The following is a 56441-nucleotide window of genomic DNA, read 5'->3' on the forward strand; positions in this document are numbered from 1 at the left end:
GTACTGCTTCCAGTTAGTTGTTTTGTAACGAGGTTTCGGCATAAGGCTACGATGATTAACTGATGTAACCGATCAGATCGTAACTTCCTGATTTAGTTCCATCGAATTACGCAACAAAGCCGTCATAAAGGTTAGGATCCAAGCAAGAATGTTCTAAAGCTAACACTTCGCGACCATCGATCAGCTGCTTGACGTTTTTAACATCTTCATCGACCGACCCACTTGGTTTAATCGGGCTCAGACTAGAGTCGGATCTGGAAACCAACCATACACCTGAAGGAAAATAATCCTGTGAAAAATCGACTACCTCAGAGCGCCAATCAAGAATAGTAACGCCGTTTGCGATCAAATCGCCTTCAATTGGAACACTTTCTCCGACAACAGCCTGCTTGTTGTGATATTGCACATTTTGCCCTGTCAACTTACCAACCACGTCGCTCCACTGTGCTGGAACATACTGGTACTGAACACCTAGCGACTTGGCAAAACCTTTTATTATCTCTACATCCAAGCCAGTCAAAGTTTCCACTTCACCTTGTTCAATATAGGAGACAAAGTTAGCGTACGGGACACCAATGTGACGCAGTACACCGCGTTCACGGATTTGTTGTAAATCGTCTGACCAAGCGGCAGACGACGCAACAGAGGTAACCATGAGCGCCACCGTCGCTAAAGTTCTTTTAAATGCTATGACTGACATAATAATATCCTTACCTTTCACAAAGCGCCCAATAATGGGCGCTTGAGTGATAAACAACGATGTTAGAACGACGAGTAATACAAATTCGTCATCGCCACTACGAGCCCTTCCACATCTTGTTCGTCATGGAACAAATGCGTAGAGATACGCAGCGCGTAAGTATCAAAGTCATCATCCTTATGCAGCTTAAAGCTAGTCGTACGGATGATGTAACCATACTCTTCACGTAAACGATCTCGGAATTCCGTCAGTATCTCTTCATTAGTTACATCGGAGAACGGGTTAACCGTCGTTAAGCCACTGGTTAAGCCTTCCACGTTTGGTGAATACATTTTGGCTTGTGGTAAGTACTCTTGAAGCAAGGTTTTACATAAACTACCAAGGCTTACAACTCGCTCTTCGATACGGTCTCGACCAATCTCATCCCACATTTTGCAACTATCAACTAGTGCTTGTTTCGCAGGATAGTTATCGTTACCAATGTATTGCATTTGCAGCTGTTTACCTAGGTAATCAGCATGAGAAAGTGAGGAGTTGATCAACCATAACGGGTTCTCTCGGTCACTCCAATACTCATTCAAACGGTTACCGTTATCACGAACATACAGAATACCTGTCGCGCCCGGACCACACTGCCACTTATGACCAGAACCTGCATAGAAATCACAATCCATATCGTGGAAATCAAGGTCAAACATACCGACCGTATGCGCGCCATCAACAAGAGTAGGTACACCATACTCTTTTGCTAAAGCACAAATGGCTTTTGCTGGTAGCGCGGTTCCTGTTTTGTATGTGATATGAGAGAAAACAATTAGGCGAACGTTTTGATTCGCATCAAGCGCGTCTCGGAACGCTTGAATGTAATCTTGCTCAGAAACGTTTTCGGTACCAGTAAATACTGGTAGTTGAATTTCTACCACATCCACACCAAAACGATGTTTCGCTACGTTCATAGGTGATGTTGCAGCAATATGTTCATGGTGTGTCGTTAGAATCACATCACCTGGTTCAAAGTGTAAGCCATTAATGATCGAGCATAAGCCATCAGTAGTGTTGCGGCTGAGAATGATCTCTTCTGGGTTAGCACCAAAACCTGGTGCGACGTCTTTAACCATCTCTGAAACATAAGGCCAAGAGCCAAATTTGCCTTTCATGTCCCAAGGATATTTAGCCACCAGCTTGTTGTTATACTCGTAATCTTCAAGAACATGTTTTGGCATTGAACCTGTTGTACCAATGTTCATGTAAGTGGTTCGTTTGTCCAAAACGAACTGTCTTCGCACTTTACGCCAGAAGCGCTTATCGTGTTTTCTACCTAGCCCGCGGCTGCTCCAATCAATTTTCTGTTCTCGTGCTTGAGCTACGCCTGAGAAAGCGGAAGCACTCACACCAGCAACAACAGCTCCTGTTGCGCCTTTCAGAAAATTACGGCGGCTGCTATTAGTCTGAATAGATTCCTTGTCTTTCATCTTTTTCAATCCTTGTCGGAAATTAGCCATATTATTAATTTTAAGTGCGTAACTATCTGTTACTAAAACATTATTACCCATTACAATCAGAGTTTAATTTTTTCCTCTGCCATTAAGTGACTTTAGTTCCATTTTTTTATCTTATTTGATGATATAAGCAACAGTTTGACCACAAATCTATAAACAACAATGTTCACATTAATATATTCGTTAATTTGATTATTCTTTATTGCGGACAATTCCACCAAATTCTTTATAAAACAATTATGAGCTTTGTTATAAAGTCATTAAAAATTTAACTTTGCGTTAATTTAAAAATATTCAGGCTATTTTAAGATTGGCGTCTATTCTTTTTATATCTTAACGATCTCAACATGTTAAGACTAAATAAAAGAAAGCTGATTTCGGATCGAGATATCAGTTTAAGACTATAAAGTGATACACATCACTCTATGACATAAACTCACCGCTCAACAGACATAAGTAAAACAGGTTTTCACTAATATGTGCTTGAGCGTACACCCTAAAAGAAGGAGGTCCCATGTTAAAAGGATTGCTATGCATTTCAGTTGCATCCGCTCTTGTCGCCGCCCCTAACGCGCTAGCAAAAACGGTAGAAATGACTGCTCTCAACACCAATGAGAGCGCTGGTACCATTGAGGTTTCACAAAGTGATTATGGCGTTGTTTTTACGCCTCAATTATCAGGTTTGTCAGCAGGTGTGCACGGTTTCCATGTTCACACTAATCCATCTTGCGATAGCATAGAAAAGGATGACAAAACCGTATTAGGCGGCGCAGCAGGTGGCCATTATGATCCTAACAACACAGGGAAGCATGGCTATCCTTGGACCGATGACAATCATTTAGGCGACTTGCCTCCACTCTATGTGGACATGGACGGCAATGCCAATCAGCCCGTTGTCGCTCCTCGCCTAAAATTATCGGATTTAAAAGGTCGAGCGTTAATGATCCATGCAGGTGGTGACAATCACTCCGATCACCCAAATAAGCTAGGTGGTGGTGGCGCTCGCGTCGTATGTGGTGTTATTGAATAAACATTAACTTTATGTCTCACACTTCTCTTTAGATTGCGAGAAGTGTGAACTTCTGTTGATACTGAGAGGAGGTTGCATTGGTCTCAAGGTAGCTGTGGTGAAGCATTAAGATCGATTGGACAATCTTCGTCCCGATCCCCAAAGAACCGCCCTCCGCTTCTTCCTCGATGTGATTGACGAAGGTAAAGTGGATGCGCGACTTATCTTCACTCAAATACGCTTGGCAATGCACTTCCGAGCCAATTGGGCTGTGGCGCAATGCATTTTCAAGCAGGTTCAACACCAACCGCTCTAAGAGTCCTTTATCACCCACGGTTTGGATTTCACTATCGATATCCACTTTCAACACCACTTCTTTACGAGAAAACTGGCTCTGCATCGTTTCAGCACATTCTGCCATCAACGCTCCCAAATCCACGGGGCGGTACTCGTAGTTTGGCATTGGTGCTTCTTTGCGCGCGGCGTCTAATAAAGAATGCAGTTGAGTTGAGAGCTTCTCACAATTTCGGAAAGCGACGTCAATCAAAGGATCGGATTCCGGATGTTGCAAACGCCATGTTTCCAAATAACCCAGCACGCTCGATAACGGCGTTTTTAAATCGTGACTAAGCTGCAACAAGCTTTGACGACGATGAGACGATTGATACTCCAACTGTAAAAACTGTTGCTGAATGTGCTTCGCCATCATCTGATAAGAGTGCGCAATCGGCACGAGCTCCGGCACTTGGTGAGTAAAATCAGGTTGCAGGCGGAAATCATGTTCAGCTTGCTGTTGAAGTTGCTTGGTCACGCGCTCAATCGGATTCAATAGGCTACGTTTGACCAGCACATAAGCTCCAAGAGCAAAGCCTAAAATGGACACTAAGACCAATCCTGCCAGCGCGATGTAAGGAGTATCGACTTGAGCATTGGCAATGGCGTCATGTCGGGTACTGCCAATCACCACGTAGAGATAACCGATCGTAGAGCCTAATTCTTCTATCGCCGCGACAGAAAAGACTTTGTGCTCACCACGATTGCGTGGGTCTTCACCCAAAATAGGAAAAGGCTGGTCATTTAAGAATTGCTTAATGGGATTGAGATCCACCTTCCCCATGATCTCCGCCCCTTCCGGTGCAGCATGGGTGGTGATGTTACCTTGGCTATCGAGGAAGTAGATTTCAAAATCAGGGCCGATCAGCATGAGCGTGTGAAAAATCGACTTGAGCGCTTTCGGATTGTAATCCGTCCCGATCATCAGCGGATTATCATCACGCATGTGGCTGGCTAGCTCTTTATGCAGGCTTTGCTTGGTGCGTAACTCAATGGTTTCTTTTTGCCAATTGTAAGTCAGTGCAATCACCACCGCCGCGAGGCAAAACCACAAGCTAGTAAATACCACTAAGCGAGATTTGAAGCTCATCCTATCGCCTCCTTAAACAGCGATGTTTCTGAAACACCCGTGATGATTGAAAAATGACGGTGAAAACAGCTGCCGACTTACTGTCTTGACTTACTTTCTTACATTAGTGTCTTGGTTGAAACTTATACCCAACACCCCACACGGTTTGAATGAAGTGATGATCAGAGTCAGACAACGACAATTTGCTGCGTAAACGGTTTATGGTGCTACACACTGTGTGGTGATAACCAGAATGGCTGGTGTTCCAAACGTGATCGAGCAATTCATCTTTACTGTAGACTCTGCCCGGACGAGTCGCGAGAAACTGCAGCAAAGTAAACTCTGTCGCGGTAAGAGTGACATCCTTGTCGTTTAGGGATACTTGGTGCAACTCCGGAATAATTCTCAGCGGACCAAAATCCATCGCATCTTCGAGGACTTCATCTACTACTTTGGCTTCTGCGGTTTGGCTGACTCTGCGTAACACGTTTCGCACTCGTGCTTGGAATTCTAATACGCTAAATGGCTTAGTGATGTAGTCATCAACACCCGCTTCTAAACCGTCAACCTTGTCCATTTCACCGTCTCTGGCGGTCAGCATGAGCACAGGGCTCCAATCTTGTTGCTGCCGCAAATAATGGCAGATGTCTAGACCATCACCATCTGGTAAACCTCGGTCAAGGATCAATAAATCAAAGGGTTGTTGCTGGTATTGCGCTTTAGCATCGGCGACATTTGTTGCTCGCGACACTTGGTGTCCTTGAAACTTGAGATGCATCTGAACCAGTTCCGCCAAATCATCGTCATCTTCCACCAACAAGATGTTCGCGACTAAATTGATTGCCTGTTGTTCCATGGTCCTTTCCTTGCCTTCGAGTATCCTCACTTTGCACATGACCGGAACAAATTAGAAATTCTTTCAAAAAAGGTTCCGATGACGCCATGAGGGATAAAGCGCTCGGCTACAAGCGCTTTGGAAAGGAGACGTCATCGGAGCCTGTGTTACTCGACTCGAGTGATGGTGACTTTCGCACCTGGGTTCAAGAAACGATGGTTCGCAGAAAGTGCTGAGTTTGCTAATCCATCATCTTGGCTAACTACCCCCGCATGGAATGCAACAACGTCATTGCTGTCATTACGGGCGGCATTGAAGCCCTCACCGCCGCCTGCTGGGCCCGGAATGGTTGCGGCAAGCTCATCGTTTAGCTCTGTACCGGAATCCCAAACGTTCATGCTCATTTCATAGCTTTCACCCACTGCGAGCGATTTGAGCGATAGCCCCGTTTCGCCAACAAAGGCATCGTTGGTATTCACGAACATAGACGCCACTGACAAGTAACCGTAACGACTAGGGTCAACCGTGATGGTGACTTCGTCCGATGCCCCCGGCAACACCAATCCATTACCCGAAATGCCTTGGTAAACACTGTCATTGCTGTTCATCAACTCAATCAGCTCAGCGTTACTACCGCCTTCGGCAAGGTGCTCAAGTTCAACAGATGCGGCTTGTCCAATTTCAAACAATTGGTAGTCACCATTGTGAGTGAGTACCGCGAGCGGAGACATAGGTTGATTCGCAGTCAAGTTCGCCACGTTGACGGTGTAGCGGTACGATTTCACTACGTCATTATCATCATCGCTTGGACAACCGGCGAGCAAGCCGACTGAAGCTGCTACTAGTAAGATTCTGTATTTCATACATCCCCCTTACTTCACAACGATTGTGATGGTTGCAACTGGGTTTAACCAACGATGGCTGCTGCTGTCTAGGTCACTGATGCCGCCAGTTGGGTCGCTATCACCAAGGTTACCCGGATGCACGTGAACTTTGTCGTTAGTTACCGTTGCTTCAACGCCTGTGCCGCCAGTACCAAAGGTAATGAAAGGTGGGTTTGGCATGCTAGACGCAAGTTCATCGTTCGCTTCTGTACCGGCATCGTAACTTCTTAGCGTTGCTCGGTATGTACCCGCTTCCGTTGGAATCTTCCAACTATCCAGACCGACGAAACCGTCATTGGTTGGCAGCAACATCGCGCTCAGAGAAAGATATCCGTGGTCGCCACTGTCTAAGGTGAAGGTGGTTGCAACACCCGGATTCAAAATACCACCAGCAGGGTTCTCAACCACCGCACCACCAGCGTTACCAATCACACTAGCAAGACCAGAGATATCACCGCCTTCTGCCATTGCTTCTAGTTCTGGCGTTGCTGCTTGACCCGTTCTGAACATTTGAAGATCAGAGCCATGTGCGGCAACAATAAGTGGCGTAAAGTAGATGCCTTTGGTTGCGTTTGTCACGGTGATTTCCAATTCCGCCGCATTCACTGATGCAGAGCCTAGTGCCATAGCGACTGAAGTCATGACGAGTCCGAGTTGGGTACGTTTTTTCATTGTGATTCCATCCTTTAATGAGGGTTGAACTACCCAAGCCCATGTGTACGGCTTTACTTCTTTGTTCGTGACTTGAGTAGGTTAAGCATTACGTTTCGAACGTTTTGCGTTCTTGCCTCTAAGAATGACGAGCAAATCTATCAGCAACTTCATCGAATTCTCATAAAATTCTCACAAGTTCTGTTCGAATTCTGTCAGCAGCACTTTTTTATTTATACTCAAGTAACCTCGAGATGCTTGGTTCAGCGAGGATGACTTGGTTTGAAGGCGAGGCAACAATTTGAAAATCTAGTGGTTCTAAATCGAAAATTGTTAACGAAGCATGCGAACCAAGGCAACTCGCCCTTCGGGAGCGTGCCACTGAAGCAATTTCTTCGTCAAACAACTTGGAAAGAGCTCGCTATTCCGCTTCGTTGTTTTCCTTGAACTTGAATCAGTGACAACGCTCTGAACCATGTATCTTGAAGTCACTTGAGTATATTCAGATATTTACACTTCGCGCTCTCCCCTCCTACAATGCGGTATTCCCTGTTTAAATCACGATTCTCACCATGATTCATAACGTTCTGTCTGCCTACTATGGCGAAATCTACGGCATCGCTTTTTTCAACCACTACTTGAGCCATTACACCCAAAGTGAACAACAAACACTGTGGCAAACCTTGATTGAAGTGGAAGAGCTAACCGCAGAAAAGCTCAAACCTGTACTGCTAACACATGGCATGGATATCGAAAGTCGACACCAAGAGATGCTGGATAAAGGCTTGGCAGATGCAACTAAGTGGATTGGTTTACCATGGCAAGAGTTGGTGGCGACTCTTTTGAAGTGGGTAGAACCTTATGAGGTTAAGTATCGAGAGTGGCATGAAGAAGTGAAAGCTTCACAGCAGTATTCAATCGCTGAGCGAGAAGCTATCGAGTTAATTGCAGACCATGAAACGGCCATTTATCACTGTTGGCAGCAATACCATACTGGTGAATCTGGCTTGCCTGCACTCAATGCATTTTTGGCAAAATATCGTTAAAGCGAGACGGTGACACTTGAACCTCGTGAAACCGTACCAGACAATATCGTTATTCCGCTGCGCAGAACTGAACAATTATGGTTAATCCAAAACTCATTGCCCTACTTCCTGATCTTGCTTCGTTTATCTTGGTGGTAAACGAAGGCAGTTTTACCGCTGCTGCTAAACAACTCGGCGTAACGCCATCGGCTTTAAGTAAGTTGATCACACGGTTGGAACAAGCCCTCTCGGTCAAACTGTTTGAGCGCACAACTCGTAAGTTGATCATCACTCAAGCAGGGCAAAAGGTTTACGACCAAAGCATCGCAATGGTGAATGCCGCGCAGCAAGCCGTTGAGCTATCTGCGGAAGATCATGCTGAGCCAACAGGCGCACTCACAGTAGCAGCCCCTGAAGCATTTCTTAATTCGGTGCTTCAACCGTTTGTGTTGCCATTCCTAGAACGTTATCCAAACATTCAGCTTAAGCTGCGTGCAGCAGATGGTGAGATTGATCTGTTCCGCCAAGGTATTGATGTTGCCTTTAAGCTCACCGACAAACCCGATGAGAATCTAGTGCTCAAAGAGATCAGCAAGACCAATCTCGTTTTATGTGCCTCTCCAGATTACCTAGCCAAACATGGTATGCCTGAGCACCCAACCGAGCTTGAGCAACACGACTGCATTTATCTTGCCGAGAACGACAAAGACAACATCTGGTCATTCTTTAAAGAAGAAGCGTTCCACTCCATTGCCGTGAGTGGACGCTACGCCGTCAACCATTCTCAAATGCGCTTGAACGGGGTTAAGTCTGGCTTGGGAATTGGGATCTTCCATGACTTCGTGATCAAAGACGCGTTAGAGCAAGGAGAAGTGGTAGAGGTTCTGCCGGATTGGATGATCAAGAGTAACTACCATGGCGCTATCGCGATGCAGTATGCGCAAACCAAATACATGCCCGCTCGTCTGCGTGTGTTTATCGACTTCGTTAAGGAGCATTTAGTCTCCGAGGATACTAACCATGCTTGAAGAGGCTAACCATGTTTAATGCCATTCATCACGTCGCGATCATTTGCAGCGATTACCCAAAGTCAAAACGCTTTTACACTGAAGTGTTAGGACTGAAAGTCATTGCCGAAAACTATCGTGAAGCCAGAGACTCCTACAAGCTTGACCTCGCTTTACCTGACGGCAGTCAAGTTGAGCTGTTTAGCTTTCCGGGCGCCCCTGAGAGACCGAGCTTTCCCGAAGCGCAAGGCCTGCGACATCTCGCTTTTTTGGTTGATGATGTTGAGCAAGTCAAAGCCTACCTAGAATCGAATGACGTTGAAGTTGAGCCAATTCGTATTGACGAATTTACAGGCAAAGCCTTTACCTTCTTCCAAGACCCAGATGGCTTGCCACTGGAGATTTACCAGAAATAAAAAGAGCCAGCACTTCGACTTCGCAGGCTCTTTTATTATTCCATTCTTTGTCTGTTACTAATTCAACGCCGTTTTCAGTTTCTCAACGCGGTTGAACAACAGCCAATCCAGTGCGAGAACCGTAACAATTGCCAAACCGCCCATCGGAAACGCCAGACACAATATCACCAACGTTACTAAGCCAAGCTTCCAAATACCGTCTTGCTGAAACTTAGGTGGTGCGCCCAATGCGGCACTGCGACTTGGTCTACGAATCCACCACATCACCACACCTGTGATTGAGATTAAGATGAACGCCAAACAGAACACTACGTTGAGCACTTTGTTCAATATACTCACATCACCTTGATGCAATGACACACCTGCCGCCATGAACTTGGCAAATACGCTGTAATCTTGCCACGTTACATCCACCAACAAGCGACCGGAATATTGGTCAAAGTGGCTGGTGCGATCTTGTCTTGGGTCGGAGATATCGCCACCCATGGAGTTAGCTGCAACGGTGTAAACGCCCTTCTCAGAGCGTGGCAAAAACAGCTTATAACCAGTGAAGCCCATCATTTCAGCCTTGAGGATGATATCATCAATGGAGAGCGCATCATGGCTGCCTGCGTATGCCATATCTTCCTTCATATTGGCATGATCATGAGCGGGTTTGTCTTTCGATTCAGGCACAGCAGCAAGCTCTAAGTTCCATGGCATCTCTTCTGAAGCGCCATGGTTGAGATCTTTGTGTGTCAGTGTGGATTCCGGTTTCTCACCCCATGTGTAATAGGTTGGGAAGGTATTCCAAGCTTGCACCATTTTCGCCCCCCAGATCCCTGCCCACGACAAACCTGAAATCAAAAAGAACAACAGAACAATCGACAGCACACCACCTAAATTCGCATGCAGGTCACGCATCAAAATCCGAGGACCGTTGTTAAGGCGAATTTTCAAAAAGCCGGCGCGACTGGCGTTGTCTCTAGGTAACCAAAGGTACAAACCAGATACCAACAGCAAAATCCCCAGACTTGTGGCGATTTCAATTAAACGGTCGCCTAGGTCGCCAATGAGCAGCGTACCGTGAATACTATTCATCAGTTCATAGATGCTATCACCACGATTAATGGTGCCTTGTACGTCTCCTGTGTAAGGATTTACTGCAACAATCAGCGAGCTGCCTTCTTGGTTTTGAAGCGAGAATCGGTTGGCGATATCGGCCGTTTTAGCAGGTACAAATTGAGTGACATTAAAATCGGGATACGCCTGCTTTACGGTTTCCAATTGTGCAGAGACAGGAATCATGTGCTCTTGTGGTGAAACTTGTAATGTCGCTTCGTATCGAGCCAGTTCGATTTCATCATCAAACAACATCACCAACCCCGTGAGGGAAAGCATGAGCATAAATGGAATGACGAACAAACCTGCGTAAAAGTGCCATCGCCACGTCATAAAGTAGATGGATTTTGCGCGTGAGGCTTCCTTGAGTTGAGGCTTTGCCGAGTTTCTCAACATGTGTATTTTCCTTTTTTCATTGTTGAACACCCAAATTCAGTCAAACGCATCCTGCACATACACATTTGTATGCGGCGCTAATTGACTTAGATTCGGGAGTACTACTGCTCGAAGTGGCAGTGTTGTTGGCTTTATTTACTTGTAATTGTTTTTGTTATGAGAAAAGGGAAACTGGCGGCGCTCGAGGAACTGGTGTTTCAAATCGCACACTTAGAGCCAAATAAGCGTAGCTGTCAGAAGTCACCAAGCTCTGTCTTGAAAGTATCGGTGTCGTTGGAAGTGTATCGTGATGAAAAGTCGAGAAGTGGCTAAACGGACAAGGCTTGCCTTTGTGGCTGACCGAATTGTCGCCCTCTTCTATTTGGACCAACTCAAATCCGTTAAGCGTACATAGCGTCGCCCACACGCCCATGCTGTTACCATGAGCATTGATAACAGGCATCAGTGTCACTAGCACCCAACTGAGAGCACTAGCAAATAACATCGAGCGGTAAAAAGGAATTAATCTACGCATAACGGTGACTTAACAAATTTCACACAGCGTAACCAATTTTGAGTGATAGCTCAAAAACAGGATCAATAAGTGCTTGCTACCTCACAGGTTTTCTTGAATGCATCGATTGACAGTCGCAAAAAAGCCCGCCGAAATGGCAGGCTGATAATGTGTTCATTCATTACTTAGAGATAACGCGTAATCCACTGCCACGAGCAAATGCTCCGCTCAGTATATAATTAGCCAAACAACTTGCTCCAAATGCTTGGATTGCGCTTGTCGTGGTACTCTTCACGAAGACTATCGATTTCACGCAGTTGAGCTTTTGCTTCTTGTAGCTTGCCCGCATCAAGATCCGCTTCAATCTTATCTAGCGTTACCGTCAGCTTGTTAAAGCCTTCTAAGTAAGTATCAAACTTCTCTGGTGGGTAATTACCACGCTTAGATTGTTCAACAATCGCTTGCAAGCTATCAATCGCAGATTTCATGGTTTCGACATCAGATGCTTCTGCCGCCTGTTTGAATTCCATCTTCATCTGTTTCATGTTTTGTTTTAAATCAACCGCTTCTGCCATTGCGTATGTTGAGCCAAACGCAATCGCACACCCTAGGACTAAAGGACGTAACATTTTTCACTTCTCCATTTATAGTGCCGAATTCTGTGTCGGCTTTATTCACCCAAATAACCTACGCCATAAAAGGCGAAAAACTAGCTTAGTTGAGTATTTCCGGGTCGCAGTGTAAAGCAATCTGGCGTCGGGTGCATACCTTAAATGTAATCAAGTTTATGCGTTGAGAATGCTGTCATATTCTGCAATTGGTTTACGGCCTCTCAAAGCTAAGAAAGACAAAAACTGCTGAGCGGTGTGAGTAATCACTTTCTTGCTATCAATACCCACTTTGTCCATTAACTCTCCAACCAAATCCAGATTACCAACATCGTGACAGAAGTGCGCGTCACTGCCCGTGGTGAAGAAAACACCGAGATCTTTCCCGATTTGTGCAATCTCGTGGCAACGGTCTACGCTGCCTACTCGGCTGTTGCCTTTCAGCGTGGTGTTATTAATTTCAATCGCGACATTGTGCTCTTTCGCGCACGCTAAAACGGTCTGAAAATCAAAGTCGAAATTTGGATTACCAAGATGACCGAGCGCATCAATACGACCACTCTGAATGACATTAACAAGTGCTTCCGTGTGAGTTTGCTTGTTTGCAGGACGAAAAACGGGTTCATGAAAACTCGCAATCACCCAATCTAAGTTGCGGTCCACACTCAGTGGAATATCAATGTCGCCTTCGGTATTCATAATGTTAGATTCAACGCCGCGAATAATCGCAACGCCTTCAAGAAAACGAGGCAGAATTTTCTGGTTAGAGAAGAACCAGTAATGAGGCGCACCCGGCATTAATTCTGCGTGATCGGTCGTGCAGAACATATCCAGCCCGTTCTCTTTTGCCAACTTTGCATTTTCAATCAAGGTACTGTACGCGTGACCACTGGCGTACGTATGTGTATGGGTATCAACTTTAAATTCCATCATCCACTCTCTTAGGTGCGCTATCTTGCGTGCTATTGTATACCTTCCGGCAACGCATCGTCAGCCCAAGATAAGCAAGAACCCTAAGCTTGCTCTTCACTAATGGCTTTTATCAAGGGTAAGGCTTTTTCCCATCCGTGATTAAACATGGAAACAAAGTCATTGTGAGTATGAATGGTAACATTGAGTAGTAAACGATCGTTGTTGGTATCGATCTGGTAGATCTCTCGCGATCCGATCCACCTAGATGCTAGGTCAGCATCGAGTTGTTGACGATTATCCGGATTAAAAATGGCAACATGATGAAATTCAAGTTTTTGAAGCGGTAGCACCGTATCTATGATCGCCCTTGTCCCGCCCATATCTGGATCAAAAAAAGTGATGCCACCTCCTTCTTCCCAAGCTCCTTCAAATTGAGACTGCGGTGAAAAGGCTTGCGCCCAACGTTTATACAACTCAACATCGGTTAGCACTTCCCACACTCATTGCGGTGTCGCCGAAATTTCGACGTAATAATTTAGCGTAAGCATGATTTCTCTCCTTGAACCTTTCTTGACGCTAGCCCATACTCAGGAAAAATCAAACCACACGACCAATTTATCTACCTGCCCCCTTCATTTTCCGACAGACTAAGAAGTTCTCGCTTGTAAACCGCCACTGCGATGCGCCGTAAAGCGAACCCAACATGTGTTCAGTATGATTGCGAGCACTATTAAACTCATCCCAACAATTTGACTTTGACTCATTCGGTCTTCAAAAAACAGGCTCTGCCAAACCGCAGTGAACAATAAGTTAGTAAAAATGAGTGGTGCAAGTTGAGAGCCACTGCTTGCCAGTTTATATGCTTTGGAGCGAAAAACTTGGGTGTTAATGATCATCAGAGACATCATACCGATCCACAGCACATTTGAAGAAATCTCAGGCGCCATAACACTCATATTAAGTAACGCGTCGAAGTCGTTAAACAAAGTTAGCGGCAACAGAAATACGGCAGCAAAACCAAACGCCCAAAAGTTGATTTCTAGCGGCGACATATTTGTTTTACTCACTTTATATAACGTAAGCTGAGAACCAGAATTGAAGAGTCCACCAGCCAAGCCGAGCAATAAATCCGCTCGCCATGTGATCTCACTTCCACCGCCCGCCAACATAACCACACCAGTGAACGCCATTGCTAAAGCCGCCAATGTTGAAACACGAATGCGCCCCCTCATGAACAGCTTTTCAACCAAGGGAATAAATAATGGGCCAGTAGCAAACAAAACGACCCCCTCAACGAGCGTTAACGTTTGTAATGACGCGATAAAGCAAAGTTGTGACAAACCGATACAAAGAGCACGCAATAAAATAGGCTTTAGCGTGCCCGCTTTAGGAAAGGTAAGGTTTTTCACACGAAGTAAGATAAGCAAGATAAGCGCAGGCACCAAAAAACGTAAGAAGCTAAATAGTGTGACGGAAAGTTCGCCTGACAACTGCTTTGCTAACAGTCCAGTAACAGATAAGCTTAACGTAGACATCAACATGAAAAGGATAGATTTATTTACAGCATTCATTCAATACTCCTTAATATATGGAGCATTTTAAAAGACATCACTTATCGTAAATAGCGAGTAATATTAACCATTGATGTAAGAAAAACTTACAGTTTAACTTATCTATCACCAGCTACGGTTTTTAAATTATGCGGAAACTAGTCCCCTTAAAGTCCATCTACGCATTTGTTGCAGTAGCTGAGTCTGGCAGCATGACAGAAGCAGCACAGATATTAAGTGTGAGCCACTCAGCCGTAAGTCAGGCAATTAAATCGCTGGAGAGTCAAGTCAACAAGCCTCTATTTGATCGCATAGGCAGACAAGTTCAACTCAACGCGGACGGTAAAAAGTATTACAGGAAGGTGGCACCCGCTTTAGAGCAAATTGTCGATGCAACGGAAGCACTCATCCAAGATCAGAACTTGCAGCGTGTTACGCTCAATATGGTGAATTCATTGGCTCTTCACTGGTGGATTCCTCGAATGTCAGATTTACAAGGGTTTGCTCCTCAATTAGACGTTCGTTTATCAAACCTGTCTGGCAGATTCAATTTAGAACAAGAAGGTATCGACGCGGCCTTGGTGCATGGAAATCCCGAAGAATGGCAGGATTACTACTGCGAAAAGCTCAGTGAAGATGAACTGGTTTTGGTGTGCAGTCCTGAATTGATAGCGAAGACCAAGGACTCAAACATCACTCAACTCTTAAAGCAGTATCCCATCATTGAAGTTACTAACGAACGAAGAAAAAATGACTGGAACGTGTGGCTGGACGCGACGGGTATCCAGCGACCTAAAAATAAAAAACCAATCACTTTTAACATGTCGATACAAGCCGTCCAGGCCACAACTCGTCGTTTGGGGTTATTGGTCACTCATCGCTTGTTTGTGAAGGATGACATCAAATATGGTCAGCTAATCGAGCTGGGTGAACCCGTCATTAATCCTCATCAACAGCTTTACTTTGTATGCCCGCCACACAAGCTAAAGCTTGAATCGTTTCATCTGTTGCGATCTTGGCTACAACAATCATTCAACTATTAGAAACTTTTGTTAAGCACATTCACTGAAAAACTAGTATAAAGTTAGAAGAGCACTTTTCATCCAAGGATGGTTTATGAAGCAGTATCAAATATGGCTAAGCGCACTCTGTTTTGCAGTATCTTTGAGTACGACCGCTGAAGTAGAAAATGATAACCGCCTTTCAGAACAAGGGATCTCCACGGCAATTATTGGGGGTCAGCAGGCTACCCAAAACCAACTTCCTTTTTTTGCACGTCTTATTCTACATAAAACTGGCGCTAATCAGTTTGCCAATATTTGTGGGGGAACCATTGTAAACGACCGCTTCATTTTAACTGCGGCTCACTGCGTAGAACCAAGCGTTTTTACTGACGGCTGGACAATCAACGACCTACGAGTGTTAGTCAAAAACCCTACGATGAATGACGTGTTTGTTGAAGAATTCAAAGATGTTCGCTCTATCACGATTCATCCTGATTATGTGCCTAGCGATTTATGGATTAATGACATCGCTGTCCTTGAATTGACTAGACCTATCACCGATAACGTCCAATCCATCACTTTACCGCAAGACTTTGGAGACTACAGCAGCAAGTCAGTTTATCAGATATTCGGTTTAGGTCAGACCTCAACCAATGATGAAAGCCCCCCTAACTATTTACGCTGGGCAGAAGTAAAACCCCTTACCGACACCCAATGCGCTTCGTTGGTAACAGGGTTTAACGCTCAGGAAAGTTTATGTGCGAATGGATTTCCTGAACGAAGCTACACTGGTATCTGTCGGGGTGACTCAGGCGGTCCTCTCACCTATCAAGACAATAATGGCATGTATCAGCAAATTGGCATTGTGAGCTACGGTTCTTCAGTTTGCGAATCCGCTGCGATTCCAAGTGTGTTTACCGAGATTTTGAACTATGCAACATGGATTGAGACCCAAACCAGCTCAGGTGTAAAAACCAGTTATAACGCCCTCTTAGCAAGTTCGGAAGATTATCATAGCGAAGGGGACTCTGGCTTTGAGCCTGTCGATACCAACACATCTGGCTTTGGTAACAACGGCAGCAGTGGCGGCGGTGCTCTCGGATCAGGGTTGATCATGCTTGGAGGCTGGTTTGGTTGGCTAAGACACCGCAGAAATTATTCGCGCTCCTAGTAGCGTCAACAAGACATCATAATATCTTGCGCTTAACGCGAGAGTTAATGATGTCTTCAATCATCTTTTGCTCTTTTTTCGCTTTTTCATAGTTCTGCTTAGTACGCCAACGATCAAGCACTTTTTCTAACCCTTGAACGCGTGCGTGCTTGTGTTCTAGCGTTTTCTGTACAGATGCACATTCCGCTTGCATAACGGCTTGCTCTTGCTCGTGGTGACGAAGCATTCTTTGTAGCATTTGGTCAACACGATTAAAGTTCATCAAAGCCGCGCTCGTCAGCGTCGGGCCGGTTCGGGTTGATTGTCCAGCGTGGCCTTTCAACGCCGACAACTGTTCCAATTGCATTGAAAGATGGGAGTGACGCTGACGCATGGCATCAAGTTGTTGACCCACACGGTCACGCTGTTTTTCTTCCATTTGCTGTAACTTGCCTACGGCTTTTAACTTGGATTTCATTTCAGCCTTGTCACTCCCATTTGATTAAGCACTTTGAAAAAGCTGCGCGAGCTCGGTCAAACTGGTTGGGTAATCTACAGACTCGTTGGCAGCTTGTTGTAGATATGCACGCAAATTTGGATACATAGCAACAGATTGATCTAACTCAGGATCTTGTCCTGGTTGATAACCCCCTAATGGCAGTAACTCTTTAACCTGAAGGTAGTTGGAGTACATTTGACGGAAGTTATTCGCAATCGTGCTGTGTGCGTCCTGCGTACAAGTATTCATACAACGGCTAATAGACGCGTTGATATCTATCGCGGGATAATGCCCTTGCTCAGCCAGTTGACGCGATAAAACGACATGCCCATCTAAGATGGCGCGCGCGGAATCCACGACAGGATCTTGTTGGTCGTCCCCTTCTGCCAATACGGTATAAATTGCCGTTAAGCTACCATGTTGATTTTCACTGTTACCCGCTCGCTCTAGGAGTTGAGGTAACACGCTGAAGACTGAGGGCGGATAACCACGAGAAGCTGGAGGCTCACCGAGCGAAAGAGCGATTTCGCGCTGTGCCATGGCGTATCGGGTTAGAGAGTCCATCAGAAGTAGAACGTCTTTGCCTTGGTCTCGGAAATACTCTGAAACGCGATGACAAAGTAGTGTCGCTCTTAACCTCATTAGCGGGGATTCATCAGCAGGAGCCGCGATAATGATCGCTTTCTTGCGCGCTTCTGGGGTTAAGTTTCTCTCGATAAACTCACGTACTTCTCTGCCTCGCTCACCGATAAGCCCGACCACAATTACATCGGCCTCCGTGTTTTTGGTGATCATCCCCATTAACACACTTTTACCGACGCCACTGCCAGCCATCAAACCAATACGTTGGCCTTTGCCTACCGTCAATAGTCCATTAATCGCTCGCACGCCTACGTTGAGTGGCGTATCAACTGGGCGTCGCTTCAGTGGGTTAATCGGTTTTGGTTCAAGTGAAACTCGATCACCCCCCTTAAGCGGTGCCCCGTCATCTAACGGCTCACCTAAACCATTCAGTACGCGTCCTAACCACTGAGAGCTTAGCTGCACGGTACTATCACCATCAAGAGGGATGACTTTTGCACCTGCAAACAGACCGCCTAAACGGCGGATAGGCATGAGGTAAGCAATAGTGTGTTCAAAGCCCACAACTTGCGCTTCGATCATATCGCCTTCCGCGGTTTCTACGAGACAACGCTGCTCAAGCTTAAACCGACACCCTACGGCTTGTAACATTAAGCCGTTTACTTTTATCAATCGCCCTGTTACGCGAGCAACAGGGATTGAATCGAGCGAAGCCAAGGCTTCGCTCAAACGCTCACTTAATAGTTCATGGCTTAGGGTATTACTCATGCTCAGACTCTACCTGTGGAATACTGACTTCATCCAAAAGGTGTTGCTTTACATTGTCCATACAGGCTTCCAAACGAGAGTCGCAGCTCGCATCCGCTTCTGCGTCATCAGTCACTAACTGACAGCCACCAATAGGAAGCTCCGTATTAGGGACCAGTTTCCAAGATTGCGGCAAATCAGCATTGATGTGAGTAATGCGCTCTAAATCTTGCGGATTTAAATGCACAGTTACTGTTTCCGCTTTACCAGGCATGGCAGACAATGTCTCGTCCACCAAAGCTAGGATCTGCTGAGGCATTAAAGTGAGCTCGGCACGAATCACTTGCTGAGCTACCTTTTGTACCAGTTCACAAATCATATGGCGTTGTTGCTGTTCTTTTTCATCTTGCCAACGAGAAAGGGCGTGAAAAAGTTCATTGACAGGCTTCGCCGCCTCCAAAAAGCCTTGCTTTCCAGACTGCTCACCGGAAACAAAGCCTTTTTGGAAACCTTCTTTTTGGCCTTCCAACAGACCTTGTTGCTTGCCCTGTTCGATACCTTGGCGTAAGCCTTCCTCATGTCCTTGTTGCAAACCTTGTTGAAAACCTTCTTCAAGTTGCTGTTGGATATCTATTTGAGGTTCTTGCCAGCCTTGGTTATCTAGCCCGAATTCGTCTTCGATAGTCTTAGGTTGCGCTAAAGGCGGAAAACGGTGTAAACGATACCCGCTCGGAGGCAATCGCATAGTACTTGATTTTGTCTCTAGCATGACCTTACTCCACCGTTGGCTCTTCATAGAGAAGCAGCTGAACTTCACCAGATTCATCCAGCTCACGTACCATTTGCATGATGTCTTGACGTGCTTTTTGAACTCGACTTAACGCAACAGCGCCGCGTGCGTCCATGTCATCTTCTAGCGCTTTTACCATACGTTGCGGCATTGAACGCTTAATAGCTTGTTGTAAGGTAATATCGGAACCTTTTAGCGCAACTGCCCACAACTCTAGCGGGATTTGCTGCACCAACATGTCCATAGTTTCTTCGCGTTGTCGGCCAAGAACCATAAAGTCGAACATGTTTTCTTCGATTGCATTAACAACATCTTCATCATGCAACTTCAGCATTTCCATCAATGAACCACGGTCACCTTCAAAGCGGTTAATGATATCTGCTGCTTGCTTAACACCTGATAACGGCGTGCTTTGACTTGCGGATACTTTTTCGATGCAACGCTCAACGAGTTCATGCAAATCAACGGCAACTTGATGATCGATATCTTGCAATTGAGCAATACGGAACAATATTTCGTCATGGTAATCTTGTGGCAAGTGCTTCAATACCGCTGAAGAGCTGTCCGCTGGCAAATACGCTAGAAAAATTGCTTGCATTTGTGGGTGCTCATTCACAATGAAACGAGCGAGAGTTTCTGCTTCCACCCACTGTAAGCGCTGCATGTTGTTGCGAATTTCATCGCCATATAAGGTATTTAATAACCCTTTTGCCAAATCGTTACCCAACGCTTTGCGCAATGTATTAGATAGGTATTCCTTAGAGGCTCCTCGAATACCGCTGTGCTCACGGAAATCTTCAAAGAAAGTTTGAATAACACCACGAGCAGAATCGCTCTTAATGCCATTTAACTTCGCCATTGCACGAGTCACACGCTGGGTTTCATCACGGCTAAAGTGTTGCAAAACCTTCGCTGCGGCATCCTCGCCCATGCCTAATAGCACGAGCGCGGTTTGTTCAACATAACTAAGCGTCTGCTTTGATAGAACTGTGTTCATTGATGTTTACCCATTGTTTCAGTATTTCGGCTACGCGCTCTGGCTCTTCATTAGCAATAAGCTGTAGGTGTTTCAATTGAATTTCTAATGGCGAACCTGCTGGTGGTAGCATGTCGCTGTTTACATCTAAACCTGAAGAGGCTGAGATGCCTTTTTCAGATAGGCGGCGATCAAGTACTTCTTCATGCTCGCGCTCTTCACGCGTTTGCAAGTTTTCGTAGTCAGGTTCTTCCTGAGGCTCAGCAAAATTTAGCTCAGGCACAGGTTTATCAACGCCAGTTAGGTGCATGATTAATGGACGCAGTACGAAGAAGATCATCGCCAAGCCTAACAAGCCACCAATAACGTAGCGTATTGGCTGCTGTACTGTAGGGTCTTGCCACCACGGCAGTGCAGGAGGAGCATCAATTTCAATTGGGGTGAAGTTGAAACTCATTAAACTTAAGCTGTCACCTCGTGTGGCAGAGATACCAACAGCATCCATGATCATGTTTGAGATTTGCTCTTTATCGGCTTCACTCCACGCCACACCATCTGGCGAAGCTTTCGAGTTCAACAAAACCGAGACACTAAGCTTTTCTATTTGGCCTTGTTGGTATTGAGTACGACGAACACTACTACCTACAGCATATTGACGATTCACTTCAGATCGCGCATTCGTGTTTTGGCTATCGTTCGTTTCCACTTCACCAGATCCTGTCACTGGCGGTTGGTTACTTAGAGAACCTGGAACACCCAACGCAATTTGATCAACCGAGTTGTTATGAATGGTGTGCTCATTACGCACAACCGGCGCGTTATCCAAAATTTCTTGTGTTTCTTCAACTTGGCTAAAGTCCAGATCGGCAGCGACTTGTACGCGGAAGTTACTCGGCCCCACAATCGGCGTAAGCATATCTGCTGCGCGTTGGATGATCTGTTTTTCAACACTCTTCTGGTATTCAAGATATTTCGCGTTTACTTTGCCGGCTTCCGCAGAAGCGACATCCGCACTAAGAAGACGGCCATACTGGTCAATGACAGAAACAAATTCTGGCTTCATTGCCGTGACACTACCGACCACTAGGTTAATGATCGCTTCGACTTGTTCAGGCTTTAAGTCTTCACCAGGTTTGAGCTCAAGCATGACAGATGCTGATGGATTCTCACTGTTTTGGCGGACGAATAGAGTTTGACGAGGTATTGCTAAATGAACACGCGCGTTCGCTACTGAGTTCAAAGACATGATAGTACGTACTAACTCACCTTCTAAACCATGACGATAACGCGCCGTTTCCATAAATTGGCTCGTACCAAGAGAGCTATCTTCCTTGAGCGAATCCAAACCTGTCGGCAGCTTAGCTTTAACACCTTTTGATGCAAGCAACATGCGTACCTTCGCAACCTCACCTTCTGGTACAAGAACTTGTCCATTTTGCTCTTGCATGCGGTAGCTTACGCCTTCGCTTTCTAATACCGACACAATTTCGCCGATATCAAAACGCTCTTGTTGGCTATAAAGCGGACGAAAGCTCTGCGAGGAACTCCATAGTGCAACCACAATAATCGCTGCAACAATCGCAGCTAACACCGCAGATAGCACTAAGTTTCTCTGACTGCTAGACCAGATTTGCTTCAGCTTCGTTGTCACATCGTCCATGCCATTGGCAGTAGAAAATGTCTGTGCTGTGCCGGTAGCCATAGCTGTGTTTCCGGCGACTTGGGGGGTTAGTTCTGACATGAATTACACCGGCATCTTCATAATATCTTCAAATGAGGTCACGACTTTGTTGCGCACTTGCATCAAAGCATTAAAGGACAAGCTGGCTTTTTGGCTCGCGACCATTGCACCAACTAGGTCATCACTTTTTCCTGTTTCTACGGCCGTCATTTTTTGACTAGCCACTGATTGATGTTGATTCACTGTATCCAACACATTTGTCATCGCTTGTGAGAACGATAAAGGTGCGTTTAGTGATTGTTGATCTAAAGGATTTGCACTCACGATAAACTCTGGCGGCTGCACTTGTGCCTGCATCGCCTGCATTTTTGACAACATAAGTTGCTCTGCCGAGACCGCATGAGTAGGTTGACTTGCCATCTATTTTTTCTCCTATTAGGCAGCCGAGCCTAGTGCCGACTGTAAATCAATACCATGTTCTCGCATTGCTGCGAGCTTGTAGCGTAGCGCTCGAGTAGAGACTCCAAGCGCGTTTGCGGTTTTCGTTCGGTTTCCACCAAACTGACGTAACTTTTCCAAAATAAACTGATATTCAGCTTGCTTCTTCGCTTCTACATGACCAAAGTTTGAAGTTGGCTCTGCTGTAGGAACTGACGCGACAAGCTCAATAGGCAGCATCAGGTCATGGGCTGTAATGTAATCACCATGACGCATGACCAAAGCGCGTTGAATGACATTTTCCAACTCACGAATATTGCCCGGCCAGTGATACTGACTCAGCGCACTAATCGCATCTTGGGATAGGTGACAGCGGCTGCTATCTTGATACTTTTCAATAAAGAATTGGCTAATCGGTAGAATGTCCTCTTTTCTTTCACGCAAAGGCGGCCAGTGCAGAGGCAGCACATCTAATCGATAATAAAGATCTTCACGGAACGTGCCTTTTTGAACTTCCTCACGTAAGTCTTTGTTGGTTGCCGCAATAACACGAATATCGAGCTGAACGGCTTTATGGCTACCAACACGTTCTACTTCACGCTCTTGAAGGACGCGCAACAATTTCGCTTGAACCGCAGGTGACATTTCACCAATCTCGTCAAGCAGAATCGTCCCGCCATTTGCTTCTTCAAACTTACCGCTTTGAGAATTTGTCGCTCCGGTGAACGCGCCTTTTACATGACCGAATAGCACAGCCTCTAACATTGACTCTGGAATGGCGGCACAGTTAACCGCCACAAATGGACCATTGATACGCGGAGAGTGCTCATGCACATATCGCGCCAGCACTTCTTTACCCGTTCCCGATTCACCTGTAATAAGCACACTCGCGTTAGTACATGCTGCACGATGCGCCAATTGCAGAACTTGTTTGCTTCTCCAAGACTCCGCAACAATGTTGGCCATTGGCTTACCTAACGCTTCAACACGTTTAAGCAGATTAACCAACTGATTAGATTCAAATGGGCGTAATAGATAATCAGTAGCGCCCGCTTTCATCGTCTCAGCAGCCAAGATGCCTTGCTCTTGGTCGACAATCGCAATAACAACACCCGAATTTCGCTGCTTTTGGTGACACGCGACAAACTCACGAACACACATATCCGGCAGCGTAGAGCTCACTAAAGTGATTTCTGCTCGCTCTTCAAGCAAAGCGCCTCGACCAGTACGAGTGTGTTTCGCGGTGTAACCTGCATTTTGCAACACATCCAATACTGGTTGAGCAAGAGCTTCATTTGGCTCAACCAACAAAATTTTCGTTTTCGTCATCATTGAACCTTAACTTTCGTTTGTTGATTTTGTGATTGTAGATCTGGGTAGTGTTTCGTAGCCGTATACTCGTTGTCCCTCACTAAACGCAGGGTGACACGTCGGTTTTTTGCTTGGCCATTAACCGAGTTATTGCTGGCAATTGGGTAACGCGAACCATGAGCTCGTGTTTCGATCATCGACTCGTCGACCCCAAGCTCAATCAAAGCGTTGGTGACTTGCTCTGCTCGAGTACGTGACACAGAAAGGTTCGTTAAACTTGAACCAACGTTATCGGTGTGACCGTCGATGAGGATTTTGGTCACTCGATCATCCACAGATACATAGCTATACAGCGCTTCTAGTGTTGCTTTCTGTCCACGACTTAACGTCTTCTGACCAAACTCAAATGAGAGCGCCATATCCCTTGCCTCTGAAAAAGACAATTTAGGCAATCGCGCGCGACACGCATTAAATGATTTCAATGCGTTTTGAATTTGAAGAGTAGGAATCACAATCTCTGAAACAGAGGAAGCATTACTTCCTTTAAGTGACAGCGTCACCCAACTACCCGAAGCAATTGAATCCATGAATTCTTCAGCGCCTTTATTAAAGATGAAACGCTGAGACGGCTTAGTAAATTCAAGGGAACCAAATTCTTTTCTATAAAGCTCATCACCCCAAGGAGCATTTTGAGTTGTTAAAGCAATCGTTTTCCATTTATTGTTTTCATATTCTATATCGGAAATAAAATAGAATTTATTATTAGGTTCCGCTAGGAAATAAAACTTCCCATAGTCTTTATTTGATTGCAACAAGTTGCATTTGAATTTATTTCCCTCATATGTCCATTTAGAGAGGTCCATAGGGATTGTTAAGACTTCTTCTGAATATGACACTTTTGAAAAAATAAAACTGATAACAATAATTGTGTTACAAATTATCAAACGGACATGATTCATGTATATCTTACATTCCCATGACTTAAACCGTTTAATTAAATATGCCACCAAGCCGAGAGAACTGGCATAGCTAATCATTTTAATTACCTATTCTGAATATTAAAATTGGTTACAAAACGCTCAAGAGAGCACGCTTAGCCTCCAACGGAAGCTTTAAGCATAAAAAACAGTATCTTATAATTTATTTATTTGAAGTTGTTGTTACGCCATAAAGGCAATTTAAAAAATCTATAACAACTAAAACGCTCAACATTGTTATTTTATTTATTAAGCGATTTATAAAGAAAACTAACTCTTTTTAAATTTCATTAAAAGATTATGACTATATGAACAAAGCAACATGTGAACTAAAGTCACAATCTTAGAGTTTGGAGCTAAAAGATCATTAAAATTTCTGTGTAGACTACACGCCATTAAGTTAAAACACTTTCGATTGTTAACGCACGGTAAAATATAAATGGAAAATAGAGTTAGCGAGCCTATTTCTGATAGTCAACTACTTGATGTAGAATTATTAGGCAAACCTATTCATATCATTCGTGAGAAGCTCGATAATTTAATTTCAGAATCTTGCTCAAACCTTACGACTGAATTACAAAATTGGCTCAGCACAGGAAAAGTGGAAGCTAGCTTAACCTCAGTAGACTTGCACCGCTTTACATCGGTTGAGATGGACAAAGAGCAAACGTCGACCTATCAACATCAGGAAGGCGGCATGGTATTCATCCATGGTAACCCTCACACGCTAATAAAGTTGGCTGATAGATTTTATGGTGCAAGTGCAGAGCGTTCAGCCGCTACTCTGACGGCCAGTGACTTACGTTTACAAGAGCGCATCAGTCGAATCATCATCGGTTGGCTTGCTCCTGGTGAAATGTGGGACACGGGTGAGTATGAGACCCCTAGAGGTATTGGCATTAACGTTCAATTAAACATTGCGTTTGACGATCATCAAGGCTCAATTCATCTCAAGCTAGATGGTCATCTTATTCAAACGCTAATCGAGCAGCTTGAACTGCAGCCTGATACCGATTTGTTTCAACCTTTCTGTCGTTCTTTAGAGACGACCCCCGTTCGACTGAACGTTGTTCTAAGTAAAAAGAAGATGCCTTTAAGTGATGTGGTTGGCTTACAACCCAACGATATTTTACCTATTGAGCTTCTTAACACGGTTCCAGTAAGCATTGGCAACCAATCTCTATTTACAGGTCGTATTGCCGAGCAAGACGGCCAACTTGTTTTGATCTTTAACCCTGATAAGGAACCGCAGCGATGAGCGAAGCGCTAGAAACTAATGCATTCGACGCAGAAGAACTGAACTTTGATGATTTTCAATTAGAAGACTTTGAAGCCGAAGATACGCTCCAACAAGAACCAGCCACTGCGGAACGTGACCTTAGCTTTTTCAAAAGCATTCCTGTCACAGTCACGCTGGAAGTTGCGAGTAAGGAGATCCCACTTGGGGACTTAATGAAAGCGGGTGAAGGCACGGTTATCGAGTTGGAAAAGCTCAATGGCGAGCCTTTAGACGTGAAAGTAAACGGTTCTCTTATGGGCCACGCTGAAGTTGTCGTTGTCAATGATAAGTATGGACTTCGTCTGATCGATGTACATGACTCTGCATTGAGTGGCGTTGGTCAATAATCTTAGGTAGGCATCACAATGAAAAATCTGAGCGCTTGGCACCGTTGGTTACCTCTTTTGGTATTGGTGTCACTTTTGTTTGCTTTCCCAACAATGGCGGCTGACAACGGCTTAACTATCTTGTCCGTTTCTGATGGCGACACACAACAAGAATACAGCGTTAAACTGCAAATTCTGTTGTTGATGACGGCGCTCAGTTTTCTTCCAGCATTTATTTTGATGGCGACGAGCTTTACTCGAATTGTCGTTGTCCTTGCGATTTTGCGCCAAGCTCTTGGTCTTCAACAAAGCCCACCTAACAGAGTGTTGGTCGGGATCGCTCTCGCATTGACGTTACTGATTATGCGCCCTGTCTGGAGCGATATTTATGAAAATGCGTTTCAGCCATACGACAACGGCGAAATCACGCTAATACAGGCTTTTTCTGTTGCAGAGAAACCAGTGAGAGAGTTCATGCTGGCACAGACGCACCAAAGCTCTCTTGAACAAATGTTACGTATTGCCAATGAGCCTCTCGACCAAAACGTTGAGGATATTTCATTTGCCGTTGTCTTGCCTGCATTTGTCATTAGTGAACTAAAAACCGCCTTCCAAATTGGTTTTATGCTTTTCATCCCGTTTTTGGTCATCGACTTGGTTGTCGCCAGTGTCCTGATGGCAATGGGTATGATGATGCTATCACCTTTAATTGTCTCACTTCCCTTTAAGTTGGTGGTATTTGTACTCGTGGATGGTTGGGCAATGACAGTTGGCACCTTATCTGCCAGCTTCGGTTAACTAGGAGCAGTTATGACCCCAGAACTAACCGTAACGTTATTTTCCGATGCAGTATGGCTGATCATTTTGATGGTTGCCGTATTGGTTGTTCCAGGCTTAATTGTCGGTTTGTGTATCGCCGTATTTCAGGCTGCCACACAAATCAACGAGCAAACACTCAGCTTTTTGCCACGTTTGCTCGTTACCTTATTAATGGTGATTTTTGCAGGTCACTGGATGCTCCGTAAGATCATGGAACTGTTTGATTTCTTGTTCCACAACATACCAGGGATGATTGGCTAATGGCCATCACATTTGCAGAGCTCTCGGCGATACTCGGTCAACTCTGGTGGCCGTTTTTTCGTGTGGGAGCCGTATTTATTTCAATGCCTTTCTTTGGTGATGCAATTATTCCTGTTTGGGTTCGTACTTTACTGGCCCTCTCGATCGTTGTCATTACTGGACCGTTAATGCCACCCATGCCACAAGTCGAATTATTCTCTATGACTTCCCTGTTCCTTGCTTTTGAGCAAGCTATTTGGGGGGTAATGTTTGGGTTAATTTTGCACATGCTCTTTAACGTTTTCACCATGCTTGGTCAGGTGATTTCTCTGCAAATGGGCTTAGGTATGGCGATGATGAATGATCCTATTAACGGGCTTTCTGTCGCCATTTTGGGACGCATATTTCTGATTTTCTCAACCTTGTTGTTTCTTGCGCTAGAAGGACACTTACTCGTCATAGATATCGTGATTCAAAGCTTTGTTGTTTGGCCAGTCGGATCTGGTATCACATCGCTTTCTCTGCAAGGTGTTGTCAATATTTTCGGTTGGATGTTTGCCTCTTCACTAGCTTTGGCTTTACCCGCTATTGTTTCCATGCTTCTAGCCAACATCAGTTTTGGTGTAATGAACCGAGCCGCACCATCACTTAATGTCTATGCGTTAGGTTTTCCTATGACGATGCTGCTGGGTCTATTCAGCGTATTAATCTCAGTTTCTGGTGTTCCTGGTCGCTACACGGCGCTCGTTCACGACACCATTAGACACTTGAGTAACTTTATGTTGGGGGGAGCATGAGCGATCAATCTTCTCAAGACAAAACTGAAAAAGCCTCACCGCAGAAGGTAAAGAAAGCCCGTCAGGAAGGACAAATTCCTCGCGCGAAAGAGTTTACTACTGCGGTTATATTTCTAGCGGTGGCGCTCTACTTTTACTCTCAGCTTAATAGTATTTGGGAAAGCATGTCGGGGATCTTTCGCTACAACATGATGCTGACGCGAGCCGACCTAGAAAATCCTAAACAACTTGTCGAGCAATTGGGACAAAGTTTAGCAGTCATCATCGACATGCTATTACCATTGTTTACCGTCATTATTATCGTGACCTGTGGTAGTAGCCTTGTGCTAGGCGGCTGGATGTTCCGTCCCGCGAACGTGATGCCAAAGCTCAGCAAAATTAATCCTTTGAGCGGGATAAAGCGCATTTTTTCGACCCGCTCAGTGGTTGAGCTCTTAAAGTCGACGTTCAAAGTAGCCGTGATCTTCGGCATCTTATATGGCTATTTAGACAACCACTTACAGCCATTACTTGGCATGCAAAACCTCCCACTCAGCCAAGGTTTTTCTCTAGTAATGTCAATTCTGTTTGAAGGCTTACTCTTAATGGGCTTCGCCTTGTTGTTATTTGGGGTTATCGACATTCCTTATCAGCGTTGGGAACACCTAAAAGAACTCCGCATGACGAAACAAGAATTGAAAGAGGAATTTAAAAATAATGAAGGTCGTCCGGAAGTAAAACAACGTATTCGTCAAATACAGCAACAGTTTGCGCGCCGTAAGATCGATAAAATGGTGCCGACGGCTGACGTGATCATCACAAACCCAACGCACTACGCAGTCGCACTGAAATACGAGCCTTCGCTTTCTGACGCGCCCTTTGTCGTCGCAAAAGGCGTAGACGAAACTGCTATGCACATTCAACGTATCGCCCGAGAAAACAAAGTGGAAATCATTAACTCCCCGCCACTTACCCGTTCGATTTATCACACGACGGCGATTGAACAAGCAATCCCAAGCCAACTGTACATCGCAGTGGCACATATTCTTACTTACGTTTTGCAATTGAAAGCCTTTCGTAAAGGTGAGGGAAAAGAGCCAATTCCTTTACCTCATTTTTCGATTCCAAAACATTTGCAGCACTGATTAACCCGCGTTTATCCAAGGACACGAAAGTATGCTTAACCGGTTAAAACAACTTCAAACATCAACCAAAGGCTACGTTGGCATTCCAATCGTCTTGCTAATGATATTAGCAATGGTGATTCTTCCTTTGCCTCCTCTGCTACTGGATGCGCTGTTTACCTTTAATATCGTCTTAGCAATCCTAGTATTGCTGGTCAGCACAACCGCAAAGCGACCATTAGATTTCTCTGTTTTTCCAACTATTTTGCTGGTCGCAACATTATTACGTCTCACATTGAACGTGGCTTCTACGCGAATTGTACTCCTAGAAGGACATAATGGTGGTGACGCAGCGGGTAAGGTCATTCAAGCATTCGGTGAAGTCGTCATTGGCGGTAACTACGTCGTTGGTATGGTGGTGTTCGTCATCTTGATGATCATCAACTTCGTCGTAATCACCAAAGGTGGTGAACGTATTTCTGAGGTTTCAGCCCGCTTTACGTTGGATGCTTTACCAGGCAAACAAATGGCAATTGATGCCGACTTAAACGCTGGCCTTATCGATCAGGAAACGGCTCGCTTACGCCGTAAAGAAGTCGCCAACGAAGCCGATTTTCATGGTTCGATGGATGGTGCATCAAAGTTTGTGCGTGGCGATGCCATCGCAGGTTTGTTGATTCTGTTTATCAATATCATTGGTGGTATCAGTATTGGTGTCTTCGAGCATGGACTCGCTGCGTCTGACGCCTTTAAAACTTATGCCCTACTCACAATCGGTGATGGTCTAGTTGCTCAAATTCCTTCACTACTATTGGCAACGGCTGCCGCGATTATCGTTACGCGAATTAATGATAGCGATAATGGCATGTCGGAAACCATGCAAAAGCAATTACTGGCAACTCCTGCAACGCTATTTACTGTCGCAGGTATTATGGCGGTAATCGGTATGGTACCGGGTATGCCACACCTAGCCTTTTTTGCGTTTGCTGGCGCATTAGCGTTCGCAGGGTGGCGTCAAACCAAGAAGCCAGTGCAAGACTCCCAGATTGAAGAGGTCGAAGCACTTTCACAAGCAATGCAAGACGATGATACACCGCTGACATGGGATGATATTCCTCACGTCCAAACATTATCACTTGCGCTTGGTTATCGACTCGTCCATCTAGTCAACAAAGAACAAGGGGCTCCTTTATCACAACGTATCCGCGGTGTGCGTCGAAACCTTTCTGAACAAGTTGGCTTTTTATTACCTGAAGTTCGTATTCGTGACAACCTGAGCCTCAAGCCAAACCAATACACAATTTCTCTAAATGGCGAAGTCATTGAGCAAGGTTTTATTGAACCAGAGCGTTTAATGGCGATAGCGGTTGGCGAAACTTACGGTGAGGTAAATGGCATTTTGGGTAGCGATCCTGCTTATCAGTTGCCAGCTGTGTGGATTGAGCATCAAGATAAAGCAAAAGCACTTAATATGGGTTACCAAGTTGTCGATGATGGCACTGTTATTGCCACTCATATTAGTAAAATCATGAAGACAAACCTTGCAGAATTGTTTACGCACGACGATGTGGAAGCAATAACCCAGCGTTTGACACAACAAGCCCCGAAACTAGCAGAAGCATTAGCAGCAGCACTTAATCCAGCGCAGCAGCTGAAAGTATATCGTCAGCTTTTATTGGACCAAGTGCCACTAAAAGATATTCGCACGATTGCCAACACAATGTTGGAATCCGCGGAAAATACAAAGGACCCGATCCTACTTGCATCTGATGTACGCTGTGCACTAAAGCGTACGCTTGTTAACTTAATTGCAGGACAAAAGAACGAGTTAAATGTCTACGCACTGTCTGATGAGCTAGAACAAATGCTACTAACTTCACTGCAACAAGCACAATCTTCTGGTACGGTAACACTAGATAGCTTCCCAATTGAGCCAAACATTCTTGGTCAGTTCCAACAAAACTTGCCATTGATCAGACAACAGCTTAAGCAACAGGGGCTACCTCCGATCCTTCTCGTTATGCCACAGCTGCGCCCTCTTCTAGCGCGTTACGCTCGTACATTTACACAAGGGCTGGCAGTATTGTCTTACAACGAAATCCCAGAAAACAAACAAATCAATGTGGTAGGAAACCTTGGTTAATCTTATTTCAACACATGCGATGTACGAACATTTGGTTGGTCTCGCAGTACAACATATCGTCACGGATGACGATCAATTAGTCTTTGATGCTTTAAAACACAATGATGTCCAACACGCATGCCAAGCAATTAGGGAAGCTCAATCAGGGGAAGTAGAATTCCAACACCTGACGTTGAGATTTGGTATGCGTGGAGAACAAAGTGTCTATCAATTCAAACTCTCTGAACAAATGCAGTACTGCCTGGATTTGTTCAGTCTTTACCTTGCACTAAGACAAACACAATTTCAGTTAGAAGCCTTTCATCACGACTTGATTAGTAATGTTGTCGTGCCGATTCGCGTGGATGCATTACTGTGGGAGCCTGGGGTTTATTTTCTCGAACAGACAATTCAATTCCACTCTTCTGCTTTTCAACATGTGATTCCTTCTCTTCAAGCTGATGAAACGTTATGTGATCGTGATAAAGTCGCCACACTCACCAAAAAGTTAAAAGAGAATGCATATTCACTTTGGTTTGAAGTCGCGACATCGCAAGTGAACTTCGAGCGCGTCGCAGACTTTAGTCCCGATATGATCAAATTGTCAGTCACACTAGAGGATAAAGAAGAAAGACACGCTTTCCTACCTATTGCTAAGTTCTTAAGAAAGCATAAATATACTTGGGTTGCCGGACGTGTAGCGAGTCAAACGGAACTTAACCGCTATCGTTTATTGGGTGCCAGTTATTATTTTGGTTATTTCAGCGATATCCCAACCTCTCTCTCCTTTCAGTCTTTTGATGAGGAATAGTTGAAACTCAACCATTTATATTTAAAACAGCACGATTTATTCGTGCTGTTTTTTTATTTATAACGGATAACCACAAGATCATTGGGCAATAGTTTCTTTAACTTAACTAAAAAATTTAGGCTTATATGATGATTTTCTCGGTTTTCATGGAATACAAATCACTAAAAATCATCAATTTTTATCTTTTTTAGAAATTTTTTAATTTTCAAATTAATCATTAAAGCCGACCGACCGCCTCTAGTTAGTGACAAGGGAATATCCCGAGGCCTGAAAGATATAGTGACTAACTAAGGAGACTAAGATGGCTTTATCAATGCACACTAACTACGCTTCGCTTGTAACTCAAAACACAATGAACACAACAAGCGGACTTCTAAACACAGCAATGGAACGTCTAAGCACAGGCTACCGTGTGAACTCAGCTGCTGATGACGCTGCTGGTCTTCAAATTGCTAACCGTCTAGAAGCGCAAACACGCGGCATGTCAGTAGCAATGCGTAACGCACAAGACGGCATCTCTATGATGCAAACTGCTGAAGGTGCGATGGATGAAATGACAAACATCGTTTACCGTATGAACGACCTTGCTACACAATCGTTGAACGGTTCAAACAGTGCAACAGACCGTGCGTCTCTTAACAAAGAGTTCACACAGCTTACTGCAGAACTAAACAACATCGTAGACAACACTAAGTTCGGTGGTCAAAACCTTCTTAAAGGCGGCGGCTTCGGTGCAGGTGACGTAACATTCCAAATCGGTGCATCTTCTGCTGAAACATTGACTGTAAGCGCAAGCGCAGGTATCGGTGAAATCACTACTATCCTTGCTGATGCAGCAATTACAGATGGTATCGATGACGCGACTAAAGCAAAAGCAGCACTAGACAAAATCAGCGGCGCTGACGGTCTAGTAGAAAAAATTGGTAGCTCTCGTGCAGACTTCGGTGCGAACATCAACCGTCTTGAGCACACTATGGCTAACCTTGGTAACATGGTAGAAAACGTTACAGCATCTAAAGGTCGTATCATGGATACAGACTTTGCAGTAGAGTCTTCAAACATGACTAAGAACCAAATGTTGATGCAAGCAGGTACAACTGTTCTGTCTCAAACTAACCAGCTTCCAAGCATGGCAATGTCACTACTACGCTAATTACTTAGTTAATAGTGCGCTTAATTTAAATCGTCTTAATTATAAAGCCTTCCTATGGAAGGCTTTATTTTTATCTACGAATATAAATAGAGCTCGTATTATCTTTGTGAGATTCAGGCACTCTGAATCCGAATTTCAACATAATATTAAATAAAACCTTATTAAACAGTTCTAATTCTATCGTCTCTAATTTGCTTCCTATTTTACTATCTCTAAGTTCAGGAAAATTGAACTTAGCTTCCTTTAAGATACTAGCTATCTCATCAGAATTGATGCTCTGTTTACTTAATAGTTTTTTGTTAATGAACTCTTCATATGCACGAGCACATTTCATCAATCGCAACGCAAATTCATTCATAACTGACATTCTTTGAAACGTAAAAAATTTAATTTTTAGTGAGAACACTTGCACTTCGCACTATCAAAAATAATATCAGAACGCAATTAATGCACTCTGTAAGAATTATCTGAATCAAGCTGAAGTAAAGGCTGAATATAACGTCTAATTAAAACATCTCTCCTAATTAGAACCGTCAATACAATTAAATATTTTCTTTGTTTAGGTCGCCTTTTCTTATAAGGAAATTACTTTTTCCATGGAGGAAGGCGGAACAAACAAGGTGGAAACACCACTTCCTCCCAAGAAAACAAAATAGCTTTAAACCTTTGTTTTAATTGAATTTAATATACGGCACGTATCTTGCAATGATAATTAAACTAAGGCGTAGCATTCAAAGTATTCAAGCCAATAAGAGATGAGAGGAGCACACCTCATGAGTTCTTTAGACCCAGTAAAAATGGCAACCCAATTCGCACAATTGGACACAAACCCATTCAAAAACCGTTACCAAGCGCAAGCTAATGTGTACCAGTCACAACTGTCAGCTTTTAATAAAGTTGAAAGCGCACTACGTGATTTTCGTACTGCAATGAAAGAGATGAATAACAGCACAAACAGCATCATCAAAAACAGTGCGACACTCTCTCAAGAAGGTAACTTTACTGCAAACGCGGATGCTAAAGCGCTAACGGGTAACTATCAGATTTTTGTAGAAAAAGTGGCAACGGCGCATCAAGTATCTACAGGTATGCCTGCAGACCTTGAGGCAACGACAGAAGTACCAACTACTGGATCTTTAGAATTCACCATCAACGGTGAAACAATGACTCTAGACTTGTCCTCCGTTGATGTTAATGGTGACGGCACTGCAACGATCAGCGATTTAGCCAGTGCGATTAACAATCACACGGATAACCCTGGCGTTAACGCCACTCTAGTTCGCTCGAATGGTCAAACACACTTTATGCTATCGAGCACTGAGACTGGTGTCGAAAATAAGATCAACGTATCTGCAACAGGTACCGGCCAAGCGTGGTTTGAAGACGCCTTCACCAACCTCAAGCAAATTAACGCTCCGCAAGATGCGGTTATGTGGCTAGGTGCAAAAGACTCAGGCCTGAAACTAACCAACGCAAGTAATACTTTTGAAGGTGTCATCGACGGTGTTGACATTACCGTATCTAAACCGCAAGCCGCGGGAGATTCGCCAATCGGTTTAAAAATTGGAGCTGATAGCGAAGGCACTAAAGAACAACTAGATAAGTTTGTGGAAACCTACAATGCCCTTGTTTCGACTATCGATCAGTACACCCAAATTGGCGGTGAAGATCAGAAACGCGGCGTGCTCGCTAGCGACTCGACATTGCGTTCTATTGAGAGTCAGTTAACGGGGTTAATCCGAGGTGAACACAATGGTATGCGCCTAAGCGAGATCGGCGTGAGCCTAGACCGCAACGGTAAAATGAAAGTTGATCAAGAAAAGTTCAAAGAAGCTCAACAAACAAATAGCGCAGGCTTAGAGGCGTTGTTTAATGGGGATGACGCTTTGCTAGATTCTCTTGACGCAATGGTAGAGCCTTTCTTGAAGTTCTCATCAGGTACCTTCAGCACGCGTAAAGACGCAATACAGTCAAGCTTAGACCGAATCAAAGATAAACAAACCAATTTAGAGCGTAAGTACGAAATGTCGTACAACCGCTATCTCAAACAATTCACTCAAATGAATTCAATTATGACCCAAATGAACCAAACCATGTCCATGTTTAATGCTCAAAAATAAGACATTTGGTTCCAAATTTAGGAGAAATATTCATGCTTATGGATTCTGGTTACGATTCGTACCAACAAGTCGATCTCGACGCTCAAGCGGCAGCAGCAAATCCACACCAATTGGTCATCATGTTAATCGATGGCCTACTCGATGAAGTTGAACGTATTCGCGGCCACCTAGCCGCAAATCGTTTGGCCGAGAAAGGGAATGGAATCAACAAATGCATGAACATCTTGATTGGACTAACAAGTGCTTTAGATGATGAAAACGGCGGTGAAATTGCGGAAAACCTACGCCAGCTGTATGACTTCTGCCAAGTCGAACTTTATTACGCTAGCGTGCAAAACGATGCAAATCGCTTGGTTAACGTTGAGCGTGTAATGGGTAACATTCGTGAAGGTTGGATGAATTTTGGACAACAAGCATAAAGTATCGCCAGAGCGATTCCGTCATTTATCTCAGCTCATCCAGTTCGCCGCAAAAACGGCCGATTGGCATGCGCTCAAGCGGTACGACTTGCAGTTGCGAGAGCTTTTGATCAGTCACAAGCCTTTTTTGAAAGATCCTAAGCTTGCACCTGAAATCCAGCGAGCGAAAACAGTGCACGCTAATGCCTTCGCAGTATTAGAGAAGTCGACCAACGAGTTGAAAAAAGAGATGAACATGGTCAATGACCATCAAGAACGCGCTATGGCCTATCAATTAGCAATGACCATGGAGCTAACTCAATGATCATACCTTCTTCAACTCAGCACTCGGGTAATTCGCCAGCTAACAATGAGGGTCACATCAAGCAAGCGAACTCGGTACACGGCTTTTCTCATGGTTTTAAATCAGGGAACAAGCAGAATGGTGAGCAAGACTTTAACTCTGCGTCAGCGGTACCGAGTTTTCACCTTACGGCCTCTACTTTGAACAGCGCAAACAAAGTACAAAGTCATGGTTTTGATACTGATGACCGCTCAGCTTCAGATCCGGATGCCAACTTGACCAGTACACTAGGGTTAACAGAATCGACTGATCTTGCAGCGCAAGCTCAAGCTTTAACCCAGGGTATGATTACCATGGCAGAGAAGCAGGCTGAGAAACTAGGAAAAGCGTCATCTTTAATGACTGCGAGCGAAGTTAAGTCTGTTACTCAAGATTCGTCTAACGCTATGTTAAACACATCTTCAAAACAAGATGTGAAGCAAAGTCTGCCGACTTCATCGAGTTCGCGTTTGCCTATCTCCGGTGCTGAGTTTCAAACACTTTTGAATCAACCTGTTCAAGGGCAACCAACCGCATCTCTACTTCAAGCACAAGCTCCTACAACACAACCTGCACATTCACCGGTTGCGACGAGTCATATTCAAGCTCAAGGCTCTGAGTGGGCAGCGGTGCGTGTTGATACCACTGCCGGAAAGTGGGGGGAGCAAATGATGCAAGTATTACATGATCGCGTGACGCTCCAAGCTCAACAAAATGTACAAGAAGCAAAAATCCGCCTAGACCCACCAGACTTAGGGAAATTGGATTTACTTGTACGTGTTGAAGGTGACCGATTGAGTGTCCACATCAACGCCAATGCCGCAGCAACACGAGAAGCTTTAATGCAAGTTTCGGAACGATTGCGTACTGAGTTACAAGAGCAAAACTTCGTTCATGTCGATGTCAATGTTGGCTCTGATCAAAACCGAGGTCGAAATGACCCACATGCAAACGAAGAAGACGCCAATATTTTCGCCGCACGAGAATCTGGTGCATTCCAAACCACGACAACAACTAACTATTCAGAACACTGGCTAAGCACTCAAGCTTAGTGAATCTTCGAGGAAAAAGGTTATGACCAAACAACAAATGATCGCCCTGTTTATCGCCATGATCATCACCAGTGCCCTCGTTTCGGCCGTCACAATTATGGGCGGAATCTGGTACTTAAACAAACACGCTCAAGAGTCACCTGACTCTGGTTCACTGATCGAAGACTCTCCACTGTCTTTTTTGGTCACAGAACAACCGACAAGTAAAGGTCCTAGCTTCCATCCTTTGGACAAAGTCGTTTTGACCGTTAAAGGCAAGAAACAGACTCACTTTGTGATGCTAGAACTGGCAATTGAGACACGCCGTCCAGAGCGTATCAAAGAGATCGATGAATACATGCCTATGGTACAAAACTCTCTATTAAAACTGTTTAGCGACAAAACGTTTGATCAGTTACAGCAAGCGGGTGCCATCGATATTCTGCAAGACGAAGTGAAGCAAACGCTTCTACTCGCTTTTGCTAAAACAGACATCGTCCGAGAAATCGACGATGTTTTGTTGACTAAATATGTTGTGCAATAACGGAGCACAACCATGTTAGACATGAATGTACAAGACACTTACACCACAGAAGAGGAAGTGACAACACCGTCACGACCAATTGATGAAAACGCATTGCTACAACGTCATCAGGTCATGGTAAAACGCGTAGTTAACCAGCTGCGCGTTCATGCCACTTCTCACTGTAGTATTGAAGATATGCAGCAGATAGGCCTTATCGCTCTAGTCGAGGCTGGACGCCGATATGGCGATGTTGACGATCCTCACTTTCCTGCTTTCGCCGTTTGTCGAGTTCGGGGAGCTATTTTAGACGAATTACGCCGACTAGATTGGCGTTCACGTAAGACTCGTCAACAAGCCCACGAGCTCAACGACGTGACTCGAGATCTCACTCGAACGTTAGGTCGAATGCCAACGGATGCCGAAATCATCCAGGCTTTAGGGACGAATGAGCAAGATTATTACAACCGCCAAAATGCCGCTCTCGCAGGCGAGATGCAAAGCCTTGACCAACTGATGGAGAGCAGCGGTGATAGCTACATTGGCGGGCAATACGATGGCATGGAACATGAACATATTCGTCGTAGTTTAGACAGTGCTTTGGGTAAGTTACCTAAGCGCGATCAACTGCTCCTGACTCTGTTCTATCAACATGAACTCAACTTACACGAAATAGCTCTGGTATTGGATCTGACACCACCTCGTATATGTCAGCTTCACAAACAAGCGCTGAAACAACTCAACCAATTAATGTCCTCTTAGGAGTCACAAGATGCAAAAGTTTTTTGGAGTGCTCACTATCCTGGTGTGCGTCTTCGGTGGATATATGTGGGCCGGTGGTAGCTTAGGTGCTATCTGGCAGCCAGCCGAATTCCTTATCATTATTGGCGCCGCTGCTGGTTCTTTGATCATCGGTAATCCGCCTCATGTACTGAAAGAAATGCGTCGCCAAGTGCCAGCGACCATTAAAGGTCCAACAGAAGAGCATGAGTACTACATGGAATTAATGGCACTACTCAACAACTTGCTAGAGACAGCGAGAAACCGCGGATACAAGTTTCTGGATTCTCATATTGAGGCTCCGGAGCAAAGCTCTATGTTCCTCGCTTACCCGACGATCGCCGAAGATCATCGCCTAATTTCTTTCATTACTGACAATTTACGTTTAATGGCAATGGGACAGATGTCGCCTCATGAATTAGAGGGACTGCTAGAGCAAGAAATCGAAGCAATACAGAACGAAATGCTTTTACCTTCACGCTCACTACAGCGTACAGCAGAAGCACTACCTGGCTTCGGTATTCTTGCAGCAGTTGGTGGCATCATTATCACCATGCAAGCTATTGATGGCTCAATCGCTATGATTGGTTATCACGTTGCGGCAGCTCTCGTTGGTACATTCATTGGTATTTTCGGTTGTTACTGTGGCTTAGATCCACTAAGTAACGCCATGGCTCAGCGAGTAAAACGTAATATGACTGCTTTTGAGTGCGTTCGTGCAACCTTGGTTGCCTACGTAGCGAAAAAGCCGACATTGCTCGCCATTGACGCTGGTCGTAAACATATTCAGCTAGACATCAAACCAACATTCAACCAAATGGAGAAGTGGTTAGCTGAACAGGAGGGATAATGCAAAAACAAGAGCATGTAGTGTTCAAACGTGCCAAAGTATACAGCCATGATGAGTCGTCTCATGGCGGCGCGTGGAAAGTCGCGTTTGCTGACTTCATGATCGCCCTAATGGCGCTGTTTCTTGTACTTTGGGTTATGCAGGTGGTAGACAAAGAAGAGCGTAAAGCGATTGTTGCCCACTTGCATAGTTCAAGCGTATTCGACAAGAGTTACGGCAACCCATTTGATACATCACAAAGTATTTCTCCTATCGACTTGGCACAGGACTCTTCTGTGCCAAGTAAACACAACTCCAACCATGTGGTAAGCTCTTACTTCAAAGGTGATGGGGATGGACCAGAAATTGATTCTTTGATTCCTGGTAACTTCGATACTCAAGAGCAACTTGCCGCACTAGCGAAAGTAATTGAGCAAATGACTGCCCAAATTAATGCGCAGGGAAATGTAAACGTCACGGTGACACCACAAGGTTTGCGTATCGTCCTTCAAGATGATTACAAACAGCACATGTTCAGCCGTGGTGGTGCAGAACTTACTCCTTTTTTTGAAGATTTACTGCTCGCACTAGCACCTGTATTTCATCGTGTTAACAACCCTCTGATCATCAGCGGACACACAGATGCAATTCCATTTAAAAAGCGTTTTGGTCGTCAATCTAACTGGGCGTTATCAGCCTCTCGAGCAGACGTAGCAAGAAATACGTTAGTTGAAGGCGGTATGCCGGATGATAGAGTAATGCAGGTAACGGGTATGTCAGATAGAGCGCTGCTTAATCCTGATGAGCCAGATTCTAGCGAAAACCGTCGTATTGAGCTGTTTGTTTTAACGACTCCTGCCGCTAAAGTGCTTGAGACCCTTTTTGGCAACCACCAAGAAAGTGAACTGCAAAAAGCGAAAGATAAGGCTGAATTCAACCAACCAGTCATTCGTCAAGAAGTCATCAATTACTCCGGCGATACCGCCACCAGCGAAGTAAAAATTCAAGAATTATAATCTTAAAAGGTCACCACTCTGATGGTGACCTCTCTAACCAAAGCCTCTGTTACTGTGACTTTTTAGTTGAGTTCTATATGCACATAACATCATCCGAAAAAAGAAAAAGCGACTTACTGAAGAAAGCCTTTTTATGGCTCATTGTCTTCGATTACCTTTTATTGGCGTTTTTCTTAACTCAGCTATCAAGTATGACACTAAACAGCGGAACCATGATCAGCTTGTTACTTGTTGTTTATAACGTCTTACTTGTTTCGCTATGTTTTCAACGAACCAACAAGCAGGACTCTTACATTATCTACCCTGTTTTGTCCGCAACGTTATTAGCATTTGTCTGCTTTCTTTACTTCTTTTTTTTAATTTAGCTCCCCGACTCGACCATTGATTTTATTTTTACTGCTTTTTCGAAGTGGTCGAGCTGATGAGTCTGAATCCACCACGTAGCCGCTTCCATCAACAGCTCTGGGTCGTCATTTTTATTAGCGAAAAACGCATAAAATGAGAGACCAACCAATTCACCTTTACTCGCGATCTTTTTGTCACAGACCTCTATAATTTTGTCTCTCAGCGAAGCTCTCATTTCTAATCCCTTAACCTAGTACATACTCACTAACCATACGGTTGAAAGAAATCAAATCAAACGAGCCTTTAATTTCAAAACGCACTCTTCCCACCTCACTCATGAAGAACTCGATTTCACAATCCAAATCAAAAGTACCAGAGGTCTCGATAGAAAATGCATTGATCTTACTGTAAGGCAAAGAAGTGTAATCCACTTTTGAGCCGGTAATCCCTTGCACATTTGCCGCTATCACTCGCTTGTTCGTAAACACCACTTGGTCACGAACTGTTTTAAAAGCAGCGAAAATAGTCTCACCATCAATCAAGAACTTAAGGAAGTCTTCTCTGGCATTAGAAACGTCAATCGGCTTAAGCTTAAATACAGAGGAATTGTCGAAATCAATCATAATTAATCCTTTGAGTGGGCGTTAGAACGAATTATCAACGTATCAGATAGCACCACTTTTGCCTACTCGCAACGCACGTTTCTGCTTGATTCGCCCAACAACGAAGCGTCACTCACTTCCACCCTTGCATCCATTGCTCAGAGTCTTTTAGGTCTTGCCAGTTCATCTCTCGGTCGCGTTTACTCATGACTGCCTCGATGACACATCTCACAACGTTACCATCTTCATCTAGTTCCATTTCTGTCACGACAAAATGCTTCTCTTTGTTTTTAGGTGAAATTGCCGTCCATTTACTGTGCAATAGTTTCTTAGGGTGGATTCTGTTCATCGCATTGTACCAATTTAACTACCATGTTGATGTATACGACTGAATACCAAGAGAGAATCAGATTTTGTTTTTGCAAACCGACAAAAGATAAAACCGCAAAAGAGATCACTCCCTTTCGCGGCTCTAACTACAATCCGACTAGGTCTTCTGACCATTCAGTCGAGGGTTTAGGTACTGACTTTGTAGCAACTGTAACCCTTTACCGACCAGAACAATCACTATCGCTCCAATCAGGACAGGCGTGAAGAGAAAACTCCATCCCTGCCCAGACGCCATGATCAAAATTGGATTTGCACCCGCAGGTGGATGAGTGGTCTTCGTAATCAGCATCGCAGACACACCTAGCCCCGTCGCAATCGCGAGCGTGACCGGCGTGACGTCAACATACTGGCTAAACGCAATACCGATAGAGGCCGTGATGAAGTGACCAATGATCACGTTTTTGGGTTGAGCGAGAGGGCTGCTAGGCACCCCAAACACCAACACCGCCGTAGCACCAAATGGCGCCATGAGAAGTACTACCTCAGTAAGAGATACCTCGGCGTAAGACAACACACCAATAGCCAACGTAGCGCCAAGCCCGGCAACCAACGATAAAATTAAATTATTCATAAACACCTCAAAGTAGACCGAATTGTCTACAAAATAAAATAGACAAACCTGTCTACCTTTGTCAATATGTGTTTATGGAACTTTTTGAGGACGTAGTTATGAACAAAAAGAAACAGTTATTGATCGACACAGCTTTGTCACTGTTTTACAAACAAGGCATAAACTCTATTGGCATCAATGAAGTCCTCAATGTTTCCGGCGTGGCTAAACGCACGCTATATAACCATTTTGAGAGCAAAGAAGCACTTATCATCTCCGCATTAGAACAACGCCACGAAATATTTATGGAATGGTTGGAGGAAAAGCTTTCTTCAGCACAAACGTGCGCGGAAGTGATCGATCAGTTATTTACAGCACTCAACGGCTGGTTTCATGGCTCTGAAGAAAAGTTGGGCGAGTTTCGCGGTTGCTTTTTCATCAATACGTCCGCGGAATTCAGTGACGACAGTGGCGAGATCGCAACGTATTGCCGCTACCATAAGCAGCAAGTCAGAGAGCTAATTCAACGCTATCTCAAATCAGACAACGCTTCATTACTCGATGCCATTTGCTTCATGAAAGAGGGCGCGATCACTACCGCTTACATGACGAAAGAATACGACAACGTCACGAAGAAATGCGTGACCATTTTGCACAAGCTTTAATGCGTTCAGGTATAGTCATTTGCGGATTAAGTATTCAAACCAAAGGCACCAATCGGTGCCTTTCGTTTTAGTTAGTGAGTGTACTTACAGCTCGTGCTCAGTACGTGCGATGATGTCGTCTTGCGCATCTGGTGATAGCGCGGTAAAGAAGGCTGAGTAGCCTGCAACTCGCACAACAAGATCACGATATTGCTCTGGGTTCTTCTTCGCGGCTAACAAGGTCTCGCGAGAGACGATGTTGTACTGCACGTGCCAACCTTTGTGGTGGTTGAAGAAGGTGCGAATCAGCATAGAGAGCTTGAGCTTATCCCCTTCAGACTCAACCGCCGCCGGGCTTAACTTCTGGTTAAGCAGCACGCCACCAAGGATCTTATTCGCTTGGATCTTACCGACCGAGTTGTACACAGCTGTTGGACCTAAACGGTCTGAGCCAGACGACGGGCTTGCACCTTCTGCCAATGGTGTTTTCGCTTTACGACCGTCCGGCGTTGCCATGGTTGAAGCGCCGAATGGGACGTTTGCCGAGATACTTGATGTACCTGCGTAGTAACCGCCGCCAATTGGACCACGCCCATGACGCGTATTAACGAACTGTTCTAGCTCATCAATGTACACTTGGTAAGCGTCTGCCAGTAGTTGGTCTACTGCGTCATCATCGTTACCGTATTTTGGTGCAAAGTTGATAAGACGTTGGCGAAGCTGTTCGTTCTCCATGCCGTCGAAATCTTCTGCCAATGCTTTTGCCAACTCTGGTTGGGTGATTTGCGCGTCATCGAAAACAAGGTGCTTGATGGCAGCTAGGCTGTTACCCAAGTTTGCGATACCGACTTGCAAACCAGATACCCAATCGTATTTCGCGCCGCCTTCTTTCACGGTTTTACCGCGAGCCAAACAGTCATCCACTAGCGTTGAACAGAAGATGTCTTGTGCCTGCTGTTCAAGCACGCTGTCCACTACCGTATCAATCTCAATCGATTTACGGGTGTAGTAGCGGATTTGCTCTGCCCAAGAAGCTGTCACTTGCTCAAAGTTCTCAAAGTTACCTTTTGCTAATGACTTATCGTGTGGCAAGAAAGCTTTACCCGTTGTTGCATCCACACCTTCGTTCAATGAAGCTAGCAAGATACGAGCGAAGTTAATGAAGCTCATGCCCGTACAACGGTAACCCCATTTGCCCGGAACTGCGGTCTCGATACAGCCGATAGATGCGTAGTTGTAAGCGTCTTCTTTCTCTACACCAAGCTTGATGAATTCAGGAATAACAATCTCATCGTTGTTGAACGCTGGCATACCGAAGCCGCATTTAATCACTTCAATACAGCCCATTAAGAACTCTTGGTTTAAACCTTCATGGTAACGCACACTCAAGTTAGGTTGCGTCGAACGTAACTGACCACAAGATTCCAGAATCGCCCAAGAAAGTGGATTCACTGCATCTTCAGGCTCACCCTTTTCATTCAACTTCTGACCGCCGATACACACGTTTTGATACAGCGGAGAACCTGCCGATGCTTTTGAGTGTGCACCAGAGCGAATCTTGTTTACTTCAAGCAACTTCAACCAGCAGCTTTGTAAAAGCTCTAGTGCAAAGTCTTTTTCAATCGCGCCGTTTTCGATATCGCGAACATAAAATTCGTTTAGGAATTGGTCCATACGACCGAAAGAAACCGAGTGACCATTCGATTCGATTTGTAGCATCAACTGAACAAAGTAGCTCAATTGCAGTGCTTGCCAGAAGTTTTCTGGTGCGTGGCTTGCTACATGACAACAGTTTGCAGCAATGCTTTCTAATTCAGCTTTGCGCAGGGGGCGCGTCTCTTCTAACGCCATTTTTGCTGCTAATTCAGCGTAGCTCACCATGTGATCTTGAATGGCAAGCAGTACGATTTCGACTGATTTGTAGAACTGCTCTTTCTTCAAGCCTTCAAAGGTCGAAACATCATTGTTAGCACGGTGCTGACGAACATCCTCTAGCAAACCGTTCATGCCTAGCTTCAAGATTTTCTCGTTATCCACCGCAAGGTGCGCGTCACCCGAAGTCATGTTGCCTTCGGCTTTAATGATGGTGCTGGCTAAGATTTCTTGCTGTTCATCAGTAAACAAACCATAACAACGGTCTTGAACGGTTTTACCGCGCCAATACGGTGTGATGCTGTGGATGCTTTGCTTATCTTCTTCAGTAACAGCAAAGCCTGCACCAGGACGGTCAGCTAGCTCATCAATTTCCGCTTCAATCCAACGCACTGTGTATTCTGGGAAAATAGGCGCAGCGCGTACTTTGCTCGCTTGGTTACCGACGATTAGCTCATCGTGTTTAATCCAAATAGTACGAGTGCGTAAGTGCTCTTGCAGTGCTAGCGCACGTTGAACAATAACAGGTTTGTCTTCGTTTGCTTGATAAGCACGAGTGTATGCCTCTGCGCGCTCGGTACAGACAGGTGGCGTTACGATATTTACCAGTGCCGATTTGTGCGCTTTGATACGCTCAGGAAGGTAATTCAGGTCCATAGTTAACCTCTTACAATCACGTTAAGTTGGGTGTTTTCGCTTGCGTATTGCATGGCGCTTTCTAGCAGTTCTGTTTTGTTTAATGGCTTGTCAGAACACTCGTAAGGCATATCGAGCAAACGGTATTTATTGATGCCGAGCGTGTGGTACGGCAGCAAGTGAAGTTCTTGGCAGCTCTCTAGTGAAGCCGCAAAATCGATGATGTCTTTCAACTCTTCGATGGTGTCATTGAACCCCGGCACAACGGGAACGCGAATCACAATGCGTTTCGCGATAGGTGCCAGTTTTCGGAAATTGTCTTTGATGCGTTTTAGTGAACCTTTCGCCCAACTAAGAAACTTTTCTTCATCGGTGTGTTTTAAATCTGCCAACCAACAATCGATATGCGGCGCGGCTTTTTCGACGTTCTTCCACGGCACATGCATGCACGATTCAATAGCGGTAGAGACTTGGTTGTCGTGCAGACGCTGCGCGAGTTCTGCTACCAAATCGGCTTGCATGAGTGGCTCACCACCGGAGAAAGTCACGCCACCTTGGCTTTGGTCGTAGAAAGGTTTGTCCTTAATTAAGGTGTCGAACAACATGTCTGATTTCGCCTCTTCACCGCAGACAGTCAGTGCTTGCGTAGGACAGACGTCTCGCAGCGCGATCAATTGGTCTTCTTTGATGGCTTTGCGATTGATGATGATCTGGTTGTCGATACGTTGAATACCATCACCCATCGTTTCACTACCCTCCGTGGTTAGAGTTGTGGCTTGATAAGCAGAAACGCACAGCTGGCAACCTTCCATACAGCTTCGCTGATCAAACAACAGTGAATGCTTTTCGCTGCGGCTTTCTGGGTTTTGACACCAAGGGCAAGACAAGCTGCATCCTTTAAGAAAAAGAATGGAACGAATGCCATCGCCATCATGGGTAGAGAATCGTTGGATATTGAAATACATCTCTGCTTGCCTCTTGGTCTGTGCTACCGCTGTGTACTTAATCCGTTTCTTACTGGTCAAGTCTTATCAGCGGCTTTTCTTTGTTCGAACTGAAAGCTTCATTTGAGCGTTTACAAGTTTCACTTAACTTTCATTTAATGAAATTATTATAGTTTCAAATGAAATTTCAATTGATCAAAATCAAGATCTCGTTCGATTGTCAGATCTATAGTGATCCCATCATCAAAACGAAGATTTTGTTTAAGGTAGAAACCATGATTGAACTTTATTTAGATACTGCTGATGTGGCAGAAGTAAAACGCTTTAACCAGTGCCTACCGCTAAAAGGCGTGACGACAAACCCGAGCATTTTGGCGAAGTCAAAACAGGGACTGAATGAAACCCTAGCAGGCATGCAAGAAGCACTTGGCGGTACACCTCGCTTTCACGCTCAAGTCGTGAGTTCAACCGTCGAAGGCATGGTGGCAGAAGCACGCCAATTGAATGAATTGCCTTACGATATGGTGGTAAAAGTGCCAGCAACAGAAACCGGCTTAGCGGCAATTAAGCTAATGAAAAAAGAGGGAATTCAGGTTCTTGCTACCGCTATCTATTCAGCTCAACAGGGTTTCCTTGCGGCACTGTGCGGTGCAGACTACCTAGCACCTTACGTAAACCGCATTGATGCGATGAACGGCAACGGTGTTGAAGTGGTCGCGGATCTTCAATTGTTGCTCGATCAAAACCAGCTACCAGCGAAGATTTTGGCAGCCAGCTTCAAGAACACTCAACAAGCGATGGAGGTGATGAAACTGGGCATCGAAGCCATTACATTGCCAACTGATGTGGCGGCACAAATGTTCGCACATCCAGCAGTAAAACCTGCGGTTGAACAGTTCGATAAAGACTGGAAAGAGACGTTCGGCGAGAAACTTTCATTTGAAAGCTAATTAAAAGTAGCAGCTAGATGTCTTAGTTAGGGTCTATTGAACTTTCATGGTTAAATTTTGTTCGAGATAAAAGCGTTTTAATCGCGGCGAGAGGTTTGCCGCCTAGTCATTCTAAGCAATTACCTCTCAACAAAGAGTAAAACGCTTTTAGCCGAACCCTTCGGGCAGCGTTTGTGGTTCATTTCTACTTCATTACCGGCTTATCAGTTACACCAACTACATTTCAAATGTCTCTGCCTCATATAAATTACCCACAAACAGCTGCAAAAATCAGCTTGAAAGCTCAATAGACCCTATTAATAAAGGGAATCTTAACTCACCCTGTGCGCCGGTGAACTTAAGGTTCCCTTTTGTATTTCATATAAACAGGTGAGGTTTACAGCAGTTCTCTATTGGTCAGTGACCAAAGGTACACGCGCTTGAGTAAACTGATTTTGATCCTTTTACGAATACCTCGTTTGGAATGGCGGAGTCGGTTTGGCAGCGCGATGGCTTTCATCTCGGTTTTCATTTCTTTTCCATCCACCAACACAGTAGACCTCCGATGCAGTAAGCTAGCAGATCTTTCCAATCAAATGTGGCGCCCAAAATCACAGCCAGAGGCGATGAAGATTCGATACCAAGCCAAACCGCGACCTGTAACAATTGCCCTAACTCAACAGCAAACGCAATCAACACCACCAGTGAAACAAGCCAGTTAACGGGCATGGAGAACAAGCTTGCAAGAAAGTAGTAGAGCCAAACCACAACGAGAACATCACCAAATGTCGGACGAATAAAGCTGTCTCGAACATAGAGCGCGATAACGACCAATGCGATAAAACACACCAAGCTTTTTAGTCCATTTTTTGCAGAAAATCGCAGGTGGATAGCAGACGTCTCTTCCACCATATCGCTTGGCTTAGCAGTGAGAATTGCTCGTTTAAACATCTTCATGATTCGCCTTTGCACTTTCTTCCGCTTTCTTATTTCGTGCGTACCAGTCGATGTTGCGTGTAATGACCATAGTGAAGCTCAAAATCGCGAAACACAGCAATGTCCCCATAACCAATGCGTAGCTTTCTGCTTGTAGCAAGCCAAACAGTAATCCGTAGAGAGTGAGTAAACACGCTCCGAATATCGCGCCGTTTTTGGTGTTGCTCAACATACCGCTCACGTACACACTTAAAAGCCCGGTCGATGCGACTGCCGACACCACATACGCCCAGTTAAAGCCGAGGTGTTCACTCATCGAAATCAGCAATAGATAGAAAAGCGCTAAAGCCAGACCAATAAAACCGTATTGCACTGGGTGAACCGGACGCGCTTGGAACAGCTCCAGTAAGAAGAAACTCGCAAATACTAATGTGATAACCAACAGTGAATAGTTCACAGCTCGATGGGATTTCAAATAGTGGTCCACGGGATCAATCAAATCTACGCCCATTTGTCGCTGTTCAAGCTCGTGACAAGCGTGATTCGATGACAAACAGCTTTGGAACAGCTGCGCGATATTGGTAGAGAAGTTATTGCTCGCCCATTGTGCGTTAAATCCATCTTCAGATACTTCTGATGACACCGGTAAGTAATCACCGATAAAGCTTGGATGCGCCCATTTTGAAGAGAGCTCAACCGTTGTTTGACTGCCGATTGGTGTGACTTGAAGCTGCCCCATCCCTTGCAACAAGAAGTTAAGATCGAATGCCAAAGGTTGTTCTGCGTTTAGGTCTGCAAGTGTCAGATCACTGTGGAAGCCTTGTGGTAACTGATCTAACCCCGTTCCCGGTGCGACTTCGATATAAGAGCTCGCCATGGTCATGTCATCCAAACGAATCAATCCACGGCTGTCTTCAATGCCAACCACTAGGCTCATGTTTTCAATATCAAGCCCCTGCAACGCCGCAAGATCGTCTGCATCAAAAGTGCCTTTCAGCGCCACTTGTGCCTTGTATAAACGCGCACGGTAAATACCTCGGTACTTTTCAAAACTGTCCAGATTCGCGCTCATATCAAAAGTGCTAGGTAAAAGAAATTTACGACGCTCTTTAATCTGTACTTTGTCATCTCGGTAACTGGTTTCGGTGTAGTTAACCATGATGAATGGACCAATGATGCGCTGTTCGCCGCTACTGCTGCGTGCGATGTCGTTTCTGACTTCATCTTGGCGATATGAGCGTTCTGAGATCAGCCCTGTGACCATTGAAAGCGGGATTTGCAGTAAGACAAACAAAAACAGCACGAAGGCGAACTTCGTGCCGAGTTGGTTATTGAGGATCTTTTTCATATTTCATTCTCCATTTGCTGATGGGAGTAATCTAAGTCAGCAATTTGGAGAACGAATGGAGCTAATGTGGAGTTTCTATGGAGTTGGTAAAACAAGAGTCACTTTCACGCCAGAATCGACGTTTTCGACTTGCAACTTACCCTTGTGCAGTTTGATCACTTGCTCAACAAAATTCAGCCCGAGCCCAGTGCTCTTAACACCATTTTCCCGAGCGAGGGAGTAGAAGCGCTCGGTTAAACGAGGCATTGCATAGTCGGGAATGTGAGGACCTGAATTGAAAATCGACAAGAACACTTTCTCTTTCGCGACCTCAGCTTTCCATTCAATGCATCCCTCCGAATCAACAAAATCCAGCGCATTGTCCATCAAGTTAAAAACGGCTTGTTTCAGTAAGAAGGCATCACCAAGCACGGCGAGATGGTCATCAATTTGGATTTTGGCAGTGACCGACTTAGCACTCAAACGCGCATCCGCCGATTCAACCACTTCATTGACCATTTGTTTTAGCGAGATAGCTTCGACTTGTTCTAGTTCAGGGCGCTTTTCAAGACGAGCAAGTTCTAGCAACTTATCAATCAATGACTGCATGCGATCGCTTTCTCGCTCAATGTTGCCAGCAAAGCGCGTGACCTTTTCTTCAGGCAATGGCATTTGCAATATTTCACTCGCACCTTTAATTGCTGATAACGGACTTTTCAGCTCATGAGTCAGCATCTGTACGTACTCTTCCACATACTGTTTACCATCGAGCTGATTGCGCATTTTCTCCAATGCGTCGCTTAGCGTGCCGTACTCATAAAAGATACGAAATGTCGGCTTAGAGACCTTTTCACCCTCACCCATTTTGGTCGCGTAGTCTTCTAGCTTGTTCAGTGCCGAGTGAATTCGCCAAGAAAACAATGCCCCTGCCAATAGCACTAAACCACTCATCCACACCATCCAAAACAGCACATTGCGTTTAGAAAGATCGATGAAGGGTTGTACTGAGCGATTGGATTTTGCCACCGTCACGCTGCCAATGATTTCACCTTTATGGTAAATGGGCGCAGCCACGTGCATAACGGTTGAGAGCGGATCTTTCGGGTCTTCGATGGTACTGCGCGCGCCGTATTGACCACGCAACGTGAGATACACATCGTTCCATTGCGAGTAGTCTTTGCCTACGTCTTGCTGCCAAGAATCCGCAATCACAATGCCTTGTTTATCGGTAATGTAAATTCGATGGTTAATCGCTTTTTTACCGATTTCCCAAATGCGCGCTTGAGGCTCTCGCTGCCCATAAGCCGCTAGTAGTTTGGAGAAGCGACTCTCAGACAACTTGTCATTCGCGACGTCTTCTTCCGCCAATACCGCGAGTAAGTTCGCCATATCCACCAGCGTCTCTTCGGTGGTTTGGCGCACGGTTGGCTTAAGTTCTTGGACAACCGTTTTGCTCACCATGTAAGCCGTCATCCCGACTAAGATGAAGTAGAGAAAAAACAGTCTGAGTCCAAGCGGGATCTTCGGCCAGCGATTCATCATTCACCTTTAATGCAGTAAAAGTAACCAAAGCCACGTTTGGTACAGATGCGTTCAGACATCTCAAACGGCTTCAACTTATGGCGAATGGCTTTGATATGGGTATCGATATTACGCTCATATGCAGCCTCTGGCGCCATGTCTGCCGCGATCATAAGTTGCTCTCGACTCAATACATTGGAAGAGACAGAAATCAGTTTATCGAGGATCTTGAACTCCACAGCGGTCAGCCCAAGCATTTGCCCGCCAACACCGTAGTCGAAGTTCTGCGCAACTAAATCATGGTTCAAATGAGGTTGTTCTGGAACAGCTACAGGCTCTGGTTTGTCCTCCATCATTGGCGCTTTAGCTTTGATTCGAAGTTTAATGCGAGCCAACATTTCGCGCGGGCTAAATGGCTTAGTCACGTAATCATCCGCGCCAATCTCCAAACCGACTACGCGGTCAATTTCATCGCTTCTTGCGGTGAGAAAGATTATGGGAATATCAGAAAACTCACGGATGGTTTTGCATAATTCAAAACCATTGCCATCCGGTAAGCCTACGTCTAAGACAAGTAACGCTGCGGAGTTGTGCTGCAAAAAAGCTAAGCCCTCTCCTGCTGTTGCAAACCACTCTACGTGGTAGCCATCCATCTCTAATACATGAATCAGGTTCTCTGCGATAGCAGATTCATCCTCGATAATAAGGACGGTGGGTTGTTCGCTCAATGTCTTAGCCTCATTGACGGTGTTTATCTTTATGTTGGTATTATCACTTAATTTGGGGCCAAGGCTAGTGGATTGATGCAGCAAAGGCGCAGTTCGTGGATAATACTAATCAAACACACTTCTATTCAGCATAATAAATTTATCACTTAGATTAATGAGTCTCCACAATTGTGAATACAATGATTTCAACCATTGATATGAACAGTGTTCATTTTAAACTCAAGTTATCAATTCGATTTTATTTAAAGGACAGTCACTGATGAAAAGAGCGCTAATCCCCCTGGCTTTACTGACTTTGCTCTCAGGTTGCGCCAGCATGTCTCCGGATGAGTGCAAAACGGCAAACTGGTACAACGTAGGTTATCAAGATGGCCGAGACGGCAACGATCCAAACATTATCAATAGCTATACCGAAGACTGTGGTGAAGCGGGTGTGACACCCGACCGAGCGAAATGGAAAGAAGGCTTTGATAAAGGCACTATCCAATATTGCTCACCAGACAATGGGTACACTGTCGGTATCGAAGGCAAAGAATATTACGGTGTATGCAGCAGCAAAGAGTTTATTGAGAACTACCAGTTAGGTCATCAAGAATATCAACGCCAGCAACGCATCCAACAAATCGATACTGAAATCTCGGTCATCGATAATCAGCTTGATGGCAATCCAGACAAAGATAATGCCAAGAGACTGAAAGAGAAGAGAAAGCGATTGGCTGACGAGCGTTCAAGCCTCTTGTCGCCAACCATCAACTTGAATCTGAATTTCTAAATCGATTGGATTTAGCTTCTAAAAATTCATGGCCCTAACTCAGTTCTAGGGTCATGAATTGACTGTTCGGATCGAGTTCGTAATCCCCGAACGGCTCGCAGTACACAAAGCCATGCTTTTCATACAACAGGCGCGCTGGTTTAAAAAACTCCATCGAGCCCGTTTCTAAACTCAAGCGCTGCAAACCTTTTTGCTTCGCTTGCTCAATCACATGAATCAATAATTGAGATGCCACACCTTGGTTTCTTGCCGTAGGCGTGGTGCGCATGGATTTCAGCTCCGCGTGTTGGTCATCCAACTCTTTAATCGCCGCACACCCAAGCAGTTGCTCACCTTTCCATCCGGTCCAAAACGTCACTTCTGGCGCTTTGAGCTTATCTAAATCTAACGCATGCACGCTTTCTGGTGGTGACGTGGCGTACATGTCCTGTAAATGTCCTTCCAACAGCGCTATCACTTGCGGCCGTTCTAAATTGTCGATTTCAATTCTCATATATCCATCCTTGGTTTTTCATAGCTAAAGCGGCTGTCTCATAATGTGCTGCGGTCCAACTGGGCCGCCGTGGTAAAGCTCATTGGTATCTTCAAACCCTGATTTTAAATAGCACTGATAAGCAGGTATGTTGCGGCAATTCACAGTGAGATAAAGCGCATCAAACTCGGGATAATGGCGTTTGGCGAAATCGGCAAACTGTTGAATGGCTTGCTTGGCGATGCCTTTGCCTTGATGACGGAGATCCACCAGCAAAGCCCGCACGCCTAAACTGTTTTCCGGGCAAAAATCGTATTTCTCACTGTAAGCTGCATCAAATAGAAAAAAGCCAACCACATCATCGTCTGTCAAAATCAGATGCGGAAGTTCTGTAGGTTCAAGACGCGTAAGCATTTCACCCACATCCGCGACCGTAAACTGCGATTGCTCTTCTAGCACGCTAAGTTCGCAAGTTTGTTCATGTCGCTCAGGCGAATACTTTTCAATAGTAATCATAATCTTCCTTGTTGTTTTTATGCTCAATTCATACAGGGTATGTCGTAAATAGAAATACCTAGTGTCGTATTTCCCACTCGCAGGCAAACGTTTAGCACTCTATTATCCTCGCCATTCGATAGAGAGGTTTCCATGTCCCGTTTTTTACTTTGTAGTTTTGCACTCGTTTTACTCTACCCTACTGCCATTGATTTGTATCTTGTTGGTTTGCCTCAAATTGCGTCAGATCTCAACGCCAGTGAATCTCAGTTGCATATTGCGTTTTCGATCTATTTAGCTGGCATGGCTACCACCATGTTATTCGCGGGGAAAATTGCAGACTCTGTGGGACGAAAGCCTGTTGCCGTCGTCGGCGCGATGATCTTCGTGCTCGCGTCTTTTCTCGGCGGGATGGCTGAGCAACCAAACACTTTCTTGATTGCTCGCTTTTGCCAAGGCATCGGGGCTGGATCTTGCTATGTCGTCGCATTCGCGATTTTACGCGACACGTTAGACGATGAACGCCGCGCGAAAGTATTGTCGATGCTCAATGGCATCACCTGTATCATTCCAGTGATCGCACCCGTGATTGGTCACTTGATTATGCTGAAATTTCCTTGGCCGAGTTTGTTTACCACAATGGCAGGAATGGGCATTCTCGTCAGTGTATTGGCCATTTTTGTTCTCAAGGAATCACTACCCAGCCAACAAGGTGAAGAACAGACAGCGCCAGAGAGCCATCAAGAGACTTTCTTCGAGCGATTTTTTATCAGTAGGCTGATCATTACTGCACTTGGAGTGACCACCATTCTGACCTTTGTTAACGCTTCACCAATTGTCGTGATGAGCATGCTTGGTTTTGATCGCGGTGGCTATTCTTCCATCAGGCTGGTACTGCGACGATCAGTATGTTGATTTCGTTCTCGGCACCATTGGCATTGGGAATTTTTAAGCAGCGAACCTTATTGATGACCTCTCAAGTATTGCTCGCTTGTGCAGGCATCGTGCTCAGTGCTGCCTATTTCCATGATGGACAATCTCATTACTATGTGTTCGGACTTGGGCTGATTTGCGCTGGCTTCGCTTGTGGCTTTGGCGTGGCCATGAGCCAAGCGCTCAGCCCATTCTCTCAACAAGCTGGCGTGGCGAGCTCACTACTGGGCATTGCTCAAGTTTGTAGTTCCGCGTTCTATATTTGGTTTATGGGTTTCATCGGCGTTAGTGCACTGAATATGTTGGTGTTTATCTTAGTGTTAGGTAGCGTAATCAGCCTTGCTCTAATACTATTGATTCCAAAGCCTGTTCACGATACCCATTATGAAGAAATCCCTAGCGCGACTTGATTTAAACTTACTGTTCACTCTGCAATTATTGCTGCAAGAGCAAAGCGTCTCGAAAGCCTCGAAAAAGCTGAACGTTACGCCCTCTACCGTAAGTAAGTCGCTCAACAAACTTCGTCATTGGTTCGATGATCCTTTGTTTGTCAAAACACCTAAAGGTCTTGCGCCAACGCCTTTGGCACAAAGCATGGAGCAAGATCTCGCAGAATGGCTGCAAATTGGCAGCCAAATTGCAGAAAAACGCAGCGATATTACGCCTAAAGGAGTGCGTTTTGATATCACGATTGAGTCGCCATTAGTGCTCACAGTGCTGGACAGACTCATCGTCGCTATCCACCAGCGATACCCTGAAGCGAAAGTAAAAACCAGTAACTGGGATTACGATTCACTCGACGCCATCATTCGAGGCGAGGCGGATATCGGTTTTACCGGCCGAGAGAGTCACCCGAGATCAAAAGAGTCGTTGGATCTTCTGCCGTATTTCTTGGATTTTGAGATTCTATTTTATGACCTGCCGATAGTGTATTTACATAAAGATCATCCGGCATTACAGCAAGAGTGGAATCTCGAGACCTTTCTGAGCTACCAACACATCAATATTGTTTGGGAAAAAAGTGAAACTTGGGCGTTGGATGAAGTATTAACGGAACTAGGGCTACAGCGCTCTATCGGGCTGACGATGTCCAACTTTGAGCAATCCCTTTTTATGGCAGCGCAGCCGACGCATGACATGATCACCACCGCGCCGCACTATTGCAAAAGTTACACAGAAAAGCTGCATCTCGATTTGGTGTGCTTGCCAATTCCATTAGACCAAGCTCAACAAGACAAGTTACTGATTCCATTTACCATGATTTGGCATAAACGCAATGCGTACAATCCCAAATTGCTATGGTTGAAAAACACCATTAAGTCATTGTACAAACAACCTTCCCAACCACAGTAAGACTCAGGCTAAGGTCAGGTTTTCTCTGGTTATTTTTAATGACTTTCTTGCTCTGATAGCTATAACTAATCACTTTATCAACTAATAAAAATGTTCTTTTGGATCTACACTAGCTGTTCATTTACACGCTAAGGATCAAGGATGTCGACCTTTTTACTCACTGCCATTGCAATGCTGGCGTTCGCTGCCAATTCATTATTGTGCCGACTTGCATTGGCGGAAGGGTTAATTGATGCAGGAAGCTTCACGCTCGTTCGATTGATATCTGGCGCTGTTATCTTAATCGCATTGCTTGTCGTGAGAGGTCAGTGGAAAACCGATCGGCCAACTTCTCGCTTTCGCTTTTTTGCTGGCGTGGCGTTATTTGGTTACGCTGCCCTTTTCTCTTTCGCGTACTTACAACTGGCGACAGGAACCGGTGCTTTGCTTTTGTTTGGTGCCGTGCAACTTACGTTACTGGCAATCTATTGGTGGCAAGGTGAGCGCTTTCAGTTTCTCGAAATCATCGGTATCGGCCTTTCAATTGTTGGATTTGTTTGGTTGATGTTGCCATCTGCCACGCGCCCCGATATTAGCTCTGCACTTCTCATGTTGATTTCTGGCGTTTGTTGGGCTGCGTTTACTGCGCTCGGTAAACAAGCGCCTTCTCCAAGTAGTGG

At 45.0% G+C, this 56441-nt stretch carries 62 protein-coding genes and 2 pseudogenes (1 of these 64 running past the window's edge); 30 read left to right on the forward strand and 34 right to left on the reverse strand.

Annotated features, from left to right (window positions below):
* Window positions 1-121 precede the first annotated feature (121 nt).
* Together R7Z49_RS01765 and R7Z49_RS01770 are read right to left on the reverse strand one after the other, a co-directional pair.
* Window positions 122-700 (reverse strand): annotated as a pseudogene (locus R7Z49_RS01765) (ABC transporter substrate-binding protein); the annotation flags it as partial.
* Between the two features lie 62 nt (window positions 701-762).
* Window positions 763-2172 carry an aminotransferase class V-fold PLP-dependent enzyme gene (locus R7Z49_RS01770; RefSeq protein WP_025768582.1) on the reverse strand — a complete coding sequence of 470 codons (1410 nt, stop codon included), beginning with the start codon at window positions 2170-2172 and terminating at the stop codon, window positions 763-765.
* 541 nt (window positions 2173-2713) lie between these two features.
* Here R7Z49_RS01770 and R7Z49_RS01775 point away from each other — a divergent pair.
* A complete protein-coding gene (locus tag R7Z49_RS01775) occupies window positions 2714-3229 on the forward strand; it encodes a superoxide dismutase family protein (RefSeq protein WP_213879420.1) in 516 nt (171 codons plus the stop codon).
* Window positions 3230-3257: 28 nt separating this feature from the next.
* Here the strand turns inward: R7Z49_RS01775 and R7Z49_RS01780 are convergent, their stop codons facing one another.
* From R7Z49_RS01780 to R7Z49_RS01795, 4 genes are all read right to left on the reverse strand, one after another.
* On the reverse strand, window positions 3258-4631 hold the full coding sequence (locus R7Z49_RS01780) for a sensor histidine kinase (protein ID WP_213879418.1): 1374 nt from the start codon (window positions 4629-4631) through the stop codon (window positions 3258-3260).
* 103 nt (window positions 4632-4734) lie between these two features.
* On the reverse strand, window positions 4735-5466 hold the full coding sequence (locus R7Z49_RS01785; protein ID WP_009704975.1) for a response regulator transcription factor: 732 nt from the start codon (window positions 5464-5466) through the stop codon (window positions 4735-4737).
* A 146-nt stretch (window positions 5467-5612) separates the two neighbouring features.
* Window positions 5613-6308, reverse strand: a complete 696-nt coding sequence (locus tag R7Z49_RS01790; protein WP_005383999.1) for a spondin domain-containing protein — start codon at window positions 6306-6308, stop codon at window positions 5613-5615.
* A 9-nt stretch (window positions 6309-6317) separates the two neighbouring features.
* Complete coding sequence (locus R7Z49_RS01795; protein ID WP_005384002.1) at window positions 6318-7001, reverse strand: spondin domain-containing protein; 684 nt, start codon at window positions 6999-7001, stop codon at window positions 6318-6320.
* Window positions 7002-7552: 551 nt separating this feature from the next.
* Between R7Z49_RS01795 and R7Z49_RS01800 the strand changes: the two genes are divergently transcribed.
* From R7Z49_RS01800 to R7Z49_RS01810, 3 genes are all read left to right on the forward strand, one after another.
* Window positions 7553-8026: a hypothetical protein gene (locus tag R7Z49_RS01800; RefSeq protein ID WP_186585100.1), complete on the forward strand. Its 474-nt coding sequence runs from the start codon at window positions 7553-7555 to the stop codon at window positions 8024-8026.
* A gap of 77 nt (window positions 8027-8103) precedes the next feature.
* Window positions 8104-9033, forward strand: a complete 930-nt coding sequence (locus tag R7Z49_RS01805; protein ID WP_033906703.1) for a LysR family transcriptional regulator — start codon at window positions 8104-8106, stop codon at window positions 9031-9033.
* Window positions 9034-9044: 11 nt separating this feature from the next.
* Window positions 9045-9428: a VOC family protein gene (locus R7Z49_RS01810; protein ID WP_053303870.1), complete on the forward strand. Its 384-nt coding sequence runs from the start codon at window positions 9045-9047 to the stop codon at window positions 9426-9428.
* A gap of 57 nt (window positions 9429-9485) precedes the next feature.
* On the opposite strand, the gene R7Z49_RS01815 is transcribed toward R7Z49_RS01810, so the two are convergent.
* The 6 genes from R7Z49_RS01815 to R7Z49_RS01840 all read right to left on the reverse strand — a co-directional run bounded on the left by R7Z49_RS01815 (window position 9486) and on the right by R7Z49_RS01840 (window position 14509).
* Window positions 9486-10925, reverse strand: a complete 1440-nt coding sequence (locus R7Z49_RS01815) for a PepSY domain-containing protein (RefSeq protein ID WP_318111262.1) — start codon at window positions 10923-10925, stop codon at window positions 9486-9488.
* A 154-nt stretch (window positions 10926-11079) separates the two neighbouring features.
* The gene (locus tag R7Z49_RS01820; protein ID WP_080276971.1) at window positions 11080-11439 is read right to left on the reverse strand and encodes a hypothetical protein; all 360 of its coding nucleotides are present in this window, start codon (window positions 11437-11439) and stop codon (window positions 11080-11082) included.
* Between the two features lie 218 nt (window positions 11440-11657).
* Window positions 11658-12047 carry a cytochrome b562 gene (locus R7Z49_RS01825; RefSeq protein ID WP_021035869.1) on the reverse strand — a complete coding sequence of 130 codons (390 nt, stop codon included), beginning with the start codon at window positions 12045-12047 and terminating at the stop codon, window positions 11658-11660.
* A gap of 156 nt (window positions 12048-12203) precedes the next feature.
* A complete protein-coding gene (locus R7Z49_RS01830; protein WP_186585621.1) occupies window positions 12204-12956 on the reverse strand; it encodes a phosphatase in 753 nt (250 codons plus the stop codon).
* 83 nt (window positions 12957-13039) lie between these two features.
* On the reverse strand, window positions 13040-13438 hold the full coding sequence (locus tag R7Z49_RS01835) for an SRPBCC domain-containing protein (protein WP_318111263.1): 399 nt from the start codon (window positions 13436-13438) through the stop codon (window positions 13040-13042).
* Window positions 13439-13585: 147 nt separating this feature from the next.
* Entirely contained in the window at window positions 13586-14509 is a 924-nt protein-coding gene (locus R7Z49_RS01840) for a DMT family transporter (protein ID WP_186585098.1), read from the reverse strand.
* Window positions 14510-14637: 128 nt separating this feature from the next.
* On the opposite strand from R7Z49_RS01840, the gene R7Z49_RS01845 reads away from it, so the two are divergent.
* Together R7Z49_RS01845 and R7Z49_RS01850 are read left to right on the forward strand one after the other, a co-directional pair.
* Window positions 14638-15531: a LysR substrate-binding domain-containing protein gene (locus R7Z49_RS01845; protein WP_033906699.1), complete on the forward strand. Its 894-nt coding sequence runs from the start codon at window positions 14638-14640 to the stop codon at window positions 15529-15531.
* A 73-nt stretch (window positions 15532-15604) separates the two neighbouring features.
* Window positions 15605-16663, forward strand: coding sequence for a S1 family peptidase (locus R7Z49_RS01850; protein ID WP_025768593.1), 1059 nt, complete (start codon window positions 15605-15607; stop codon window positions 16661-16663).
* 16 nt (window positions 16664-16679) lie between these two features.
* Here R7Z49_RS01850 and fliJ read toward each other — a convergent pair whose 3' ends face one another.
* The 8 genes from fliJ to R7Z49_RS01890 are packed head-to-tail and all read right to left on the reverse strand — an operon-like array spanning window position 16680 to window position 24703.
* Window positions 16680-17120, reverse strand: a complete 441-nt coding sequence (gene fliJ / locus R7Z49_RS01855) for a flagellar export protein FliJ (protein ID WP_017820533.1) — start codon at window positions 17118-17120, stop codon at window positions 16680-16682.
* A 24-nt stretch (window positions 17121-17144) separates the two neighbouring features.
* The gene (gene fliI / locus R7Z49_RS01860) at window positions 17145-18491 is read right to left on the reverse strand and encodes a flagellar protein export ATPase FliI (protein WP_005375057.1); all 1347 of its coding nucleotides are present in this window, start codon (window positions 18489-18491) and stop codon (window positions 17145-17147) included.
* The gene (fliH, locus tag R7Z49_RS01865) at window positions 18484-19239 is read right to left on the reverse strand and encodes a flagellar assembly protein FliH (RefSeq protein WP_005375050.1); all 756 of its coding nucleotides are present in this window, start codon (window positions 19237-19239) and stop codon (window positions 18484-18486) included. The genes fliI and fliH overlap by 8 nt, the downstream gene beginning before the upstream one ends.
* Before the next feature lie 4 nt (window positions 19240-19243).
* Window positions 19244-20257 (reverse strand): flagellar motor switch protein FliG, encoded by a 1014-nt coding sequence (locus R7Z49_RS01870; RefSeq protein ID WP_005375048.1) that lies wholly within the window; start codon window positions 20255-20257, stop codon window positions 19244-19246.
* Window positions 20226-21977, reverse strand: a complete 1752-nt coding sequence (gene fliF / locus R7Z49_RS01875) for a flagellar basal-body MS-ring/collar protein FliF (protein ID WP_005384024.1) — start codon at window positions 21975-21977, stop codon at window positions 20226-20228. Before fliF ends, R7Z49_RS01870 begins: the two co-directional genes overlap by 32 nt.
* 3 nt (window positions 21978-21980) lie before the next feature.
* Window positions 21981-22337, reverse strand: coding sequence for a flagellar hook-basal body complex protein FliE (gene fliE, locus R7Z49_RS01880; protein WP_005375045.1), 357 nt, complete (start codon window positions 22335-22337; stop codon window positions 21981-21983).
* A 15-nt stretch (window positions 22338-22352) separates the two neighbouring features.
* Window positions 22353-23684 (reverse strand): sigma-54 interaction domain-containing protein, encoded by a 1332-nt coding sequence (locus R7Z49_RS01885; protein ID WP_047102378.1) that lies wholly within the window; start codon window positions 23682-23684, stop codon window positions 22353-22355.
* Window positions 23684-24703 (reverse strand): OmpA family protein, encoded by a 1020-nt coding sequence (locus tag R7Z49_RS01890; protein WP_033906697.1) that lies wholly within the window; start codon window positions 24701-24703, stop codon window positions 23684-23686. Before R7Z49_RS01890 ends, R7Z49_RS01885 begins: the two co-directional genes overlap by 1 nt.
* Before the next feature lie 379 nt (window positions 24704-25082).
* Between R7Z49_RS01890 and R7Z49_RS01895 the strand changes: the two genes are divergently transcribed.
* From R7Z49_RS01895 to lafA, 9 genes are all read left to right on the forward strand, one after another.
* The gene (locus tag R7Z49_RS01895) at window positions 25083-25901 is read left to right on the forward strand and encodes a FliM/FliN family flagellar motor switch protein (protein WP_005375039.1); all 819 of its coding nucleotides are present in this window, start codon (window positions 25083-25085) and stop codon (window positions 25899-25901) included.
* The gene (gene fliN / locus R7Z49_RS01900) at window positions 25898-26269 is read left to right on the forward strand and encodes a flagellar motor switch protein FliN (RefSeq protein WP_005375038.1); all 372 of its coding nucleotides are present in this window, start codon (window positions 25898-25900) and stop codon (window positions 26267-26269) included. Before R7Z49_RS01895 ends, fliN begins: the two co-directional genes overlap by 4 nt.
* 18 nt (window positions 26270-26287) lie before the next feature.
* On the forward strand, window positions 26288-27046 hold the full coding sequence (gene fliP, locus R7Z49_RS01905) for a flagellar type III secretion system pore protein FliP (protein ID WP_005375037.1): 759 nt from the start codon (window positions 26288-26290) through the stop codon (window positions 27044-27046).
* Window positions 27047-27058: 12 nt separating this feature from the next.
* Window positions 27059-27328: a flagellar biosynthesis protein FliQ gene (gene fliQ, locus R7Z49_RS01910; protein ID WP_005375036.1), complete on the forward strand. Its 270-nt coding sequence runs from the start codon at window positions 27059-27061 to the stop codon at window positions 27326-27328.
* On the forward strand, window positions 27328-28104 hold the full coding sequence (gene fliR / locus R7Z49_RS01915) for a flagellar biosynthetic protein FliR (RefSeq protein ID WP_005375027.1): 777 nt from the start codon (window positions 27328-27330) through the stop codon (window positions 28102-28104). The genes fliQ and fliR overlap by 1 nt, the downstream gene beginning before the upstream one ends.
* On the forward strand, window positions 28101-29228 hold the full coding sequence (flhB, locus tag R7Z49_RS01920; protein WP_005375025.1) for a flagellar biosynthesis protein FlhB: 1128 nt from the start codon (window positions 28101-28103) through the stop codon (window positions 29226-29228). Before fliR ends, flhB begins: the two co-directional genes overlap by 4 nt.
* 31 nt (window positions 29229-29259) lie before the next feature.
* Window positions 29260-31350, forward strand: coding sequence for a flagellar biosynthesis protein FlhA (flhA, locus tag R7Z49_RS01925; protein WP_318111266.1), 2091 nt, complete (start codon window positions 29260-29262; stop codon window positions 31348-31350).
* 19 nt (window positions 31351-31369) lie between these two features.
* Complete coding sequence (locus R7Z49_RS01930) at window positions 31370-32140, forward strand: EAL domain-containing protein (RefSeq protein ID WP_005375023.1); 771 nt, start codon at window positions 31370-31372, stop codon at window positions 32138-32140.
* Window positions 32141-32441: 301 nt separating this feature from the next.
* A complete protein-coding gene (lafA, locus tag R7Z49_RS01935; protein WP_005375019.1) occupies window positions 32442-33293 on the forward strand; it encodes a lateral flagellin LafA in 852 nt (283 codons plus the stop codon).
* Window positions 33294-33363: 70 nt separating this feature from the next.
* Here the strand turns inward: lafA and R7Z49_RS01940 are convergent, their stop codons facing one another.
* On the reverse strand, window positions 33364-33651 hold the full coding sequence (locus R7Z49_RS01940) for a hypothetical protein (protein WP_005375016.1): 288 nt from the start codon (window positions 33649-33651) through the stop codon (window positions 33364-33366).
* Between the two features lie 415 nt (window positions 33652-34066).
* Here R7Z49_RS01940 and fliD point away from each other — a divergent pair, with 415 nt between their 5' ends.
* The 9 genes from fliD to R7Z49_RS01985 all read left to right on the forward strand — a co-directional run bounded on the left by fliD (window position 34067) and on the right by R7Z49_RS01985 (window position 40698).
* Window positions 34067-35413, forward strand: coding sequence for a flagellar filament capping protein FliD (gene fliD, locus R7Z49_RS01945; protein WP_031781075.1), 1347 nt, complete (start codon window positions 34067-34069; stop codon window positions 35411-35413).
* A 32-nt stretch (window positions 35414-35445) separates the two neighbouring features.
* On the forward strand, window positions 35446-35832 hold the full coding sequence (gene fliS, locus R7Z49_RS01950; RefSeq protein ID WP_005375014.1) for a flagellar export chaperone FliS: 387 nt from the start codon (window positions 35446-35448) through the stop codon (window positions 35830-35832).
* Window positions 35816-36136: a hypothetical protein gene (locus R7Z49_RS01955; RefSeq protein WP_005375013.1), complete on the forward strand. Its 321-nt coding sequence runs from the start codon at window positions 35816-35818 to the stop codon at window positions 36134-36136. Before fliS ends, R7Z49_RS01955 begins: the two co-directional genes overlap by 17 nt.
* Entirely contained in the window at window positions 36133-37206 is a 1074-nt protein-coding gene (locus tag R7Z49_RS01960; protein ID WP_258509053.1) for a flagellar hook-length control protein FliK, read from the forward strand. Before R7Z49_RS01955 ends, R7Z49_RS01960 begins: the two co-directional genes overlap by 4 nt.
* A 22-nt stretch (window positions 37207-37228) precedes the next feature.
* Entirely contained in the window at window positions 37229-37729 is a 501-nt protein-coding gene (fliL, locus tag R7Z49_RS01965; RefSeq protein ID WP_005375011.1) for a flagellar basal body-associated protein FliL, read from the forward strand.
* A 12-nt stretch (window positions 37730-37741) separates the two neighbouring features.
* Window positions 37742-38470, forward strand: coding sequence for a FliA/WhiG family RNA polymerase sigma factor (locus tag R7Z49_RS01970; protein WP_005375008.1), 729 nt, complete (start codon window positions 37742-37744; stop codon window positions 38468-38470).
* 10 nt (window positions 38471-38480) lie between these two features.
* Window positions 38481-39338, forward strand: coding sequence for a flagellar motor stator protein MotA (gene motA / locus R7Z49_RS01975; protein ID WP_005375006.1), 858 nt, complete (start codon window positions 38481-38483; stop codon window positions 39336-39338).
* A complete protein-coding gene (locus R7Z49_RS01980) occupies window positions 39338-40333 on the forward strand; it encodes a flagellar motor protein MotB (protein ID WP_005375003.1) in 996 nt (331 codons plus the stop codon). Before motA ends, R7Z49_RS01980 begins: the two co-directional genes overlap by 1 nt.
* A 77-nt stretch (window positions 40334-40410) precedes the next feature.
* Window positions 40411-40698 (forward strand): hypothetical protein, encoded by a 288-nt coding sequence (locus R7Z49_RS01985; RefSeq protein WP_005375002.1) that lies wholly within the window; start codon window positions 40411-40413, stop codon window positions 40696-40698.
* Here R7Z49_RS01985 and R7Z49_RS01990 read toward each other — a convergent pair.
* From R7Z49_RS01990 to R7Z49_RS02005, 4 genes are all read right to left on the reverse strand, one after another.
* Entirely contained in the window at window positions 40695-40913 is a 219-nt protein-coding gene (locus tag R7Z49_RS01990; protein ID WP_017634431.1) for a DUF6500 family protein, read from the reverse strand. The genes R7Z49_RS01985 and R7Z49_RS01990 overlap by 4 nt on opposite strands.
* 10 nt (window positions 40914-40923) lie before the next feature.
* Complete coding sequence (locus R7Z49_RS01995) at window positions 40924-41301, reverse strand: PH domain-containing protein (protein ID WP_005386881.1); 378 nt, start codon at window positions 41299-41301, stop codon at window positions 40924-40926.
* A gap of 112 nt (window positions 41302-41413) precedes the next feature.
* The gene (locus R7Z49_RS02000) at window positions 41414-41629 is read right to left on the reverse strand and encodes a TIGR02450 family Trp-rich protein (RefSeq protein ID WP_005374999.1); all 216 of its coding nucleotides are present in this window, start codon (window positions 41627-41629) and stop codon (window positions 41414-41416) included.
* A gap of 138 nt (window positions 41630-41767) precedes the next feature.
* Window positions 41768-42241, reverse strand: coding sequence for an HPP family protein (locus R7Z49_RS02005; RefSeq protein WP_017634430.1), 474 nt, complete (start codon window positions 42239-42241; stop codon window positions 41768-41770).
* 98 nt (window positions 42242-42339) lie between these two features.
* Between R7Z49_RS02005 and R7Z49_RS02010 the strand changes: the two genes are divergently transcribed.
* Window positions 42340-42885, forward strand: a complete 546-nt coding sequence (locus R7Z49_RS02010; protein ID WP_017634429.1) for a TetR/AcrR family transcriptional regulator — start codon at window positions 42340-42342, stop codon at window positions 42883-42885.
* 84 nt (window positions 42886-42969) lie between these two features.
* On the opposite strand, the gene R7Z49_RS02015 is transcribed toward R7Z49_RS02010, so the two are convergent.
* Window positions 42970-45393, reverse strand: coding sequence for a formate C-acetyltransferase/glycerol dehydratase family glycyl radical enzyme (locus R7Z49_RS02015; RefSeq protein ID WP_318111267.1), 2424 nt, complete (start codon window positions 45391-45393; stop codon window positions 42970-42972).
* A 2-nt stretch (window positions 45394-45395) separates the two neighbouring features.
* Window positions 45396-46337 (reverse strand): glycyl-radical enzyme activating protein, encoded by a 942-nt coding sequence (locus R7Z49_RS02020; RefSeq protein WP_318111269.1) that lies wholly within the window; start codon window positions 46335-46337, stop codon window positions 45396-45398.
* Between the two features lie 254 nt (window positions 46338-46591).
* Between R7Z49_RS02020 and R7Z49_RS02025 the strand changes: the two genes are divergently transcribed.
* Window positions 46592-47266, forward strand: coding sequence for a fructose-6-phosphate aldolase (locus R7Z49_RS02025; RefSeq protein WP_027726626.1), 675 nt, complete (start codon window positions 46592-46594; stop codon window positions 47264-47266).
* 376 nt (window positions 47267-47642) lie between these two features.
* Here the strand turns inward: R7Z49_RS02025 and R7Z49_RS02030 are convergent, their stop codons facing one another.
* From R7Z49_RS02030 to R7Z49_RS02050, 5 genes are all read right to left on the reverse strand, one after another.
* On the reverse strand, window positions 47643-47777 hold the full coding sequence (locus R7Z49_RS02030; protein WP_017189656.1) for a hypothetical protein: 135 nt from the start codon (window positions 47775-47777) through the stop codon (window positions 47643-47645).
* Window positions 47774-48202 carry a DUF2809 domain-containing protein gene (locus R7Z49_RS02035; RefSeq protein WP_318111271.1) on the reverse strand — a complete coding sequence of 143 codons (429 nt, stop codon included), beginning with the start codon at window positions 48200-48202 and terminating at the stop codon, window positions 47774-47776. Before R7Z49_RS02035 ends, R7Z49_RS02030 begins: the two co-directional genes overlap by 4 nt.
* Window positions 48189-49529 (reverse strand): cell envelope integrity protein CreD, encoded by a 1341-nt coding sequence (creD, locus tag R7Z49_RS02040; RefSeq protein WP_318111272.1) that lies wholly within the window; start codon window positions 49527-49529, stop codon window positions 48189-48191. Before creD ends, R7Z49_RS02035 begins: the two co-directional genes overlap by 14 nt.
* A 75-nt stretch (window positions 49530-49604) precedes the next feature.
* Window positions 49605-51047 (reverse strand): two-component system sensor histidine kinase CreC, encoded by a 1443-nt coding sequence (gene creC / locus R7Z49_RS02045; protein WP_132936475.1) that lies wholly within the window; start codon window positions 51045-51047, stop codon window positions 49605-49607.
* Window positions 51047-51757: a response regulator gene (locus R7Z49_RS02050; protein WP_054579370.1), complete on the reverse strand. Its 711-nt coding sequence runs from the start codon at window positions 51755-51757 to the stop codon at window positions 51047-51049. The genes creC and R7Z49_RS02050 overlap by 1 nt, the downstream gene beginning before the upstream one ends.
* Before the next feature lie 259 nt (window positions 51758-52016).
* Here R7Z49_RS02050 and R7Z49_RS02055 point away from each other — a divergent pair, with 259 nt between their 5' ends.
* On the forward strand, window positions 52017-52529 hold the full coding sequence (locus tag R7Z49_RS02055; protein WP_005374970.1) for a DUF2799 domain-containing protein: 513 nt from the start codon (window positions 52017-52019) through the stop codon (window positions 52527-52529).
* Window positions 52530-52563: 34 nt separating this feature from the next.
* On the opposite strand, the gene R7Z49_RS02060 is transcribed toward R7Z49_RS02055, so the two are convergent.
* Window positions 52564-53022, reverse strand: coding sequence for a GNAT family N-acetyltransferase (locus R7Z49_RS02060; protein WP_005386911.1), 459 nt, complete (start codon window positions 53020-53022; stop codon window positions 52564-52566).
* A 24-nt stretch (window positions 53023-53046) separates the two neighbouring features.
* Complete coding sequence (locus R7Z49_RS02065; protein ID WP_065275497.1) at window positions 53047-53517, reverse strand: GNAT family N-acetyltransferase; 471 nt, start codon at window positions 53515-53517, stop codon at window positions 53047-53049.
* Between the two features lie 132 nt (window positions 53518-53649).
* Here R7Z49_RS02065 and R7Z49_RS02070 point away from each other — a divergent pair.
* The 3 genes and pseudogenes from R7Z49_RS02070 to R7Z49_RS02080 all read left to right on the forward strand — a co-directional run.
* A pseudogene (locus R7Z49_RS02070) lies at window positions 53650-54839 on the forward strand (MFS transporter).
* Window positions 54814-55782 (forward strand): HTH-type transcriptional regulator YidZ, encoded by a 969-nt coding sequence (yidZ, locus tag R7Z49_RS02075; RefSeq protein WP_213895960.1) that lies wholly within the window; start codon window positions 54814-54816, stop codon window positions 55780-55782. The pseudogene R7Z49_RS02070 and the gene yidZ overlap by 26 nt, the downstream one beginning before the upstream one ends.
* Window positions 55783-55923: 141 nt before the next feature.
* On the forward strand, window positions 55924-56441 hold the 5' portion of the coding sequence (locus R7Z49_RS02080; RefSeq protein ID WP_215810077.1) for a DMT family transporter. Its footprint extends 352 nt past the window's final position; 518 of the gene's 870 nt are visible here — the first part of the coding sequence; it begins with the start codon at window positions 55924-55926; its stop codon lies off the right edge, out of view.

The sequence above is a fragment of the Vibrio sp. 1562 genome (assembly GCF_033340155.1).
Classification (GTDB): domain Bacteria; phylum Pseudomonadota; class Gammaproteobacteria; order Enterobacterales; family Vibrionaceae; genus Vibrio; species Vibrio alginolyticus.

Coding starts and splice junctions, on each gene's coding strand:
- R7Z49_RS01770 (WP_025768582.1), bottom strand. CDS start 2,172: ATGAAAGACAAGGAATCTATTCAGACTAATAGCAGCCGCCGTAATTTT.
- R7Z49_RS01775 (WP_213879420.1), top strand. CDS start 2,714: ATGTTAAAAGGATTGCTATGCATTTCAGTTGCATCCGCTCTTGTCGCC.
- R7Z49_RS01780 (WP_213879418.1), bottom strand. CDS start 4,631: ATGAGCTTCAAATCTCGCTTAGTGGTATTTACTAGCTTGTGGTTTTGC.
- R7Z49_RS01785 (WP_009704975.1), bottom strand. CDS start 5,466: ATGGAACAACAGGCAATCAATTTAGTCGCGAACATCTTGTTGGTGGAA.
- R7Z49_RS01790 (WP_005383999.1), bottom strand. CDS start 6,308: ATGAAATACAGAATCTTACTAGTAGCAGCTTCAGTCGGCTTGCTCGCC.
- R7Z49_RS01795 (WP_005384002.1), bottom strand. CDS start 7,001: ATGAAAAAACGTACCCAACTCGGACTCGTCATGACTTCAGTCGCTATG.
- R7Z49_RS01800 (WP_186585100.1), top strand. CDS start 7,553: ATGATTCATAACGTTCTGTCTGCCTACTATGGCGAAATCTACGGCATC.
- R7Z49_RS01805 (WP_033906703.1), top strand. CDS start 8,104: ATGGTTAATCCAAAACTCATTGCCCTACTTCCTGATCTTGCTTCGTTT.
- R7Z49_RS01810 (WP_053303870.1), top strand. CDS start 9,045: ATGTTTAATGCCATTCATCACGTCGCGATCATTTGCAGCGATTACCCA.
- R7Z49_RS01815 (WP_318111262.1), bottom strand. CDS start 10,925: ATGTTGAGAAACTCGGCAAAGCCTCAACTCAAGGAAGCCTCACGCGCA.
- R7Z49_RS01820 (WP_080276971.1), bottom strand. CDS start 11,439: ATGCGTAGATTAATTCCTTTTTACCGCTCGATGTTATTTGCTAGTGCT.
- R7Z49_RS01825 (WP_021035869.1), bottom strand. CDS start 12,047: ATGTTACGTCCTTTAGTCCTAGGGTGTGCGATTGCGTTTGGCTCAACA.
- R7Z49_RS01830 (WP_186585621.1), bottom strand. CDS start 12,956: ATGGAATTTAAAGTTGATACCCATACACATACGTACGCCAGTGGTCAC.
- R7Z49_RS01840 (WP_186585098.1), bottom strand. CDS start 14,509: ATGAATGCTGTAAATAAATCTATCCTTTTCATGTTGATGTCTACGTTA.
- R7Z49_RS01845 (WP_033906699.1), top strand. CDS start 14,638: ATGCGGAAACTAGTCCCCTTAAAGTCCATCTACGCATTTGTTGCAGTA.
- R7Z49_RS01850 (WP_025768593.1), top strand. CDS start 15,605: ATGAAGCAGTATCAAATATGGCTAAGCGCACTCTGTTTTGCAGTATCT.
- fliJ (WP_017820533.1), bottom strand. CDS start 17,120: ATGAAATCCAAGTTAAAAGCCGTAGGCAAGTTACAGCAAATGGAAGAA.
- fliI (WP_005375057.1), bottom strand. CDS start 18,491: ATGAGTAATACCCTAAGCCATGAACTATTAAGTGAGCGTTTGAGCGAA.
- fliH (WP_005375050.1), bottom strand. CDS start 19,239: ATGCTAGAGACAAAATCAAGTACTATGCGATTGCCTCCGAGCGGGTAT.
- R7Z49_RS01870 (WP_005375048.1), bottom strand. CDS start 20,257: ATGAACACAGTTCTATCAAAGCAGACGCTTAGTTATGTTGAACAAACC.
- fliF (WP_005384024.1), bottom strand. CDS start 21,977: ATGTCAGAACTAACCCCCCAAGTCGCCGGAAACACAGCTATGGCTACC.
- fliE (WP_005375045.1), bottom strand. CDS start 22,337: ATGGCAAGTCAACCTACTCATGCGGTCTCGGCAGAGCAACTTATGTTG.
- R7Z49_RS01885 (WP_047102378.1), bottom strand. CDS start 23,684: ATGACGAAAACGAAAATTTTGTTGGTTGAGCCAAATGAAGCTCTTGCT.
- R7Z49_RS01890 (WP_033906697.1), bottom strand. CDS start 24,703: ATGATTAGCTATGCCAGTTCTCTCGGCTTGGTGGCATATTTAATTAAA.
- R7Z49_RS01895 (WP_005375039.1), top strand. CDS start 25,083: ATGGAAAATAGAGTTAGCGAGCCTATTTCTGATAGTCAACTACTTGAT.
- fliN (WP_005375038.1), top strand. CDS start 25,898: ATGAGCGAAGCGCTAGAAACTAATGCATTCGACGCAGAAGAACTGAAC.
- fliP (WP_005375037.1), top strand. CDS start 26,288: ATGAAAAATCTGAGCGCTTGGCACCGTTGGTTACCTCTTTTGGTATTG.
- fliQ (WP_005375036.1), top strand. CDS start 27,059: ATGACCCCAGAACTAACCGTAACGTTATTTTCCGATGCAGTATGGCTG.
- fliR (WP_005375027.1), top strand. CDS start 27,328: ATGGCCATCACATTTGCAGAGCTCTCGGCGATACTCGGTCAACTCTGG.
- flhB (WP_005375025.1), top strand. CDS start 28,101: ATGAGCGATCAATCTTCTCAAGACAAAACTGAAAAAGCCTCACCGCAG.
- flhA (WP_318111266.1), top strand. CDS start 29,260: ATGCTTAACCGGTTAAAACAACTTCAAACATCAACCAAAGGCTACGTT.
- R7Z49_RS01930 (WP_005375023.1), top strand. CDS start 31,370: ATGTACGAACATTTGGTTGGTCTCGCAGTACAACATATCGTCACGGAT.
- lafA (WP_005375019.1), top strand. CDS start 32,442: ATGGCTTTATCAATGCACACTAACTACGCTTCGCTTGTAACTCAAAAC.
- R7Z49_RS01940 (WP_005375016.1), bottom strand. CDS start 33,651: ATGAATGAATTTGCGTTGCGATTGATGAAATGTGCTCGTGCATATGAA.
- fliD (WP_031781075.1), top strand. CDS start 34,067: ATGAGTTCTTTAGACCCAGTAAAAATGGCAACCCAATTCGCACAATTG.
- fliS (WP_005375014.1), top strand. CDS start 35,446: ATGCTTATGGATTCTGGTTACGATTCGTACCAACAAGTCGATCTCGAC.
- R7Z49_RS01960 (WP_258509053.1), top strand. CDS start 36,133: ATGATCATACCTTCTTCAACTCAGCACTCGGGTAATTCGCCAGCTAAC.
- fliL (WP_005375011.1), top strand. CDS start 37,229: ATGACCAAACAACAAATGATCGCCCTGTTTATCGCCATGATCATCACC.
- R7Z49_RS01970 (WP_005375008.1), top strand. CDS start 37,742: ATGTTAGACATGAATGTACAAGACACTTACACCACAGAAGAGGAAGTG.
- motA (WP_005375006.1), top strand. CDS start 38,481: ATGCAAAAGTTTTTTGGAGTGCTCACTATCCTGGTGTGCGTCTTCGGT.
- R7Z49_RS01980 (WP_005375003.1), top strand. CDS start 39,338: ATGCAAAAACAAGAGCATGTAGTGTTCAAACGTGCCAAAGTATACAGC.
- R7Z49_RS01985 (WP_005375002.1), top strand. CDS start 40,411: ATGCACATAACATCATCCGAAAAAAGAAAAAGCGACTTACTGAAGAAA.
- R7Z49_RS01990 (WP_017634431.1), bottom strand. CDS start 40,913: ATGAGAGCTTCGCTGAGAGACAAAATTATAGAGGTCTGTGACAAAAAG.
- R7Z49_RS01995 (WP_005386881.1), bottom strand. CDS start 41,301: ATGATTGATTTCGACAATTCCTCTGTATTTAAGCTTAAGCCGATTGAC.
- R7Z49_RS02000 (WP_005374999.1), bottom strand. CDS start 41,629: ATGAACAGAATCCACCCTAAGAAACTATTGCACAGTAAATGGACGGCA.
- R7Z49_RS02005 (WP_017634430.1), bottom strand. CDS start 42,241: ATGAATAATTTAATTTTATCGTTGGTTGCCGGGCTTGGCGCTACGTTG.
- R7Z49_RS02010 (WP_017634429.1), top strand. CDS start 42,340: ATGAACAAAAAGAAACAGTTATTGATCGACACAGCTTTGTCACTGTTT.
- R7Z49_RS02015 (WP_318111267.1), bottom strand. CDS start 45,393: ATGGACCTGAATTACCTTCCTGAGCGTATCAAAGCGCACAAATCGGCA.
- R7Z49_RS02020 (WP_318111269.1), bottom strand. CDS start 46,337: ATGTATTTCAATATCCAACGATTCTCTACCCATGATGGCGATGGCATT.
- R7Z49_RS02025 (WP_027726626.1), top strand. CDS start 46,592: ATGATTGAACTTTATTTAGATACTGCTGATGTGGCAGAAGTAAAACGC.
- R7Z49_RS02030 (WP_017189656.1), bottom strand. CDS start 47,777: ATGAAAACCGAGATGAAAGCCATCGCGCTGCCAAACCGACTCCGCCAT.
- R7Z49_RS02035 (WP_318111271.1), bottom strand. CDS start 48,202: ATGAAGATGTTTAAACGAGCAATTCTCACTGCTAAGCCAAGCGATATG.
- creD (WP_318111272.1), bottom strand. CDS start 49,529: ATGAAAAAGATCCTCAATAACCAACTCGGCACGAAGTTCGCCTTCGTG.
- creC (WP_132936475.1), bottom strand. CDS start 51,047: ATGAATCGCTGGCCGAAGATCCCGCTTGGACTCAGACTGTTTTTTCTC.
- R7Z49_RS02055 (WP_005374970.1), top strand. CDS start 52,017: ATGAAAAGAGCGCTAATCCCCCTGGCTTTACTGACTTTGCTCTCAGGT.
- R7Z49_RS02060 (WP_005386911.1), bottom strand. CDS start 53,022: ATGAGAATTGAAATCGACAATTTAGAACGGCCGCAAGTGATAGCGCTG.
- R7Z49_RS02065 (WP_065275497.1), bottom strand. CDS start 53,517: ATGATTACTATTGAAAAGTATTCGCCTGAGCGACATGAACAAACTTGC.
- yidZ (WP_213895960.1), top strand. CDS start 54,814: ATGAAGAAATCCCTAGCGCGACTTGATTTAAACTTACTGTTCACTCTG.